Raw genomic sequence first — 57,483 nt, 5'->3', positions numbered from 1 at the left:
GACGCCGCCGCGAGCAGCGCGAGGACGAGACTGGGCGAGGGGGAGACGGTGTATGTCGTCCCCGTCTGCAGTCCTTCTTCAGGGAGCAGGGAGGAGAAGGCGGGTTCGAGGGGGAGCAGCGGATGCTCGCTGCGTCTGCGCTGCATGCGGCTGATCTCCCGGCGCAGCCGAAGAACCTCTCCGGCGCGGGAGTCGCCAGCCGGAGAGAGCGCGGTCACCGCATCGAGCCCGATCCCCATGAATCCATCCTCGAAGATATGTACTAATAAAGCAACTGGAGTAGATGACGATAGTTCGAACCTCCGACATCGGCAGGGGAGGTTATCCACACGCCGTCCTCGCCGGCATCCGCCTTCTCCTAGCCTTCCCGCATGGATCTCCGCACCGTGGCCGTCGTGACCGTCCATCTGATGCTGTTCGTGGTCGCCTGCATGCTCGTCACCATCGACATCCGCACACATCGACTGCCGAACCGGATCGTGCTCCCCACCCTCGCGGCGCTCATCCTCCTCGGGGTCGCCGACGCCATCACCTCCGGTGAGAGCACGGCGATGGTCAGAGCAGCATTCGGCATGCTGATCCTCGGCGGCTTCTATGCGGCGCTCCGTCTGCTCAGCCGCGAGGGAATGGGCGGAGGAGACGTCAAGCTCGCCGCCGTCATCGGCCTGATCCTCGGTTGGCACAGCTGGCAGGCGCTCGCCGCGGGAGCAGCATCCGCCTTCGTCCTCGGTGCTCTGTTCTCCCTGTCGCTGATGATGCTCCGCAGGGCGGACGGCTCGACGCGCATCGCCTTCGGACCGTGGATGATCCTCGGCGCGATCCTCGGCATCCTCGTGCAGTGAGGCGTCTTGCAGCGTGTCGGCGCTAGGGTGAGCACATGGCACTTGCGCGACTTCACGGCGGCCCGCTCGACGGGCAGATCATTCCTCTCGGCGATGCGGACGACAAGCTGATCGTCCCCTACAGCGAGACCCAGGTGGTGTACAACCGACGCGGTGACGCGCAGAACACCGGCGACACCGACGGTCCCACCGAGATCGACTACTGGTACGACGAATCCCTCGAGGACATCAGTCCGTCGGATGACTGAGCACCGCACCGCTCCGCAGTCCGGCCTCGAACCCTCCAGGGTCGTCGAGGTCGAGCGCAAGTACGACGTCGACGACGCCACCCCTCTTCCGGAGTGGGTGGGGGTTCCCGGAGTGGATGCCGTGTCGTCGGGCGAGGTGCGCGAACTCGACGCACGCTACTTCGACACCGCGGATGCCGGACTCTCCCGCTCAGGGGTGGCTCTTCGTCGTCGCACCGGCGGCCCCGATGCCGGTTGGCATATCAAGGGACCGCGTGAGGGCGACGGCCGTCTGGAGATCGGCTGGCCGCTGGGTGACGACGACAGGATCCCCGAGGCGGTGACCGAGACCATCTCGCGATGGGCGACGGGCCCCCTGACGCCCCTCGCCCGGATCGAGAACACCCGAACGGCCTATCTGCTCACCGGAACCGCCGGAGTGGTCGCCGAGTTCGTCGACGATCACGTTCGCGCGACCGACCTCCGACACCACGTGCAGCGTGAATGGCGCGAGTGGGAATTCGAGCTCGGCCCCGCTGCGCCCGCCGACCCGGCGGGGAGAGCGGCCCTGTTCGAGGCCGTCGAGAGGGTGATCTTCGCCGTCGGGGGTCGCGATGCGTCATCCGGCTCCAAGCTCGCCCGTGCTCTGGGTTTCTGACTCACGGCGCAAGCCCCTTCCGCGCGTGAGCGGGGCCATGCTTGAGTGGCAGACATGACCCGCTCCGCCGTACTCCGCTCGCTGCGGACGATCGTTCCAGACACCGTCATCGAGCAGCACGAGGTGCGCGACATCTTCGCCTCGCAGCCCGACGTCGGGCGCCTCGCGCAGAGGATCATCGGAGCATCCTTCAACGGATCGGGCATCGACACCCGTCACACGGTCATCGAAGAGCTCTCCTCCACGGCGAGCACCGACGCGACGCTCTTCTTCGATCGGGAGTCCGGCCTTCTGCAGTCTCCGGGAACGGCCGCACGCAACGACGTCTACATACGCGAGGCGTCTCGTCTCTTCGTCGAGGTGGCTCGCAGCGCGCTGGACGCAGACCCCGACATCGTCGCCGCCGACGTCACGCACGTCATCACCGCATCGTGCACGGGCTTCCATGCGCCGGGCCCGGAGTACGAGATCGTGCGGGGGCTGGGTCTCTCAGACAGCGTGCAGCGCTATCACCTCGGATTCATGGGCTGCTACGCCTCACTGCCTGCGCTCCGAGCGGCGAGCCAGTTCTGCGCGGCCGATCCCGCTGCCGTGGTGCTCGTGGTCAGCGTCGAGCTGTGCACCGTGCACCTTCGATCGTCGGAGGACCCGGATCTCATCGTGGCCAACTCCCTCTTCGCGGACGGGGCGGCCGCCGGCATCGTCACAGCGCGCGATCTCCCGACACCGGTGCCTGCCGTCCGCCTCGACGGCTTCCACACGGCCATCGCCGCCGAGGGCGAGAAGGACATGGCCTGGACGATCGGCGACCACGGCTTCGAGATGATCCTGTCGACCAAGGTGCCGCAGATCATCGGCGAGACCATCATCGGCGCCATCCGTCCGCTCTACGCCCGCGAGGGCGAGCTCGCGGCCGCGTTCGACGAGGGGAAGGTGGGGGAGCGCGTGGAGCACTGGGCGATCCACCCCGGCGGACGCAGCATCCTCGACCGCGTGCAGGAGCGACTGCAGCTGAGCGACGCGCAGCTGCACCCGGCTCGGGAGACGCTGCGCGAGAACGGCAACATGTCGAGCGCGACGGTGCTCTTCGTGATCAAGCGGATCCTCGACGACGGCGCCGCCGACGGGTCGCGGGTCGCGGCGATGGCCTTCGGACCGGGGTTGACGGCCGAGAGCGCATTGATGACGGTCACCACCGGCGTCCTGTGAGACACGACCTCTCGATGCGCGCCACCGAGGTGCGCGAGCTCATGGACGATCCGGATGCGGACATCGGGATGCTGGAACAGACCTACAGACGCTTCCGGCTCGTGAACGCGCTCGTCTCACGGCCGGGGCTGCTCTATCGTCGCGAGATCCGGCCGCGCGCCCGCCGCGGTCCCATCCGCATCCTGGACATCGGCGCGGGCGGCGGAGACGTGTGCCGGATGATCGCGGCGCGGTTGCGGCGCGCAGGTCTCGACGCCGAGATCACGGCACTCGACGCCGACGAGCGGGCGATTCGCTGGGCTGCCGATAACGACCACGGAGCCGGCATCCGATATCGCTGCGCCTTCGCCGCAGACCTCGTGGCGGAGGGGGAGCAGTACGACGTGGTCTTCTCGAATCACGTGCTGCACCACCTCACTTCGACAGAGCTCGACGGCCTGCTGCGCGACTCCGAGGCGCTCGTCGGCGGCGGTGGCGTCGTGGTGCACCGGGACATCGCCCGCACCCGATTCGCCTATGCCCTGTACGACGCCGCGACCTGGGTCCTCTCGGGAACGCTCTTCCGCGGCTCGTTCATCCGGGAGGACGGCCTCATCAGCATCCGCCGCTCATACGCGCGGAGAGAGCTCGCCTCTCTCGTGCCCTCAGGGTGGGCTGTGCGCTTCGGCCTCCCCTCACGGCTGGAGTTGAGCTGGAAGGCCGGGGCGGCGTCATAGACGCACGAAGGCCCGACACGCGTGAGCGTGTCGGGCCTTCGACGATCTGATCTTCGGATCAGAAGTTGATCATGTGACCCGCGAGGCCGTGGAAGCCCTCCTGCAGCGCCTCCGACAGCGTCGGGTGGGTGTGCACGTTGCGGGCCAGCTCGAGAGCCGTGAGGTCCCACTTCTGGGCCAGCGTCAGCTCGGGCAGGAGCTCGGAGACGTCGGGGCCGATCATGTGGGCGCCGATGAGCTCGAGGTGCTCGGCGTCGGCGATGAGCTTCACGAAGCCGACGGGCTCGCCGAGTCCGTGCGCCTTGCCGTTCGCCATGAACGGGAACGTCGCGACCTTGATCTCGCGCCCTTCGTCCTTGGCCTGCTGCTCGGTGAGGCCGAACGAGGCGACCTGCGGCGAGCAGAACGTCGCGCGGGGCATCATGCGGTAGTCGCCGAGCGTCTGGGTCTCCGCGCCGCCGATGGTCTCGGCCGCGACGACACCCTGCGCCTCGGCCACGTGGGCGAGCTGCAGCTTGGCGGTGACGTCGCCGATCGCGTAGATGCCCTCGACGTTCGTGCGCATGTGGTCGTCGATGTCGATCGCGCCGCGCTCGGTGAGCTTGACGCCGGTGGCCTCGAGACCGAAGCCCTCGATGTTGGGGGCGAAGCCGACCGACATGAGCACCTTGTCGGCTTCGATCGAGCTCTGCTGGCCGTCCTTGCCGGTGTACGACACGGTGACGGACGAGCCGTTGTCGACGACGGACTCGACCTTGGTGGAGGTGAGGATGTCGACGCCGTAGTTCTTGTACTGCTTCGCGATCTCCTTCGACACGTCGGCGTCCTCGTTGGGAAGCGCGCGGTCGAGGAACTCGATGATCGTGACCTTGACGCCGTAGTTGGTCATCACGTACGCGAATTCCATGCCGATGGCGCCGGCTCCGACGATGACGATCGACTTCGGGAGCTCGCGGCTGAGGATCTGCTCCTCGTAGGTCACGACGTTGTCGCTGAGCTGGACGCCCGGAAGCAGACGAACTTTCGAGCCGGTCGCGATGATCGCGTTGTCGAAGGTGACCTCTTCGGTCGAGCCGTCGGCCTTGGCGACCGAGATCGCCTTCGGGCCGGTGAAGGTGCCGCGACCGTCGTACTCGGTCACCTTGTTCTTCTTCATCAGGAAGTGGATGCCCTTGACGCGGCCGTCGGCGACGACACGGCTGCGGTCGAACGCCTTGCCGTAGTCGATCGTGAACTCACCCGAGATGCCGAAGAAGTCGGCCTTGTGGTTGAGCGTGTGCGCGAGCTCCGCGTTCTTCAGGAGAGCCTTGGAGGGGATGCAGCCCACGTTGAGGCAGACACCACCCCAGTACTTCTCTTCGATGATGGCGGTGGACAGACCGAGCTGCGCGCTGCGAACCGCAGCGACGTATCCGCCAGGACCTGCACCGAGGATGACGACATCGTAATGTGGCATGCCTTAAGCCTATCGCTCCGAGGGAAGGTCGGAATCGGTCGAAGCCGGGTCGCGGCGCCCGCGGACCACGAGCCAGACGACGATGCCGAGGATCACGAGCACTCCGACGATCGCGAGCACCCAGATCAGCGTCGTGGAGGCGGATGATTCGTCGCTCTCGGGGGCGGGAGTGACGTCGGTGCCGGGGCCCGCGGTCGCGACCGGAGCGGGAGCGGCCGTGGCCGTCTCCGTGGGCTCGGCGCTCGGCTGGGCGGTCGGGGCGGTCTCGGTGCTGTTCGCGACCGTGAAGTCGAACTCTCCCGAGGTCGGGTGGCCGTCGCTCGAGACGACCTTCCAGATCACGTGATAGGCACCCTCAGGGGCCTCCGTGGCGAGCTGCTGCGTCACGATCGCACCCTCGACGGTGGCATCGCCCTCGGTGACCGAGTTGCCGGAGGGGTCCGTCACGACCACCTCGGTCGCGCCGGTCTCGTCGATGAGCTTCGCGCTGAAGGTGAGCGTCAACTCGGCGGGGAGCGTGTCGACCGTGCTGTCGGCCTCGGGGGATGACGCGAGCAGACTGTCGTGGGCCGAGGCGGAGAGAGGCGCGAACAGCACGAGGAACGCGGTCAGAAGGGCGGCGGCGAGTGCGACCGGAGCTGCAGGGAGGCGGCGGGCTGTGGTTTTCACATCCTCAGCCTATGAAGTGTCCGTATGCGATGCCTGAGTGTGAAGCGAGCTCCCGCGAGCGGCATCGGATCAGTTAGTCTGGAGGACTAGGAGGGCATAGTGACAGACAGCCAGAATCGATCGGGCGGAGACGCCGCGATCCACCGTCCCGGCGAGCAGAGGCACGACGTGACGCAGACGTTCGGGCACGACTCGGACCTCTCCTTCGTGCCTTTCGGCGTGGAGCTCACCGACGTGGAGCAGGGCGCCATCGCAGCGCTTCCCTCCGGTTCCGCACTGCTTCTGGTGCGCTCCGGAGCTCTCGCGGGGGCCCGCTACCTGCTCGACACCGATGTGACGACCATCGGTCGCCACCCCGAAGCCGACATCTTCTTCGATGACGTGACCGTCTCGCGCCGCCATGCAGAGGTGACTCGCAACGGCTCGACGTTCGAGATCATCGACCAGCGCTCGCTCAACGGAACCTACGTCAACGGCGAGCGTGTCGATCGCAGCGCTCTGGTCGACGGCACCGAGCTTCGTGTCGGCAAGTTCCGGTTGAACTTCTTCGCCTCTCCCGTCGATCGCGTCGCGGCGATCGACTGATGGCGGCTTCTCCCGCCCGCGAACGCTCTGCGTCCGCGGGCCTTCTGAGCATCGGTCAGGTGCTTGCTCGGCTCACACCAGAGTTTCCGGAGCTCACCTCCAGCAAGCTCCGCTTCCTGGAGGTGCAGGGGATCGTCAGCCCGTCGCGCACGGAGTCGGGCTACCGCAAGTTCTCGCAGGCCGATATCGAGCGACTGCGCCTCGGCCTCACGCTGCAGCGTGACCACTACCTCCCTCTCAGCATCATCCGAGAGCAGCTCGACGACGCTGAGGCGAACGGCGACTCAGCCGCCCTCGCTCCGCCGCCGTCGATCACGCCGACGCCTCGTCGCTACCGCCGCAGCGAGCTCCTGTCGGCAGCCGGTGCCGGCCCGCAGCTCCTCAACGATGCGATCAGCACCGGTGTCATCGTGGCGCAGGAGAGCTACCCCGAGTCGACCGTCACGCTGCTGCGCGGTCTGGTCGCGCTCGACCGCCATGGCATCGAGCCGCGCCACCTGCGGTCGCTGCGTCAGGGCGCCGAGCGCGAGGTCGCGCTGATCGAGTCCGCCATGTCGTCTCTGCTCCGTCGCACGGACGCCGCATCGCGGGCGAAGGCGAGCGACATGGCGCCCAACCTCGCCGCGAAGATCGACGAAGTGCGCTCGCTCTTCGTCAAGGACGCACTCACCAGGTTGCTTTCGTAACGAACTGATTGCGACACACCTTCGGCGTCCCACGGATGTCATTGCCGGTGCCGGAGGGCTGCTCTAGCGTGGAGGTAACAGCTCCAGGGAGGATTTCAAATGAATGCGGATGAGCGTGCAGGCGACCCGCGGTTCGTGCCGGAACTCCTCTTCACCGATGGCCTGCCGGCCATGGACGACGAGGTCGGCTACCGGGGTGCGGTGGCGGCGCGTGCAGCGGGCATCACCTACCGTCAGCTGGACTACTGGGCACGCACCGAGCTCGTAGAGCCCACTGTGCGAGGCGCCAGCGGGTCGGGCTCTCAGCGCCTCTACGGCTTCCGCGACATCCTCGTGCTCAAGCTGGTGAAGAGCCTGCTCGACACCGGTATCTCCCTGCAGCAGATCCGTACCGCGGTCGACGAGCTCCGCCGCGCGGGCATCCGCGATCTCGCGGGCACGACCCTCATGAGCGACGGTGCGTCCGTCTACCTCTGCACGTCGAACGACGAGGTCATCGACCTGGTCAGCCGCGGTCAGGGCGTGTTTGGCATCGCCGTGGGCAAGGTGCTTCGCGAGGTCGAGTCGACCCTCGTCGAATTCGACGCGACATCACCCGACCCGGTCGACGAGCTGTCGGCGCGTCGCACCAAGCGCTCCGCCTGAGCATCCGCGGCTCCGAGCCGCGCCCCGCACGAAGAAACGGCCACCCTCGCGAGAGGATGGCCGTTCTGCTGTCTGCGGTGGATCAGGCCTGCGGGCCGGAATCCGCGACCTGGATGCGCCCGGTGCGGATGATCCGATCGAGCAGCTGGTCGAAGTCGGCAGCGAGTTCCTGAGCCGAGTCGCCGGGCCAGATGTGCAGCGGCTTGGCCGCACCCTGGGCCTGCTGCAGCGACGTTCGCTCCGGAAGCTGCGGGGAGAGCACGAGGGGGCCGAACATGTCGCGCAGTTCCTTGATGCGGAACTGGTGCTCGATCGACTGGGGCCGCACGCGGTTGACGACGATGCCCAGCGGCTGGAGACGAGGGGAGAGGCCCCGACGGATCTCCTCGATCGCGCGCAGCGCGCGATCGGCCGCGGCGACGGAGAAGAGGCCGGGCTCAGTGACGACCATCACGCGGTCGCTCGCCGCCCAGGCCGTGCGGGTGAGGGCGTTCAGCGACGGGGCGCAGTCGACGAGGACCAGGTCGTAGTCGGCTTCGACGGAGGCCAGCGCCTCTTCGAGCTTCCACACGTCACGCACGCTCGGGTGCGGTCCGTCGAAGTTGATCGCTGACGGGCTGCCGATCAGCACGTCGATGGTTCCGGGGTGCACCTTCGCCCAGCCGCTGGAGGTGATCGCCTGACGGACGACCTTCTCCTTCGGGTTGGCCAGGACATCGGCGATGTTGAGCCGACCGGCCACCTGGATGTCCATTCCGGTGGACACATCGGACTGAGGGTCGAGGTCGACGACGAGCGTTCGGACACCACGGGCGAAGGCCGCTGAGGCCAGGCCGAGGGTCACTGTCGTCTTGCCGACGCCTCCCTTGAGAGAGCTGACGCTGAGTACGTGCACGAACACCACGTTACCTTCCCCTAGGCTGGGTGCACACTCAGCCCCGCCCCATGCGCGCCGATTAGAAGTGCGCATCGAGCTTCCAGAGGTGTGCATGTTCCAGAAGATCCTTGTGGCGAACCGCGGCGAGATCGCGATCCGTGCCTTCCGTGCGGCATTCGAGGTCGGGGCGAGAACAGTCGCCGTCTTCCCGCATGAGGACCGCGGCTCCGTCCACCGGCTCAAGGCGGACGAGGCCTACGAGATCGGCGAGCGCGGTCATCCCGTCCGCGCATACCTGAACGTCGACGAGATCATCCGCGTCGCGAAGGATGCGGGTGCGGACGCGATCTACCCCGGATACGGCTTCCTGTCCGAGAATCCCGAACTGGCCGAGAAGGCTGCCGCGAACGGCATCGTCTTCATCGGCCCGCCCTCGAAGGTGCTCGAGATGGCAGGCAACAAGGTCGAGGCCAAGCGCCACGCGATCGAGGCCGGGGTTCCCGTGCTCCGCTCGACCGAGGCCTCCGATGACGTCGACGCGCTCGTGGCCCAGGCATCGGACATCGGCTTCCCGCTGTTCGCCAAGGCCGTCGCCGGCGGTGGCGGTCGTGGCATGCGCCGGGTCGAGTCTGCGGCGGAGCTCGCGCCGGCACTGGCAGAGGCGATGCGCGAAGCGGAGAGCGCCTTCGGCGACCCGCGGATGTTCCTGGAGCAGGCCGTCATCCGTCCCCGGCACATCGAGGTGCAGATCCTCGCGGACAAGACCGGCGAGACCGTCCACCTCTTCGAACGCGACTGCTCGGTGCAGCGACGTCATCAGAAGGTCGTCGAGATCGCCCCGGCCCCGAATCTCGACGATGACATCCGCACCGCGCTGCACGGGTACGCGGTCGCGTTCGCGCGATCCATCGGATACGAGAACGCGGGAACGGTCGAGTTCCTGCTCGAGACCGCGGGGGAGCGCACCGGCGAGGTCGTCTTCATCGAGATGAACCCGCGCATCCAGGTCGAGCACACCGTCACCGAGGAGGTGACCGACGTCGATCTCGTGCAGAGCCAGATGCGCATCGCCGCAGGCCAGACCCTCGCCGAACTCGGACTCGAACAGCACAGTCTGCAGGTGCGCGGAGCGGCGCTGCAGTGCCGCATCACCACGGAGGACCCGACTCAGGGGTTCCGGCCCGACACGGGCAAGATCACCACCTACCGCTCCCCGGGAGGTGCGGGCATCCGTCTCGACGGCGGCACCGTGCATCAGGGTGCGCAGATCAGCCCGCACTTCGATTCGATGCTCGCCAAGCTGACCTGCCGCGGGCGGGACTACCCGGCGGCGGTGGCACGCGCTCGGCGGGCGCTGGCGGAGTTCCGCATTCGCGGCGTCTCGACCAACATCCCGTTCCTGCAGGCCCTGCTCGAGGATGAGGCGTTCATCGCCGGCGACGTGAGCACGTCGTTCATCGACGAGCGCCCGGATCTCCTCCGCGGCCGCGAGTCGAAGGACCGCGGCACTCGGATTCTGAACTGGCTGGTCGACGTCACGGTCAACAAGCCCCACGGGGTCCACCCGGGTTCGCTGGACCCGGCTGCCAAGCTCCCGGCCGTCGACCTCGACTCGACCCCGGTCGCCGGTTCGCGACAGCGTCTGCTCGAGCTGGGCCCGGAAGGCTTCGCCCAGAGCCTGCGCGCGCAGAGCGCTCTCGCGATCACCGACACGACCTTCCGCGATGCGCACCAGTCGCTGCTCGCGACGCGCGTGCGCACGAAGGATCTCGTCGCAGCCGCACCGCACATCGCCCGGTTGACGCCTGAGCTGCTCTCGGTCGAGGCCTGGGGAGGGGCGACGTACGACGTCGCACTGCGCTTCCTCGGGGAAGACCCCTGGGAGCGTCTCGACAAGCTGCGGGCGGCGCTTCCCAACGTCGCGATCCAGATGCTTCTGCGTGGACGCAACACCGTGGGTTACACGCCCTACCCGACGGCCGTCACCGAGGCGTTCGTGCGGGAGGCGGCGGCAAGCGGCGTCGACATCTTCAGGATCTTCGATGCGCTCAACGACGTCGAGCAGATGCGACCGGCGATCGAGGCTGTTCGCAACACAGGCACGGCGGTCGCCGAGGTGGCGCTCTGCTACACCGGTGACCTTCTGAACCCGGCCGAGGATCTCTACACGCTCGATTACTACCTGAACCTCGCGGCCCAGATCGTCGATGCGGGGGCGCACATCATCGCGATCAAGGACATGGCGGGACTGCTGCGACCCGCGGCGGCCGCGAAGCTCGTCGCGGCGCTGCGCGAGCGCTTCGCCCTGCCCGTGCACCTGCACACGCACGACACCCCCGGCGGCCAGCTCGCCACACTGCTCGCTGCGAGCGACGCAGGGGTGGATGCGGTCGACGCGGCATCCGCTCCGCTCTCCGGCACGACCAGCCAGCCTTCTCTCTCATCGCTCGTCGCTGCGCTCGCGCATACGGATCGCGACAGCGGCATCTCCCTCGACAGCGTCTCGGATCTCGAGCCGTACTGGGAGGCGGTCCGCCGGATGTACGCGCCGTTCGAGTCCGGACTTCCCGGCCCCACCGGGCGGGTCTACCACCACGAGATCCCGGGCGGTCAGCTGTCGAACCTCCGTCAGCAGGCGAAGGCGCTCGGGCTCGCAGACGACTTCGAGCTGATCGAGGACATGTACGCTGCGGCCGATCGAATCCTCGGTCGTGTTCCGAAGGTGACGCCGTCGTCGAAGGTGGTCGGCGATCTTGCTCTGCACCTGGCCGCGGTCAAGGCCGATCCTGCTGACTTCGAGGCGAACCCCGAGAAGTACGACGTGCCCGACTCCGTCGTCGGTTTCATGGCGGGCGAACTCGGCGATCTGCCGGGCGGATGGCCGGAGCCCTTCCGCACGAAGGTGTTGGCGGGGCGTGCCGTGCGCATCGGCATGACGGAGATCTCCGCCGACGACGAGGCAGCGCTGGCGGGCGACAGTGCGACCCGTCGTGCGCGGCTGAACACGCTGCTGTTTCCTGCACCCATGCGCGAGTTCACCGAGAGACGGGAACTGTTCGGTGATCTCTCGGTGCTCGACACCGCTGACTACCTCTACGGTCTCGTGCAAGGCCAGGAGCACGTCGTCGAGATCGATCGCGGCGTCCAGCTGTACGTGGGTCTCGAAGCCATCGGAGATGCAGACGACAAGGGCATGCGCACCGTCATGACGACCCTCAACGGTCAGCTGCGGCCCGTGTTCGTGCGCGACAGATCGGTGGCGGTCGACGTCCACGAGATCGAGAAGGCTGACACATCGGTGCCCGGTCAGGTGGCCGCGCCGTTCTCGGGAGTCGTGACCCTGAAAGCGGACGTCGGTGACTCGGTGCGCGCCGGTGAACCGGTCGCATCCATCGAAGCCATGAAGATGGAAGCGGCCATCACCGCCCCCGTCGACGGCGTGGTGGAGAGACTCGCGATCGGCGCGACGCAGCAGGTCGAAGCCGGAGATCTTTTGGTCGTCATCCGCCCGGCGCACTAATCTTGTGCGGGCGAGGCCGCGTTCGACGCAACGCACCCGAGGCCCGCACAAGCTTGGAGTGACACAGTGACCCCGAAGAACGTGGCAGACAACCCGGACGACGAGTCCAGAGGGGTGCTGGACGACGCTACGTCTCTGGATACCTCGGCCATCGGCATACTCGGCAACACGGCGCAGGTGAGCGTCGTGCTCCCGAAGGACGACGATGACGACCTGGAGGACGATGGCGTCGTCGAGGGCGAGGTCGTCGCCGACCTGATCATCGACGAGCCGGTCGCCGCGGCGAAGGCCGCTGCAGAGATCTCACCGGCACCGCTCGGCGCTGCTCCGATGATCATCGAGCTGCCGCCGGAGCCCGTTGCGGACGAGGATCGGACCGGGGTGACCGAACCCGAGTCCGACGCGGTTCAGGAGCCCGAACCCGAGCCCGAGCCTGAGCCCGAATTCGAGCCGGAGTCGGAGCCGGACCCTGACTTCGAGGCGGAGCCTGAGGCCGACCTCGACTTCGAGCTCGAGCCGGCTCTGGAAGCCGAACCGGATCTGGAAGCCGAGCCCGAACCGGAAGCATCCTCCGAGCCTGACCTCGCGATGGAGCCGGAGCCGGCCCTCGAGGCGGACGCGTCTTCCGAGCCCGACCTCGTGATCGAGTCTGAGCCGGAAGCATCCTCCGAGCCTGACCTCGCGATGGAGCCGGAGCCGGCCCCCGAGGCGGAAGCGTTCTCCGAGCCCGACCTCGCGATTGAGCCTGAGCCTGAGCCTGAGCCTGAGCCTGAGCCTGAGCCTGAGCCTGAGCCTGAGCCTGAGCCTGAGCCTGAGCCTGAGCCTGAGCCGGAGCCTGAGCCTGAGCCTGAGCCGGAGCCGGAACCGGAACCTGAGCCGGCGCGCACCCGCGAACGTGCTCCGAGGACGGCACCCGTGACAGCCGTCGGCGCCACCGCTTCCGCTGCCACAGCTTCGGCAGCGCCCGGTGACGCGGTCGCAGCGGAGGCCGCCGCGGCCGCGGCGTTCATCGCCAGGGCGAAAGCCGATATCGACGCCGCGCCCAGCTCACGGAGATCGTCGGCAGCAGCATCACTCGCCAAGAAGGAGAGCTCGGTCATGAACGCTGAGAAGCCCCGACGGGCCGCGACCCCGGCGACCCGATCGGGCCGCACCGACGTGCAGCTGTCCGCGAAGCGTCTGGACGCTCTCGGCGACTCCTCTCGCGAGAGCGCCGACCTGCTCACCGCAGATCGTCTTCTCGACCCGCACCGCATCACCAAGCCAGAGCCCGAGGGCGCCTGGAGCCACTTCCTCTATACGATTTCCGGACGTCGGATCAACATCGGAGACGGACGCCGCGCCCGTGAGCGCAAAGCGCTGAGCGCCAGGATCGCCGCACCGATCGTCGGCGGCGCGCGATTCGTTCCGGTGCTGTCCCGCAAGGGCGGGGTCGGCAAGACGACCATCACCGCTCTGCTGGGTATGGCTCTCGCCGACGCCCGTGACGATCGCGTGATCGCGGTCGATGCCAACCCCGATCGCGGCACCCTCGCAGAGCGTGTGGTCCGCCCGCACCACAACAAGTCCGTGCGCGATCTCGTCCGGATCCATGACGAGGTCAGGGGATATCACGACATCTCCGCGATCGTCGCGCGAGACGCCACCCGCCTCGACGTGCTCGCGTCGGATTCCGACCCGCGGATCGCAGAGGCCTTCAGCGACAGCGACTACCGGGATGTGGCCGGTGTCGCCGCGCACTACTACTCGCTCGTGCTCACAGACACAGGCACGGGCATCGTGCACTCGGTGATGTCGGCCACGCTCGATCTCGCCGATCAGATCGTGATCGTCTCGGGGTTGAGTGTCGACGAGGCGCGCCTGGCGTCGGAGACGCTCACCTGGCTCGAGAGCAACGGATACGCAGAGCAGGCGCGTGAGGCCGTCGTGGTGCTGAACCAGTCGACCCCCGGTGCTCCGCTCGTGCGTCTCAACGAACTCGAGGCTCATTTCCGCACGCGCGCCAAGCATGTCGTGCGGATGCCGTACGACGCGCAGATCGCGGGAGGCGGGACCATCGTCTTCGCCAACCTGCAGCCGGAGACCCGAGTGGCAGCGCGCGAGCTCGCTGCGCTGCTCGTCGAGGGCCTGCGAGCGAAGGTCGACTGATGGCGGTGCGTGAGATCCGGGTCTTCGGAGACCCCGTGCTTCGTACGGTCTGCGCACCGATCGACGCCGTCGACGACGGCGTTCGAGCGCTCGTCGCCGACCTGATCGACACTGTCGAGCTGCCGGGGCGTGCCGGCGTCGCCGCTCCGCAGATCGGTGTCGCGCTCCGCGCCTTCAGCTACAACATCGACGGCGACATCGGCTATGTGCTCAATCCCGTCCTGACCGAGGTTCGTGGAGAGGCTGTGCCGACGGGGGAAGGCTGTCTGTCCGTGCCCGGACTCTGGCATGACGCGCTGCGTCACCCGTGGGCCAGGGTCGAGGGCATCGACCTCGATGGCGAGCCTGTGGTGCTGGAAGGAAGCGGCCTGATGGCGCAGGCGCTCCAGCACGAGACGGATCACCTCGACGGCAAGCTCTACCTCACGAGACTCGATGCCGAGACGCGCAAGCGTGCGATGCGCGAGATCCGAGAGAGCGCCTGGTTCTGAACTTCGGACGGATACGAGAAAGGCCCCGCCGCGGCGGGGCCTTTCTCGTATCTCGGTGGGTCAGCCGCCGAGGGCGACGTTCGTGGTGGTGACGGGCTCGTCGTAGATGGCGGCGATCTCGTCGGCGAAGTCGCTCATGATCACATTGCGCTTGATCGACATCTTGGGCGTGAGATGACCCGACGCCTCGGTCCACTCGCTGTCGAGCACCGTGAACTTGCGGATGGACTCGGCGCGGGACACCCGGGCGTTGGCGGCATCCACAGCCTTCTGGATCTCTGCTCGGACCGCGTCGTTCTTCGAGGCCTCCACGAGTGACATCTCCTTGGGGAGCCCGGCATTGGCGAGCCAGGTCGGCAGCATCTCGGGGTCGAGGGTGATGAGAGCCGAGATGAAGGGACGCTGGTCTCCGACGACGACGACCTGTCCGATGATCGGGTTCGCACGGATCGGGTCTTCGAGGGCGGCGGGTGCGACGTTCTTGCCGCCGGCCGTCACGATGATCTCCTTCTTGCGACCGGTGATGGTGAGGAACCCCTCGGAGTCGAAGCTGCCGATGTCGCCGGTGCGGAACCAGCCGCCCTCGCTGAACGCGTCGGCGGTGGCCGCAGGGTTGTTCCAGTACTCCTTGAAGACGTTGACGCCTCGCACCTCGATCTCGCCATCGTCAGCGAGCCGCACGCCCACTCCGGGGAGCGCCGGGCCGACGGTGCCGATCTTCGACTTGTCCGCGAGGTTCACGGTCGCGGGAGCGGTCGTCTCGGTGAGGCCGTAGCCCTCGAGGATCACCACGCCGAGGCTGTGGAAGAAGTGGCCGAGTCGCGCACCGAGGGGAGCCGAACCCGACACGGCGTAGACGACGTTGCCGCCCATCGCTTCGCGCAGCTTGCTGTACACGAGCTTGTTGAACAGTGCGAACTTGAGCCGCGTCCCGAACGGGACGCTCTTTCCCTCTTCGAGCAGCTTCGAGTGCTGGATCGCGACGTCGGCGGCAGCGCGGAAGATCTTGCCCTTGCCACCGGCTTCGGCCTTCTGCTCCGCCGAGTTGTAGACCTTCTCGAACACGCGGGGGACAGCCAGCAGGAAGGTCGGCTTGAACGATCCGAGGGCCGGCAGAAGCTGCCGGGTGTCGGGCTGGTGTCCGGTGCGGACTCCGGCGTGGATGTTGAGGATCGAGATGAACCGGGCGAAGACATGCGCGGTGGTGATGAACAGCAGTGTGGACGCACCGGGGGTCTGCACGACGGCATCCAGCGCCTTGGCGGAGTTGCGGCACAGCTCTACGAAGTTGCTGTGCGTGAGAACGCAGCCCTTCGGGCGACCGGTGGAGCCTGAGGTGTAGATGAGAGTGGCGATGTCGGAGCCGACAGCGATGCTGCGCAGGCGCTCGATCTCGGCGTCAGGCACGGACGCTCCTTGAGCGGTCAGCGAGTCGATCGCCCCGAGGTGCAGCTGCCAGACTTCGCGGAGCAGCGGGAGGTCGCCGCGCACCTCATCGAGGCGTGCGAAGTGCTCGGGCGACTCGAGCACGAGTGCGATGGCGCCGGAGTCCTCGAGGATCCACTGGATCTGCGAGGGCGAGCTGGTCTCGTAGATCGGCACCATGACGGCGCCCGCATAGAACAGGGCGAAGTCGACGAGGGTCCAGTCATAGGTCGTGCGGGCGAGGAAGCCCACCTTCTCACCCGGCTGGATGCCGGCGGCGACGAAGCCCTTGGCCAGTGCGATCACGGCGGTCTCGAAGTCGGCTGCGGTGATGTCGCGCCAGCCCTCGCCTTCGGGCACGGAGAACAGAGGGCGATCCGGCGTCGCCTTCACGCGCTTCGCCAGGAGGTCTGAGATGTTCCCCTCGGGATCGGCGGGGACGACGGCGGGGACTTCAAACTGGACCACGGCAGCTCCTTCGGTACCGGTCGGGCACTGGTTGCACACGAGTCTAGAGCATGGGACTCGGTCGCACCGCTAGTGGGACTCAGTCGCCAATCGCAGGTCATCGGGACATGGCGCTGGCGGATGCCGATCGCGGCGCTAGACTTCACCTCGATGTTCTACTGGCTGATGAAGTACGTGGCGATCGGCCCTGTGGTCAAAGCGATATTCCGACCATGGGTGGTCGGGCGCGCGAACATTCCGGCCAACGGTGCCGCGATCCTCGCCAGCAACCACCTGTCGTTCGCCGACTCGATCTTCCTTCCGCTGATGATCGATCGTCCCATGTCGTTCCTCGCGAAGAGCGACTACTTCACCGGACGCGGGCTCAAGGGCTGGGCCACCAAGTTCTTCATGAAGGCCACAGGGCAGATCCCGATCGACCGTTCGGGTGGCAAGGCCTCGGAGGCCTCTCTGAACACCGGTCTGCAGGTGCTCGGCCGCGGGGACCTGCTCGGCATCTATCCCGAAGGAACGCGAAGCCCTGACGGAAGGCTCTATCGAGGTCGCACCGGGATCGCGCGGATGGCCATGGAGGCGAAGGTCCCCGTGGTTCCCGTGATCATGGTCGACACCGACACCGCGATGCCGATCGGGCAGCGTCTGCCGCGAGTGGTGAGGGTCGGGATCGTCATCGGCGAACCCCTGGACTTCTCCCGGTACGCGGGTATGGAGAACGACCGCTACATCCTGCGGTCCGTCACAGACGAGATCATGGTGGCACTCCAGCGACTGGGTGAGCAGCAGTACGACGATGTGTACGCGTCGAGCGTGAAGGACAGGCTTCCCGCCCGCGTCACACAGCGCTCCTGAGGCATCCCGACTTCGCAGCGAGCACTAGGCTGGACACCATGCTCCAGCACCACATCGACGCGCTTGATGCGTGGCGTTCGCTCCCGATCAAGCAGCAGCCCCAGTGGCTCGACGCCGAGCGTGTCTCCGAGGTCTCCGCGCAGATCTCCACGCTTCCGCCCCTGGTGTTCGCAGGTGAGGTCGACAACCTCCGCGATCGTCTCGCGCGCGCAGCGTCCGGCAAGGCGTTCCTCCTGCAGGGCGGCGACTGCGCAGAGACGTTCGCGGGCGCCACCGCCGATCAGATCCGCAACCGCATCAAGACCGTCCTGCAGATGGCGGTCGTGCTGACGTATGGCGCGTCGATGCCCATCGTGAAGATGGGTCGCATGGCAGGCCAGTTCGCCAAGCCGCGGTCGAGCGACACCGAGACCCGCGGCGACGTGACGCTTCCCGCATACCGTGGCGACATCGTGAACGGCTACGACTTCACCGAGGCGTCTCGGCGAGCCGATCCGGGTCGTCTGCTTCAGGGCTACCACACCGCTGCGTCGACGCTGAACCTGATCCGCGCGTTCACCCAGGGTGGCTTCGCCGACCTGCGCGAGGTGCACTCGTGGAACAAGGGCTTCGCGCAGAACCCGGCCAACCAGCGCTACGAGCGCATGGCAGCCGAGATCGACCGGGCCATCAAGTTCATGGAGGCGGCCGGAGCCGACTTCGACGAGCTCACCCGCGTCGAGTTCTTCACGGGCCACGAAGGCCTGCTGATGGACTACGAGCGCCCGATGACCCGCATCGACTCGCGCACGGACACCCCGTTCAACACCTCGGCGCACTTCCTGTGGATCGGTGAGCGCACGCGCGAGCTCGACGGTGCGCACGTCGACTACTTCTCCAAGATCCGCAACCCCATCGGCGTCAAGCTCGGTCCGACCACGACGCCGGAGACCGCTCTCGCACTGATCGACAAGCTCGACCCGAACCGCGAACCGGGGCGTCTGACGTTCATCACGCGCATGGGTGCGGGCAAGATCCGCGACGCCCTTCCGCCGCTGCTCGAGGCCGTCCGCGATTCGGGCGCGCAGCCGCTATGGGTCACCGACCCGATGCACGGCAACGGGATCACGACCCCCACCGGCTACAAGACGCGTCGCTTCGACGACGTGGTCGATGAGGTGCGTGGCTTCTTCGAGGCGCACCGCGCGGTCGGGACGTTCCCCGGCGGAATCCATGTCGAGCTCACCGGCGACGACGTCACCGAGTGCCTCGGAGGCTCCGAGCACATCGACGAGGCTGCACTGGCGACCCGCTACGAGAGCCTCTGCGATCCTCGCCTCAACCACATGCAGTCGCTGGAACTGGCGTTCCTCGTGGCAGAAGAGCTCGAGAAGCGCTGACCGACGAGCCTCACAGAGAGACGGCCCCCTCCGCACACGGAGAGGGCCGTCTCTCTGTCAGCGGCGAGCACGCACCACGGGGAGCGGACGAGTGGGGGTCGGACGGGTTTCGCCCTAGAACGCGCTGCTGCGGATCTGCAGGGTGATCTCCGTGCCCTTGGCGCGCTGAGAACCTGCCCCTGGATCCGACCCGGTGACCTCTGTGAAATCGTTGGGGAACGCGTTCCAGATGCCGTTCCACGTCGGTTCGAAGCCGGCATCGCGGATCGTCCTGGCCGCCTCATCCCGGCTCATTCCCTCGACATCCGGCACCGGGAACAGCTCGGGTCCTTTGGAGACGATCAGCTGGACGGTCTCGCCCGGGCGCCGATTGCCCTCCTCGGCACGGTCGGTGACCCCGATGACGATGTCCTTCGCGACAGAATCGCTGAAGACGAACTGCGAATCGGGGTTGACCTCGACGCCCTTGTCGCGGAGCGTGTTGGTCGCCTGGTCCACGCTCATCCCCGCGACATCCGGGAAGGCGCCGGCCGAGACGTAGAGTTCGACGGTGTCGTCCTCGAGCAGCTCGCAGCCCTCGGCGCACGCGTACACCTCGCCACCTGCGCGAGGCGTCACGAAGGCGTTGATCACGCGACCCGCTTCGGCATCGGAGAAGAGCAGCAGGGGAGTCTCGGTGACGTTGACCTTGATGTCCGCGAGGTAATCGCGGGCCTCCTGCTCGGTCTTGCCGTTGAGGGTCTCCGCCGTGTGCGACGCGGGACCCGAGGAGACGAAGACGGTGACCTCGGTGCCCTTGTCGAGTCGCTCGCCCTCATCGGGGTCTGACCGGATGGTCTCGCCGGCTGGGACATCTATGGAGCTCTCCTCGCCGCGCACGGGCACGAAGCCCTCGGCGGTCAACGCCGAGGCGGCATCGTCGTACGACAGCCCGGCGACTCCGGGGACGGCGACGAGGGACCCTGGGCCGGATCCGAACCACCACCCGACACCGCCGGCCACCGTCGCGAGAAGCAGCACCAGCGTCAGCAGAAACGCGCCACGGGCGCGGCGTCGAGACGAACGACGCCGCAGGAGGGTCGCGTTGTCGACGGCGGCCTGCACCGGGGCGGTGGGGTCGGCGATGACCATCGTGCTCGGCATGACCTTGGTGAGGTCAGCGGAGTCCGCCTGCGAGCGCTGAGAGGCCGTTGCAGCGGCGACCGCGGGAGCGATGCCCAGACCACGCTCGATCTCACGCAGACGCTCCAGCATCTGACCGGCGTCGTCAGGACGCTCGTCCGGCGACTTCTCCGTCGCCCAGAGCACGAGCTCATCGAGCTGCTCGGGCACGCCGGGGTTTCGAACGCTCGGACGAGGCACCGACTCGGTGGCGTGCTGGAACGCGATCTGCATGGGCTGCTCGCCCTTGTAGGGCTGTTCGCCGACGAGCATCTCGTAGAGCATGATGCCGAGCGCGTAGATGTCGCTCCTGGCGTCTGCCGTGCCGCGGGTGACGAGCTCGGGTGCCAGGTAGGCGATGGTGCCGAGCAGCTGCTGGCCGGTGGCCGTGTTCGCGGTCGTCGCACGGGCGAGACCGAAGTCGCCGATCTTGATGCGGCCGTCTTCGGCCAGCAGCACATTCTCGGGCTTCACATCGCGGTGGACGATCCCGGCCCGATGCGCTGCCGAGAGTCCGGCGAGGACGGCATCCATGATCGTGATCGTCTGCGGGATCGTGAGCCGCTTCTGCTCGCGCAGCAGCTCGCGCAGCGTGATGCCCGGGAGGTACTCCATCACCAGGTAGGCGAGTTCGCCGTCCTGGCCCTGATCGAACACGTTGACGACATGCGGGTCGGCCAGCCGTGCCGCTGCGCGCGCCTCTTGGATGAACCTGCTCTGGAAGGCGGAATCGTCGCTGAGATGCGCATGCATGACCTTCAGAGCGATGCGTCGCTCGAGTCGGAGATCGGTGGCGACATAGACAGTGGCCATGCCTCCACGCGCGATCCGGGCCCGCACACGGTATCGACCGTCGACAAGCCGCCCGATGAGGGGGTCGGCCTGCTGATTGGTCGTCACGTCAAGATTCTATGGAGAACTGCCTGAAAGCCCGGGGAGCGGCTCGCCCCTTGCACCTGCGGGTTTGCTCAGAGGGCGGTCAGCCGTGGATGCCGAGCCACTGATATGCCTGGGTCTCCCACTGGCCGTATCGCTCGGGATATGCCGAGATCTGCACGGTCTGTGCGGCATCCGTGAAGCGCAGGGCTTCCCAGCCGGGGATGTCGAGAAGTCCGCGGGAGGCCTGTCCGTTCGGGTCTGCGGAGCCGCCGTAGAACACCCGCGTGCTGCGGTCGGGGTCGACCGCCTGCTCGGGGGTGCCCCAGCCCATGCTGGGGCGCTGCTGGAAGAGGCCGAGCGAGTCGCGGTCTCCCGACGGCAGATTTCGCATGCTCGACTCGACCATCGCAGTGGCGAGGGCGATCGCGATGGCACGGTCGGGCACGCCGAGCTCGCGCCCGATGCGGATGATGGTCGAGGCGTTGCCGGCCTGTTCGGCATCGAGGGTCGCGAACAGCTGCGCCGGTGGCGTGGTGGCGACCGCAGCCGGCGCGGGGGACGGAGCGGCGACCGGCGCGGCGGCGACGGTCAGGCTCTGACCGGGGTAGATGATCGCCCCAGAGCTCAAGCCGTTCAGCGCATAGAGCTGTGCAACGGTCGTGCCGTACTTCTTCGCGATCGCGAACAGCGTGTCGCCTGCCGCAACGGCGTGCGTCTGGCCGCCGGCCGCCACGGGAGCGGGTGCGGTCGTCGGGACCGCGGCCGGAGCGCCGGTGAGCGCAAGCTGCTGGCCGGGATAGATGACGGATGCCCTGGTGAGGCCGTTCGCGGCGAGCACGGCGTCGACGCTCGTGCCGTGCCGCTGCGCGATGCTGAACACGGTGTCGCCGGCAGCGACGGTGTGGGTGGCAGTCGAGCTCGTCTGGGCGGGCGCCGTGGGCGCGGTGGGCGCCGCGGGGCTGGCTCCCGCGGTCAACGACAGGGTCTGCCCCGGGTAGATGACCGAGCGCCAGCCGAGTCCGTTCCAGCCGAGCACGTCGACTGTCCGCAGCCCGAAGCGGTTCGCGATGGAGGAGATCGTGTCACCCGGCTGCACGGTGTACGAGGCGGGCGGCGCTTCGGCCGACGCGATGCGCGTCGGTGCTGACTGGAGCCGTTCGATCGGCGAGGAGACGGCATCCGCAGAGACGGGTGTGGCGGCGATCGCCGCCGAAAGGGTGCCCAGCACGGCTGCAGGTACCCCGAGCTGGATATAGCGCGTCCGTCGCGCGACAGCATGCGTTGTCAAGGTGCTCTCCCTTGTTCGACGTCCGCCCACGGTGGCACGTATGTATACGGAAGTCAACAGAAGTGACGGATGATGCTGGCGATGCGAATGTGACTCGAGGCCGCGATCCTGCCGGAAATGCGGTCGGCTCTCAGAGGTGAGATAGTTGCAAGGTGTCTGTGTCGTCTGAAAGCAACCCCTCCGAAACCCCGCAGTCCGGGGCCGCGTCCGAGAACGCTGTGAACACCTCCGGCGTCACCGCCACCGAGTGGCTGACCATGCCGGACCTCGTCGACGTGCTCGATGAGACGCTGGGCCGCGTGCGTCGGCTGATCGACGAGCATTACCTCATCGGATCGCGTCGCTCCGGCGTGTTCGCGGTTCCGTCGGTGTTCATCGTCGACGACCACCCGCTGTCTTCGCTGCGCGGCACCATCATCGTCCTGCAGGACGCAGGCTTCACCGATGACGAGGTCATCGACTGGCTTCTCGCTCCCGACGACGAACTGGGTCGCTCGCCGATCGACGCGCTTCTCGCCGGGCACAAGAGCGCCGTCCGCAGGGTCGCCCGAACCCTCGCCTGAACCGAGCGGACGCCACCGCTCGCAGCCGGCGCCCGACCTCAGGCCGATCGCACCGTCGCCGCGCGTGCGAGATCCCGCAGGTCGCCGACAGCCGCATTGTCGAGTCGCGCTCCGGAGAGCGCCCGATCGGCTTCCCGTGCGTAATCCTCGATCATCCGCTCCACGCGCTCGAGAGCGCCGGATGCCGTGATGGTCGCCTGTAGGAACGCGACCTGCTCTGCCGTGAGCTCGGGATCGCCGAGCATCTCATCGAACAGGTTGCGGGCCGACGTGTCGAGCGTCTGCCTCGTGAGGGCGACGAGCACCGTCCGCTTGCCCTCGCGCAGGTCGTCGCCCGCAGGCTTGCCTGTGACCGCGGCATCGCCGTAGACGCCGAGCAGGTCGTCGCGAAGCTGAAACGCCATCCCGACCGGATGACCGAACCGGCGGAGGGCCAGGAGCTGATCGTTGTCGGCATCTGCGATCGCCGCGCCGAGCACCAGCGGCTGCTCGATGCTGTACCGCGCGGACTTGAACGAGACCACCCGCAGGGCGCGCTCGACATGCGAGTCGGTGGCATGAACGCTCCAGGCGGACTCCTCGGCGATGTCGAGGAACTGGCCGACGGTGACATCTCGGCGCATGCGGCCGTACTCTCGTCGAACCGCCGCGGCATGGGGGAGCGGTTCGATCGCGTCCTCGAGAAGGTCGTCGCTCCAGGCCACCAGCAGGTCGCCGAGGAGGATCGCCGACGAGCGACCGAACGCCGCCGGGTCCCCGCGCCATCCTGCGCCGACATGGGCGCTCTCCAGGGCGCGGTGAGCGGCCGGCCGGCCGCGCCGAGTATCGGAGTTGTCGATCAGGTCGTCGTGCACAAGTGCCGCGGACTGGAAGATCTCCAGAGCTGCGCAGACATCCCAGAGGGCCGCGGACTCCTCGGCGTCGCGATCGCCGAAGCGTGCGACGGCCTGCCAGCCTGCATGACAGAAACGGGCGCGCAGTCGCTTGCCGCCCACGAGAGTGTCGGCGGCCGAATCGATCAGACCCTCGGCATCAGCGCCGTAGTCGGCGGACTCGCCCCGCATCCGGTCGAGGAACAGCCGCAGGCGTGCGGCGACGGCGTCGGAGACGAAGGAGGGGGTCGGCACGACTCCCAGCATACGTAAAGCCAACGGAGGCCCTTACTGCTAGCCCGCAGCGGCATACCGCGCGTAGAATGGACGGACGAATACCCGAGGGGGACGAAATGCCACTCTCCGAACAGGAGCAGCGTCTGCTCGATGAGATGGAACGCCATCTCCTCCACAACGACGCCGATGTCGTCAGTGCGCCGTCAGGCGATCGAGCTCTCAGCTACCGCAACCTCGTCTATGGAGCACTTCTGCTCCTCGCCGGGGTAGGCGGACTGATCGTCGGAGTCGTGCTCGGTGACGTCTGGGGCGTCGTGGTCGGCGTCATCGGATTCGCCGCCATGCTCGGGGGCGTCATGATCGCCGTGACCCCCGTTCGCAAGCCCCTCTCTGCAGTCCCGCGCGAGCGCGCACCCAAGCAGCGCAGTTCGGCATCCTTCATGGATCGCATGAACGATCGATGGGACCGCCGCCAAGACGGCAACTAACCCCACCACTTCCTCGAAGGCCCGGATGCTCTGAGCATCCGGGCCTTCGTCGTGTTCGGGCGCTGAATCCACGGTGAGCTGTGGGGGTGGACACCGGCGTACCGACCCCGCGCTGGTCCTCCACTGGCGCTCCACCTCCCTCCACTCTGAGAAGCCGCGTGATCTCGCGGTTTTTTTGCGCGCACTGACGCTCTCGCAGCCCCTGGTTGCGGATTGACCGTAGGTTTGTGGAGGAAAGTGGAGTAAAGTGGGGCGCACCTCGAGTTGGCCGGACGGAGAGGGGGTGATGGCTGATGTTGCTGGGAACGCATTCTCCGAAGTTGGACGACAAGGGACGGGTCATCCTTCCCGCGAAGTTCCGCGAAGACCTCGGTGGCGGCATCGTCGTCACCAGAGGGCAGGAACGCTGCCTCTACGTCTTCAGCACGGCCGAGTTCGAGGCGATGCACGAACGGATCCGTCAGGCGCCGCTCGCGAACAAGCAGGCGCGTGACTTCATGCGCCTGTTCCTCTCCGGTGCGAGTGCGGAGATGCCAGACAGCCAGAACCGCATCACCATCCCCGTGCACCTCCGTCAGTACGCGGGCTTGCAGAAGGAACTCATCGTCACCGGAGTCGGCGCCCACGCCGAGATTTGGGATGCCGAGAGCTGGAACAACTACCTCGCAGCCGGCGAGGAGACCTACTCCGATCTCGAGCAGGAGGTGATTCCGGGACTCTTCTGACCACGGCTGTGATGCCCCGCCGCTCCTGCCCCGACACACTTCCCCGGTGCCGGGTCGTGAAGCGGAGGGGGATCAGGGCCCTGGTCACCGACATACAGAGGTCACCCGAGAGAGATCATGAACCTCCGCGACATCCACACCCCCGTTCTGCTCGACCGCTGCGTCGAGCTCCTCGCTCCCGCCCTTCAGGCCGACGGAGCGGTGCTCGTCGATGCCACCCTCGGGATGGGTGGTCACTCCGAGGCGCTGCTCGAGCGGTTCCCCCACATCCGTCTCGTCGGACTCGACCGTGACACCGACGCCCTGCGCATCGCGGGGGAGCGGCTCGCCCGCTTCAAGGACCGGATCACACTCGTGCACACCGTCTACGACGAGATCGGGCTTCACGCCCAGGGCGCGGCCGGCATCCTCTTCGATCTCGGCGTCTCGTCTCTGCAGCTCGACGAGGCGGAGCGCGGCTTCGCGTACTCCAAGGACGCCCCGCTCGACATGCGCATGGATCAGACGAAGGGCGTCACGGCCGCCGAGGTCATCGCGACCTACAACGAGGGCAACCTGCGTCGCATCTTCGAGCGCTACGGCGAGGAGAAGCTCGCGGGCCGGTACGCGCGGTTCATCATCGCCGCACGCGAGAAGCAGCCGATCACCCGATCCGGTGAACTCGTCGAGATCCTCCAAGCGGCCACGCCTGCGGCGGCTCAGCGTGCCGGGCACCCTGCCAAGCGCGTCTTCCAGGCCCTGCGCATCGAGGTGAACGCCGAGCTCAACGTGCTGGCGGACGCGATCCCGTCTGCCATGGACGCTCTCGCCGTCGGCGGGCGCATCGTGGTCATGTCGTACCAGTCTCTCGAGGATCGACTCGTGAAGCAGGCCTTCGCCGCCGGCGCCGCCTCCACAGCACCCCGGGGTCTGCCCGTCGAACTGCCGGAGCATGCGCCCCGCTTCCGCATCATCACCAAGGGAGCGGAGCTCGCCGACGACGACGAGCGCGCGCGCAACCCCCGCGCGATTCCGGTCAGACTGCGTGCCGCAGAGAAAGTGCGGGAGAGCTCATGAGCCTGAACGTCGCAGTACGGAAGCCCAGCGCACTGCCCGGAGCCCCCGAGCGCGCTCCTCGCCGACGCCTCGAGCCGGTGACCGACACCCCGGTCCGCCGCAAGCCGAAGCTCGCCTACGCGCTCGCGGCACTGGCCGGGGCCATGATCATCGGAGCCGTGCAGATCGGACTCTCACTTGCGATCACGCAGGACTCGTTCGTGCTGGCAGGTCTGTCGGCGCAGCAGCACGAGCTGGACCTGCACGCCAGCGCCCTGCAGGAGGACCTCACCGGGATGAGCTCGCCTCAGTCGCTCGCCACCAGCGCCGCATCCCTCGGCATGGTCGTGGCAGGGGCTCCGTCCTACCTGCGACTGAGCGACGGCGCCGTGTTCGGTCAGGGAACCGGTGCGACGGGCTCATCGACGATCGATCCGAACGGCGCGGGCGCAGTGAGCAACTCCCTGCTGAACGACGTGCCGGTCAACGCCTCGACGGCAGACGACGCCGTCCCAGAAGGGACGACGGGTCACCCCGCGCAGGAGCTTCCGCCCGCGATCACCGATGGGCTTCCGAGCCCGAGCACCCGCTAGCCGAATCCGCCCACCACCGAGACCTGACGGAGAGAGTCCATGACGACACGAGCAACCCGCACGCCGCGGCGACGCACGGTCGTCGCGCTCGCGGTGATCCTGGCGATCCTGGCTGCGTTCGTCGTGCGTCTCGTCGACATCCAGGTGGTCAAGGCCGACGAGCACGTCGCCCAGTCGCTCGAGTTCATCGCCCACCGCACCTCGATCCCGGGCGAGCGGGGATCAGTGGTCGACAGCGACGGATCGGTGCTCGCCGAGAGCGTCCTGGTCTACGACGCGCAGCTCAGCCCTCAGGTCATCCGGCTGCTGGAGGAGGACGACAAGAACCCTCCGAAGCTGCCGTGGGCCGAGGCGTCGACCCGCATCGCCGAGATCATGGGCCTGGACGCAGACGAGCTGCGGGCAGAGGTCGCGGCGAAGCTCGCGCAGGACCCCGACTCGCAGTACCTGCCGCTGGTCAAGGGCCTCAGCACCGAGAAGTACATCGAACTGCGGGAACTCAAGGTGTCGTCGTACCTCGTCATGAAGCCGCGCGAGGTCAGGGTCTACCCGAACGGAGCGGTCGCAGGAAACCTCCTCGGGTACCTCGACGGCACCGGTACCGCGCAGGCCGGCGTCGAGAAGATGGACGAGAAGTGCCTCGCTCCCACAGACGGCGAGGAGTCGTACCGCACCGGCAAGAACAACGTCGTCATCCCCGGCAGCGAGAGCAGGGTGGATGCCGTCGACGGCGGCACCGTGCAGCTGACGATCAACAGCGATCTGCAGTGGTACATGCAGCAGATGATCGCCGAGGAGGCGCAGGCCCAGGGCGCCAAGGGCGGCACGGTCACCGTGGTCGAGGTCGGCACCGGAAAGATCCGCGCGGCCGCAGAATGGCCGACCATGGACCCCAACGATCTCGACGCCTCGTCGCCGGAGACCTGGACCAGCAAGCTCTTCACCTACCCGTTCGAGCCGGGGTCGACCTTCAAGGCGGTGACCGCTGCAGCCGTCATGGAGAACGCCGGCGTGACCATGACGAGTCCGACCGTCTCGGCGTCCTCGCACGAGAAGTTCGAGAACGGCGCCGTGATCAACGACGCGTTCGTCCACCCCACCTTCCAGTACACCCTCGCCGGCGCGCTCATCGACTCCTCGAACGTCGCGCTGTCGAAGTTCGGCACGATGGTGAGCCCGGACGTCCGGCACGACTATCTCGAGCGTTTCGGAGTGGGAGAGACCACGGTCGGTTTCCCCAGCGAGACGTCCGGTGAGATCCACCCCACGAGCGAGTGGGACAACCAGTCGCTGTACACGACCACCTTCGGTCAGTACTTCACGGTGACCGCTCCCCAGCTCGCCGGCGCCTACCAGGCGATCGCCAACGGCGGCCAGAAGATCGGCCTCTCACTGGTCGAGTCCTGCACGGCACCCGACGGCACGGTGGTCACCCCCCAGGCGCCCGAGCCGGAGCAGATCGTCAAGCCCGAGACCGCCGCCGACCTGACGCGGATGCTCGAGAACGTCGCCGTCCAGGGCGGCAACGCCGACCGGATCCAGGTCCCCGGCTACCGCGTGACGAGCAAGACCGGTACCGCACAGATCCCCGACGGCAAGGGCGGATACAAGTCCGGCGTGTACTACACGAGCATGGTGGGCTTCGCTCCGGTCGACGATCCGCAGTACGTCGTGGTGGTGACTCTCGATGAGCCGACTAGAGTTACATCGTCTGCTGCTACCGCCTCGGCCTTCCAGAAGGCGATGACCCAGACCATGAAGACCTACCGCGTGATGCCGTCCTCCAGCCCGATGGACGCACTGCTTCCGAAGTTCGAATAGACGGCGCCCTGCCGCGCCTGGAGACGTCATGATCGCCCTGTCGCTTGCCGAGATCGCCGCTGTCGTCGGGGGTGATCTCCGCCTCGCCGGTTCTTCGACCGCCGACACCGTCGTCGACGGTGTGGTCGACACCGACTCGCGAAACATGGTGCCCGGATCCGTCTTCGTCGCGAAGCCGGGAGCAGAGACCGACGGACATCGATTCGTCGGCTCGGCGCTGGCCGCCGGTGCTGCGCTCGCGATCGTCGAGCACGCAGTCGATGACGAGATCACGCAGATCATCGTTCCCGACGTCATCGTCGCCCTCGCCGACCTCGCACGGGAGGTCGTCGCGCGCGTGCGCGCAGCGGGCGACCTCAAGATCGTCGGGATCACCGGGTCGAACGGCAAGACGACGACCAAGAACTTCCTCGCCCGCATCCTCGCCGACGAGGGCGAGACCGTCGCGCCCATCAACTCGTACAACAACGAGGTCGGCGCGCCGGTCACCATGCTGCGCGTCACATACGACACACGCTTCCTCGTCAGCGAGTTCGGTGCGGATGCGCCGGGGAGCATCGCCCGCCTCGCCGGACTCGTCGAGCCCGACATCGCGGTGGTGCTGATGGTCGGTATGGCTCACGCCGGCGGTTTCGGCGGCATCGAGGCGACGGCCAAGGCCAAGTCCGAGCTCGTGGCCGCTGCGAGGCCCGAAGGCACCGCTGTGCTCAACATCGACGACTCCCGTGTGGCCGCCATGGGCGAGCTCGCGCGGTCGCGGGGAATGCAGGTCGTCAGCTTCGGGCAGAGCACCGCGGCGGACGTGCAGGCCCACGACCTCGAGGTCACCGCGTCCGGCACCTCGTGCATCATCGAAGCGGCGGGGCAGAGCCTGCCCCTTCGCCTGCGGGTGCTCGGCGCGCACCACATCGGCAACGCGCTTGCGGCCATCGCAGCAGCGGGGGTTCTGGGCGTGTCGGCGTCTGACGCCATCGCGCGTCTCGAGACGGTCGAGATCGCGGAGCGCTGGCGGATGCAGCCCATGGGCAGCGACCGGGTGCGAATCATCAACGATGCCTACAACGCCAGCCCCGACTCCATGTCGGCGGCGCTGCGCACTCTCGCCCAGATCACCGGCCCGGGGGAGCGGACGGTCGCGGTGCTCGGCGCCATGAGCGAGCTCGGTGAGACCGCCGGCGAGGAGCACGACCGGATCGGACTGCTGGCCGTCCGGCTGAACATCCAGCGGATCGTCGTCGTGGGCCCCGAGGCCCGCAGGCTCTACATCTCGGCCATCGGCGAAGGCTCCTGGGACAGCGAGGCCATCTTCTTCCCCGACCAGGACGCAGCGTTCGACTACCTGCGCACCGAACTCCGAGACGGCGACCGCGTGCTCGTGAAGTCCTCCAATTCCGTGGGCCTCCGGCACCTCGGCGATCGTCTGGGAGAATTGTTCTCGTGAGATCTCTCATCATGGCGGCTGCCATCTCGCTCGCCTTCACACTCTTTCTGACTCCCGTCTTCCTCCGGCTCTTCCGGAAGTGGGGCTGGGGCCAGGTCATCCGCACGCCCGAGGCGATCGAGAACCCGAACCACGAGGCGAAGCGCGGAACGCCCACCATGGGCGGCGTCATCTTCATCGTCGGCACCATGGTCGGCTACTTCACCGGCACGTACGTCGGCGGGGGCACCCCCGCGCTGTCCGCGCTTCTCGTCATCTGGCTGATGGTGGGCTTCGGAGCCGTCGGCTTCATCGACGACTACATGAAGGTGCGCAGCCAGCGCAGCCTCGGACTCTCGGGCTGGCGCAAGATCATCGGTCAGCTCGTCGTGATCATCCCGTTCGGCATCGTCGCCCTGAACTTCCCGAACGCGTTCGATCAGACCCCGGCATCCGGTTCGATCTCGCTCTTCCGCGACATCCCCTGGTTGAACCTCTTCGCCTTCACCGCGATCCTCGGGTGGGCGCTGTATCTGCTGTGGATCTCCGTCATCGGCGTCGCGACGTCGAACAGCGTCAACCTCACGGATGGACTCGACGGTCTCGCCGCGGGCGCCGGGGTCATCGTCGTCGGTGCCTACAGCCTGATCGCGTTCTGGCAGTTCAAGCAGTCGTGCGTCGGCGAGGGAGTCGAGACCGCGGCGCTGGGCGGATGCTACGAGGTCCGCGATCCGTTCAGCCTGGCGATCATCGCCGCGTCGTTCGCCGCGAGCCTGATCGGCTTCCTCTGGTGGAACGCTCCCAAGGCGAAGGTGTTCATGGGCGATGTCGGCTCCATGGCGATCGGAGGCGTCATCACCGCGATGGCGATCCTCACCCGCACCGAGCTTCTGCTTCTCGTGATCGCCGGCGTCTTCGTCCTCGCCTCCGGGTCTGTGATCCTCCAGCGCGCGTACTTCAAGATCACCCGCGGAAAGCGACTGTTCCTGATGAGTCCGTTCCACCATCATCTCGAGATGCGTGGATGGTCAGAGGTGACGATCGTGGTCCGCATGTGGATCATCGCCGGACTCCTCGCCATCTCGGCGGTCGGTCTGTTCTACGTGGAGTGGCTGACGCGTGTCGACTGAGACGAGGCTCGCGACGCTCACGAGCTGGAACGCCGACTGGTCTGACCTGCGCGTCGCCGTGCTCGGGCTCTCGATGACCGGGTTCTCGGTGGCCGACACGCTCACCGAACTCGGCGCGGACGTGCTCGTGCTGGCCGAATCGGCCGAGGAGGAGTACGCCAAGCTCCTGCCGGTGATCGGTGCCCGACTCGAGCTCGGTCCTCTCGATCAGGTTCCCGAGGCGCTGACGGAATTCGCACCGGAGGTCGTCATCGCGTCTCCCGGGTTCGCTCCGTCGCACCCCGTGATCCGCTGGGCACAGGAATCCGGCATCGCGCTCTGGGGCGACGTCGAGCTCGCCTGGCGCGTGCGTGACAAGGTGCCGCGCCCGGATGGCACTCCGGCCGACTGGGTGCTCATCACGGGCACCAACGGGAAGACCACCACGACGCAACTGACCGCCTCGCTGCTGGTCGAAGGGGGGCTGCGTGCAGCACCCTGCGGCAACATCGGAGTGCCGGTGCTCGATGCGGTGCGCGATCCGGCGGGCTTCGATGCTCTCGTCGTCGAACTCTCGAGTCATCAACTCTGGTACCTCGGGCTGTCCCAGGCGGAAGGCGAGCTGTATCCGCATGCCTCGGTGTGCCTGAACCTCGCGGACGACCACCTGGTGTGGCACGGGAGCGCGCAGGCGTACCGCGACGCGAAAGCACTCGTCTACCGCAACACCCGCGTCGCCTGCGTCTACAACAAGGCGGACGAAGCGACCAGGATCATGGTCGAGGAGGCCGAGGTCGTCGATGGGGCGCGCGCGATCGGCTTCGATCTCGGCATCCCCGGTCCGAGCGACATCGGTGTGGTGGAGGGGCTGATCGTCGATCGCGCATTCCTGGACGACCGGGCACGAAGCGCGCTCGAGATCACGACCGTCGCGGACCTCCAGGAAGCAGGTCTCGCCGCGCCGCACATCGTGCAGAACATCCTGGCGGCGAGTGCACTCGCCCGCTCGTTGGGAGTCGAGCCCGAGGCCATCCACTCCGCTCTGCAGTCCTTCCGACTCGACGAGCATCGGATTCAGATCATCGCCCGGCACCGCGGCGTCACCTGGGTGGACGACTCCAAGGCGACCAACCCTCATGCGGCCGCTTCGTCGCTCCGCGCCTACCCCGGTGCGGTCTGGGTCGTCGGTGGTGACCTCAAGGGCGTCGACATCGCCGACCTGGTCGCGACGGCCGGGGCGACCGCCCGTGCAGCCGTGGTCATCGGAGTGGAGCGTGCCGCCGTCGTCGCGGCATTCGAGCGACACGCGCCGCAGGTTCCGGTGTTCGAGGTGGATGCTGGCGAGACTGGTCAGGTCATGAGTCGCGTGGTGGAGATCGCCGCGGGGATCGTCGAAGACGAGGGCACAGTCCTGCTGGCCCCCGCAGCGGCCTCCTTCGATCAGTTCTCCAGCTATGCGGATCGAGGACACCGCTTCGCCGAAGCGGTGCAGGACTGGATAGACCGGGGGAGCGCCGATGACACAGGTCGAACGCCCCCACCGCTCTGACCCGAGCAGCACCGGCTCGGGCGGCCTCGCCGCCAGAGTGTCGCTCGGTCGTCGTTTCACTCCGGTCTCGACCGAATTCCTGATGATCGCATCGGCCGCGCTGATGCTGACCATCTTCGGTCTCGTGATGGTGCTCTCGGCGACGAGCGCAACCGCCGTGTCCAACGGGGAGAACCCGATGGACGGCGCTCTGCGTCAGGGGATCTTCGCCGTGCTCGGCGTGCCGCTGATGTTCCTGATCTCACGACTTCCGATCGCTTTCCTCAAGCGCATGGCGTGGCCGGCACTGTTCGGCGCCATCGCACTGCAGCTCCTCGTCTTCACGCCGCTCGGCATCGAGGACGGTGGAAACCGCAACTGGATCATGATCGCAGGGTTCACCCTGCAGCCCTCCGAGTTCCTCAAGCTCGCCCTCGCGCTGTGGATCGGCTACGTCCTGCTGCGCAAGCAGACCATGCTCGGCACCTGGCACCAGGTCTTCATCCCGGTGGTGCCCGTCGGTGCGCTGGCGATCGGAACGGTCATCGCGGGCAAGGACCTCGGCACCGCGATGGTGCTCGTCATCATCCTGCTCGGCTGCCTCTTCTTCTCCGGCGTGAAGCTCCGGCTGTTCATTCTGCCGGTGCTTCTCGGAGTCGTCGCCGTCGTCGCCCTCGCCGTCACCAGTCCCGACCGCATGCGGCGCATCACCGCGACATGCTCCGACATGACGGCCTACACGGGCGACTGCTATCAGTCGATCCACGGGATCTGGGGCATGGCCTCGGGCGGCATCTTCGGGGTGGGCCTCGGCAACTCGCAGGAGAAGTACGGCTGGCTCCCCGCCGCCGGCAACGACTTCATCTTCGCGATCGTCGGTGAGGAACTGGGCCTGATCGGCTGCATCGTCGTGCTGGCCCTGTTCACACTCTTCACCGTCGGCGCCTTCCACATCATCCGCAAGACGGCAGACCCGTTCATCCGCGTCGCGGCCGGCGGTATCACCGTGTGGATCACCGGTCAGGCCGTCTTCAACATCGGTGTCGTGATCGGGCTGTTCCCCGTCATGGGCGTTCCGCTGCCCTTCATGTCGCAGGGCGGCACGGCGCTGCTGGCTGTTCTCATCGCCTGCGGAGTGCTGCTTTCCTTCGCGCGCACCATCCCCGTCGCCGAGGCACGTTCGGCTGGACGAGCCGCTTCAGCAGGGCGGGGTAAGGTCACACGGTGACCACGTACCTTCTCGCCGGCGGTGGAACCGCCGGTCATGTGAACCCCCTGCTCGCCGTCGCTGACGCGCTGCGCGCCCGCGACGCGGAGGCCGCCGTCCTGGTGCTGGGAACGGCCGAGGGGCTCGAGTCCCGTCTCGTCCCGGCCAGGGGCTATGAGCTGCTCGTCGTGGACAAGGTCCCGTTCCCTCGGCGTCCCGACAGGCAGGCCGCCATGTTCCCGGCCCGGTTCCGCCGAGCGATCGCTCAGGTGCGCGATCACATCCGCGCTCATGGCGTCGACGTCGTCGTCGGATTCGGGGGCTACGCCTCCGCCCCCGCCTACGTCGCGGCGCGCCGTGAGGGCGTGCCCTTCGTCGTGCATGAGGCCAACGCGAAGCCGGGCCTCGCGAACGTGCTCGGTGCGCGTCGGGCCGCTGCCACGGGAGTGGCCTTCGCGGGCACACCCCTGCGAGGCGGCGAGGTGGTGGGCATGCCGCTGCGACGAGAGGTCATCGAGCTCGACCGCGCGGCTCTTCGCGACGAAGCCGCCGCGAGCTTCGGGCTCGACCCTGCTCGCCCAGTTCTTCTCGTCTTCGGCGGCTCGCTCGGCGCTCAACGGCTGAACGAGGCCATCGCCGACTCGTGGGGCGACATCCTGGCCGCCGGGTGGCAGCTGCTGCACGTCACGGGCGAGCGAAGCGATCTCGCAGACCCCGAGGTGCCCGGTTACGCGATGCGTCGCTATGTCGACCGGATGGATCTCGCGTTCGCCCTGGCCGACCTCATCGTCTCGAGATCCGGCGCCGCCACCGTGAGCGAGATCAGCGCGCTGGGGATTCCTGCGTTGTACGTGCCGTACTCGGTGGGCAACGGCGAGCAGCGACTGAACGCGGCATCGGCCGTGGCCGCCGGGGCTGCCCGTCTCCTCGACGACGCCACCTTCGACGGCGATGCGGTGCGCCGCCTCGTGCTGCCGGTCATGAAGGATCAGCAGCAACTCGCGGTCATGCAGGCTGCCGCGGGGCAGGTCGGCACCCGCAGCGGCACAGAGAATCTCATCGCCCTGGTTGATCGCGCGCTCAGGGCGTCCTGACATCGCCCTGGACACGGCTCCGCGACGCCGCAACGTCATCACCGAAAAGTAGACTGAACCCGACATGATCAGACCTGACCTCTCCCTCCCGATTCCCGAGTCGATCTCCTCTGCGCACTTCATCGGCATCGGCGGGTCCGGCATGAGCGGACTCGCCAAGATGTTCCTCGATGCCGGCATCCGCGTCTCAGGCAGCGACCGCGCCGACAGCGACAACCTCCGCGCACTCGAGGCAGCAGGAGCCGTCGTGCACGTCGGGCACGACGCCGCCCACCTCGGCGACGCGGACACCGTGGTCCACACCGGGGCGATCTGGCCCGAGAACCCCGAGTTCGTCACCGCCAAGGAGCGCGGGCTGCACGTCATCCACCGCTCGCAGGCGCTGCACTGGCTGATCGGCTCGCGGCGGCTCGTCTCCGTCGCCGGCGCCCATGGCAAGACGACGTCGACCGGCATGATCGTGACCGCGCTGCAGGGGCTCGGCGCCGACCCGAACTTCGTCAACGGCGGCGTGATCGAACAGCTCGGCGTGTCCAGCGCGACGGGGTCGGGTGAGCTCTTCGTGATCGAGGCCGACGAGTCCGACGGCACCTTCCTGCTCTACGACACCGCCGTCGCTCTCATCACGAACGTCGACCCCGATCACCTGGACCACTACGGGTCGGACGAGGCGTTCCACGATGCATTCGTGCGCTTCGCCGACGCAGCGACGGAGGCCGTCGTCATCTCGAGTGACGACCCCGGTGCGCTGCGCGTGGGAGCGGGCCTCTCGCACCCGAACGTCATGACCTTCGGGCAGGCGGAGGGTGCGGATGTCCGAGTGACCGACATCGTGACGGACGGGCCCGTCGCGGCTACGGTGAGTCGGGGATCGGAGAGCGTGCGCCTGCAGCTCGCCGTGCCGGGCGTGCACAACGCGATCAACGCGGCAGGCGCCATCGCCGTCCTCCTCTCGGTGGGCTTCGGTCTGGCTGAGTCCGCGCGCGCCGTCGAGGGGTTCGCCGGCACGGTCCGTCGCCTCGAGCAGCACGGCGTCGAGCGCGGTGTCACGGTCTACGACGACTACTCGCACCACCCGACGGAGGTGCGCGCGGCACTCGAGGCGATGCGATCGATCGCCGGCTCAGGCAGGATCATCGCCATCCAGCAGCCGCACACCTACTCGCGCACGCAGCACATGTTCCGCGAGTTCGCAGACGTGCTCGAGACGTACGCCGACCATACGGTCGTGCTCGACGTCTACGGCGCCCGGGAGGATCCTGTCCCCGGTGTCACCGGCGAGCTGGTGAGCGGCGCGTTCCGCGACCCCTCGCACGTGCACTTCGTGGCCGACTGGCAACAGGCGGCTGACTACACGGCGACGGTGGCCCGCGAGGGCGACTTCGTCGTCACGCTCGGCTGCGGCAATGTCTACCAGATCATCCCGCAGGTGCTCGAGTCGCTGCGGACCACCGAGGTCTGACAGGTGCGTCGTCCGCCTCCGCTTCCGACGCCTCCCGCGGGTCTCGCGGAGGGCGCGCCTCGGCGACGGGCGCAGGCAGGAACGAAGGGGCGCGCGAGAGACGTCGATCATGACGAACGGGCCGACGGACGAATCGCACCCCTGAGGCCGGCACCCGGGGCCGGGGCGGAGGCGCCTGAGGAGGTCGGGGAGCGGCCGACGTCCACGCGTGACGTATGGCGAGCTGCGAGAGCGCGCCGCAGGGCGCTGCGGGCGGAGATCCGGCGGTTCACGCAGCGGTCGCGTCGGCGACGCATCATCTGGCTGAGCGCCCTCGGCGCCGTCGTGCTCCTGATCGGCGGAACGACCGCGGCCGCGTACAGTCCGCTCTTCGCCGTCGAGAAGATCACGGTGCTGGGCGCGACGACGCTGGACGCCGCCGCAGTTGAGGCGGCGCTGGGGGAGCAGGTCGGCACTCCGCTGGCCCTGGTCGACTCGAGCGAGGTCAAGGCCGCTCTGCTGGCGTTCCCCCTGATCGAGACCTATGCGCTCGAGGCGAAGCCGCCTCACGACCTCACGGTGCGGATCGTCGAGCGCACGCCGGTCGGCGTCATCCGCTCGGACGCCGGCTACACCCTCGTAGACGCCGCGGGCGTCGCTCTCGCCACGACCTCCGATCAGCCGGCAGGGCAGCCTCTGCTCGAGATCGACGGGGGCACGGACTCGGCGGCCTTCGAGAGCGCGGGTCTCGTGGTGCGGTCCGTCCCCGCCGACCTGCGCGCCCTGCTCACCGGGGTGAGTGCGACGACGGCCGATGACGTGACTTTGACGTTGAGCAGCGGCCTGACGGTCGTCTGGGGCAGCTCCGAGGACTCTCCGATGAAGAGCGAAGTGCTCACGAAGACCCTGCTCAGCAACCCTGAGGCGTCGACGATCGACGTCACTTCGCCGCATGCGGTGGTCGTCGGCTGAGGTTTCGACGGCAAACGGGCGACACGCCCGTGTCGCTGCGAGTGCAGGGGTGCGTGACGCTTACCTTCGAACAAGAGAAACCAATACCGGGAAATACTTTACACCTCTAGTTGAGGTTTAAGGTTCAACCCGGCGGAATCTCCCCTAAGACAGGTTCGACTATTCGGAGGCCGGCCATGAGCCAGAACCAGAACTACCTCGCCGTGATCAAGGTCGTCGGCGTCGGCGGTGGCGGCGTCAACGCCGTCAACCGCATGATCGATCTCGGTCTCCGCGGAGTCGAGTTCATCGCCGTGAATACCGACGCCCAGGCGCTGCTGATGAGCGACGCCGACGTCAAGCTCGACGTGGGCCGCGAGCTCACCCGCGGACTCGGCGCCGGTGCAGACCCCGAGGTGGGTCGTCGCGCAGCCGAGGACCACGCCGAAGAGATCGAGCAGGCGCTCACGGGCGCCGACATGGTCTTCGTGACGGCAGGTGAGGGAGGCGGAACCGGAACCGGTGGAGCCCCCGTGGTCGCTCGCATCGCGAAGTCGATCGGCGCGCTGACCATCGGTGTCGTCACCAAGCCGTTCTCGTTCGAGGGTCGTCGTCGTCAGAGCCAGGCCGAAGCCGGTGTGGTGAAGCTCAAGGAAGAGGTCGACACCCTCATCGTGGTGCCGAACGACCGCCTCCTCGAGATCAGCGATCGCGGCATCTCGATGATCGAGGCATTCGCTACCGCAGACCAGGTGCTCCTCGCGGGTGTCCAGGGCATCACCGACCTCATCACCACCCCGGGTCTCATCAACCTCGACTTCGCCGACGTGAAGTCGGTGATGCAGGGCGCGGGTTCCGCTCTCATGGGAATCGGATCCGCCCGCGGCGCCGACCGCGCGATCAAGGCCGCCGAGCTGGCCGTCGAGTCGCCGCTCCTCGAAGCCAGCATCGAAGGCGCTCATGGAGTCCTGCTCTCGATCCAGGGTGGTTCGAACCTCGGGATCTTCGAGATCCACGATGCGGCTGATCTCGTCAAGGAGGCCGCGCACCCCGAGGCGAACATCATCTTCGGTACGGTCATCGACGACACGCTCGGCGACGAGGTGCGCGTCACCGTGATCGCCGCCGGCTTCGACAGCGGCGAGCCCTCGTTGCGTCTGGACCCGATGGTCGTCTCACGTCCGGCCGCGGCCAGCACGCTGCCTGAGGTGGCTCTCTCGAACGACGAGGAGAGCAAGCCCGCAGCCGAGACGCCCGCGCCCGAGAAGGCGCAGCAGCGCGTCGCGGCGACGAGCATCGAGCCGGCTTTCGCGGATGATGACATCGACATCCCCGAATTCCTGAAGTGACTCAGGCGCAGGGCCAGGCCGAGTCCGGTCTGGCGGCGCGGCTGTCGGCGATCGATCACCGGATCGCCGACGCCGCGCGCCTGGCCGGCAGGGATCCGGGGGAGATCACCCGGATCGTCGTGACGAAGTTCCACCCCTCGTCGCTCGTCCGCGAACTGCATTCGCTCGGCGTCCGCGACGTGGGGGAGAACCGTCAGCAGGAGCTCTCCTCGAAGACAGCCGAGCTGGACGACCTCGATCTTCGCTGGCACTTCATCGGCCAGGCGCAGACCAACAAGGCGTCCGCGATCCGCCGTAGCGCGGACGCCGTCCACTCGGTCGACCGCGACCGGCTGGCGGATGCCCTGCACAGGGCTGCAGAGGGCGACGACATCCTCGACGTCCTCGTCCAGGTGAACCTCACCGATGACGCGGGCAGGGGCGGAGTCGAGCCCGACGACGCCCGGTCGCTCGCCGAGCACATCCTCGCGCTTCCCTCGCTGCGCCTGCGTGGCGTCATGGCGGTCGCGCCACTCGACGAGGAGCCAGCCTCGGCATTCGCGCGCCTGCGCACGATCGCCGAGAGAGTGCGCGAGGTCGAGCCGACCGCCGACTGGATATCCGCAGGAATGACCGGGGACTTCGTCGCGGCCATCGATGCGGGCGCGACACACCTGCGGATCGGGTCCGCAATCACGGGACCCCGCCCCGACCGGGGTTAACCTCTAAAAAGACCACCCGACACGTTCGAACCGGAGGACACGATGGGTAACCCGCTGAAGAAGACCATGGTGTATCTCGGCCTCGCTGACGAGGAAGAGGTCTACGAGGAGGAGCCGGCCCCGGCCCGCTCCCACCGAGAGCGTGATCGCGACCGCGAACGCGAGGAGCCCGCTCCGGCGCCCGTGACCCCGCTACGGCGCCCCGTCGCCGTGCGCCAGCCCGCAGGAGGGGCAGTGAACGAGATCCTCACCGTGCACCCGAAGCAGTACCGCGATGCTCAGCTCATCGCGGAGAGCTTCCGTGAAGGTGTGCCGGTCATCATCAACCTGTCGCAGATGAGCGATGCAGACGCTCGCCGTCTGATCGACTTCGCCTCCGGGCTCTCGCTCGGCCTCTACGGCCGCATCGAGCGGGTCACCTCGAAGGTCTTCCTGCTGTCGCCGGAGAACATCGCGGTCTCTGGACACGGGGGAATCGCGCACGCGGACGCAGAGTCCGCGGGCTTCGACCAGTCGTAGACCGTGGGGTTCGTCGTCTCCATCGTCGCCAGCATCGTGCATCTGGCACTTCTGCTGTACCTGCTGGTGCTGTTCGCACGTCTCATTCTGAGCTACATCCCGCTGTTCAATCGGGAATGGCGACCCAAGGGCGCCGGACTCGTCGCTGCCGAGCTCGTCTACACGGTGACCGATCCGCCCGTCCGGTTCTTCCGGCGGATCATCCCGCCTCTGCGAATCGGCTCGCTGTCCCTGGATTTCGGGTTCTCGATCACCATCCTGATCGTCCTGATCCTGATGAGCATCGTCCGAAGCTTCATCTGAGTCCTGTGCGACTTCGACACCCTGGGGTGTCGCGGCGTCGCGACTGACAGGCTCGGGGACTATGCTTGGCTCCCAGGTGCGCGCCCCGGGTTCGCGCCGAATCTCGACCACGCCATTCTCCAAAACTGGCAACCGAACTCATCGAAGGAGCCACCATGGCACTTACCCCGGATGACGTCGTCACCAAGCAGTTCCAGCACGTCCGCTTCAAGGACGGCTTCGACCCGGACGAGGTCGACGACTTCCTCGACGAGATCGTCATCGAGTGGCGCAAGGCCCTCGAAGAGAACGTCGAACTCAAGGCCAAGCTGGCCGCGTACGAGTCCGGCGACGCGCCGGCCGCTCCCGCAGCCGCTGCAGAGGCGCCCGCTGCGGTCGTCGAAGAGGCTCCGGCTCCGGCCCAGACGCCGGCTGAGCCCGCTCCGTCGGGTTCCGCCACCGCGACCGCCGGCATCATCGAGCTCGCGCAGCGTCTGCACGACGAGCACGTCGCCGAGGGTGAGGCCAAGCGCGCTCAGCTCATCGCCGAAGCCGAGGGCGAAGTCAACCGCATCCGCACCGAGGCCGAGGCCAAGCAGCGCGAAGAGTCGGCCCGTCTCGAGCGCGAGCGCAATGCACTCGAGGCCCGGATCACCGAGCTCCGCAACTTCGAGCGCGACTACCGCTCGCAGCTGCGCGGCTACATCGAGGGTCAGCTCCGCGATCTCGACGAGAAGTCGGCATCGACGGACTCGACTCCGGTCTCCGCGATCGGACTGTAGGTCGTCCTTTTGCCAGGACGCCGTCCCCTTCGTCGGTCGGCGGCCGGCGCGATCGTCGCGATTCTCGCGGCGATCGTGCTGGCCGCCGATCAGTTTGTGAAGTACCTCACCACGGAGAACCTGCCACTGCAGGAGCCGGTCCCGGTGCTCGGTGAGTTCCTTCAGCTGTACTACGTGCGCAACCCCGGTGCGGCGTTCTCGCTCGGATCCGACGTCACGTGGATCTTCACCATCGCTCTGGCGGTCGTCGCCGGGGTTATCGTGTGGAAGGCCTTCGGACTCCACTCGCGGCTCTGGGCCGTGGTCCTCGGCTGCCTGCTCGGCGGAGTCCTCGGCAATCTCACCGATCGTCTCTTCCGCGATCCTGGATTCCCCATGGGGCATGTGGTCGACATGATCTCGATGCCGTGGATGATGCCCGCGATCTTCAACGTCGCCGACATCTTCATCGTCACCGGAATGATCTCGGTCGCACTGCTCGTCGTGCTCGGGCTTCGTTTCGACGGCACCCGCGAACGCGACCATGTGCTCGTCGAGACCGACGAGGAAGCCGAGGCTGCAGCGTTGGCCGAAGAGGCCGGCGCGGATCCGCACCCCGACGTGGCCCGCCCGGACGGGGCATCTCCCGATGCGCCGGCTCCGGCGTCGGACGGACGCTGAGCGTGGAGTCCCGCTCCCTGCCGGTTCCTGACGGATTGGAGGGCGCACGCGTCGACGCGGCGCTCGCGAAGCTCATGGGCTTCTCGCGCACCTTCGCCGCCGATGTCGCCTCCGCCGGCGGCGTGCGCCTCGACGGAGTCACTCTCGACAAGTCCGATCGTCTGCGTGGTGGAGGATGGCTCGAGGTGGAGTGGCAGCCGAAGGAGGAGCCGCGGATCGTCCCGATCGCGGTTCCCGAACTCGGAATCGTCTATGACGATGACGACATCGTCGTGGTCGACAAGCCCACGGGCGTCGCTGCCCACCCTTCGCTCGGGTGGGAGGGGCCGACGGTCGTCGGTGCTCTCGCCGCGGCAGGGTTCCGGGTGGCCACCAGTGGGGCTCCGGAGCGTCAGGGCGTCGTGCATCGTCTGGATGTCGGCACCAGCGGACTCATGGTGGTGGCCAAGAGCGAGACGGCCTACTCGACCTTGAAGCACGCGTTCAAGGAGCGCACGGTCGAGAAGATCTACCACGCGGTCGTTCAAGGGCATCCTGACCCGCTGACGGGAACGATCGATGCCCCGATCGGCCGTCATCCGAACCACTCCTGGAAGTTCGCAGTGGTGCCGGACGGCAAGCCGTCGGTGACTCACTACGAGACTCTCGAGGCCTTTCCGGGGGCGTCGCTGCTCGAGATCCACCTCGAGACCGGGCGCACGCACCAGATCCGCGTGCACATGGCGGCTCTCCGGCATCCGTGTGCAGGCGATCCGCTCTACGGCGCGGATCCGACGATGTCGGCGCGACTCGGCCTGACGCGTCAATGGCTGCACGCGCACAAGCTGGCGTTCGCGCACCCGGCGACAGAGGACTGGGTGCAGTTCGAATCGCCCTACCCCGCGGATTTCGAGCACGCCCTGGAGATCCTGCGCGGCGAGTGAATCGCCTGCGGCGGATGTCGGCGGACTGAGCCAGACTGAGCGCATGAGCATCGAGGTGCGACCAGCGACCGACTTCGACGATGTGGCGACTCTCGTCGGCCCGAAGAAGCCGACATCGAACGTATGCTTCTGCCTGAGCTACCGCATAGGCAGCAAGGAGAACAACGCGCTTCGGGGCGCACAGCGTGCCGACCGCGTGCGCGAGCTCTGCCATCAGGACCCGCCGCCCGGAGTCATCGCCTATCTCGACGACGAGCCGGTGGGCTGGGCAGCGGTGCACCCCCGCAGCGCGACGAGTTTCGCGCGCAATCGGTTGATCCCGCACGTCGATGACCTCGAGGTGTGGTCGTTGTGGTGCATCCGGGTCCGCCCCGGCTATCGGAAGCAGGGAATCTCGCACGCACTGATCGAGGGTGCCGTCGCGCATGCGAAGCAGCAAGGTGCACCGGCGATCGAGGGCTATCCGGTCGACAATCACGGCGAGAAGGTGAATCCGACCATGGCCTACGTCGGAACCAGACGACTGTTCGAGGACGCGGGGTTCGAGAGGGCCGCTGACACCGGATCCACTCTCGACGGGTTTCCGCGGGTGCTGATGCGCCTCGATCTGCGGGGATCGCGCAGACGGTCGAAGAAAGCGTGAACCCGAAGGCGCCGCAGGGGCAATACATAGTGTGAGCACAGACAGTGAGATCATCCGGCGGTCGCTGGGTCGGCCGGAGGCGTTCGCCGAGCTGTTCGACCGCCATGCACGCGCGGTCAACGCGTTCGCGGCTTACCGCGTCGGTTCCGATGATGCCGAGGACGTGCTCAGCGAGACGTTCCTCGTCGCCTTCCGGCGCAGGGCCGATTTCGACCTGAGCAAGGAGTCGGCCGCACCGTGGCTGCTCGGCATCGCCTCGCGATTGATCCGCCGGCACCGGGCGGTCGAGGCGCGGCACTGGCGTTCTTTCGCTGCGGCAGTCAGTGAGAACGTGACGTCGCTCGGAGGCCTTGACGACGCGATGCGACGCGTGGATGCCGAGCGCGAGGTGCGCGCGCTCAGAGAGAGGATCGCGGGCCTTCCCGCGAAGGATCGAGAGACGCTGCTGCTGTACGCCTGGCAGGGCTTGAGCTACGACGACATCGCAGAGGCACTCGGGGTTCCCGTGGGCACCGTGCGATCGCGGCTGAATCGCGTTCGCAGGCGATTGGATCCCGCGCGAAGGATCCAGGCATTCGAGAAGCAGCAGGAAGGAGAACTCCGTGGACGTGTTTGAGAGGGTTCAGGAGACCAAGCCGGACCTCGACGATGCAGAATCGCATGTCGACGCGGCTCGTGCTCGGCTGATGAGCGAGATCACGGCAGGCACGAGTCCGGCCGCCATGCGCTCCGCCAGGCCGAGATGGGTCCTTGCCGGCTCGTTGGCGGGAGCCGCGGCCGCGGTCGTCGTCGGCGTTCTGGTCGTCACCGGAATCACACAGCCGACGACACCTGCGATCGAAGCAGTCCCGACACGTGAGCCGGGGCAGACTCTGTCGTCGCCAGAGCCAGAGCCAGAGCCAGAGCCAGAGCCCCCGACACAGGCCCCGATGACGTCGGCACAGGCATTCGGCGCCGCCGCGACCGCGGCGCGAACATTCACGGGGCTGACGCTGGCACCAGGACAGTACCTGCGGCTGCACACGCAATCGGAGCAGGTCGTCTATCACCAGCCCGATCCGGAAGGCGGGCAGTATCAGACTGACAGATCGAACGCCCAGAACGCCTGGCGCGGGACGTCGTCCTGGAGCAGCTACGCCCCGACCGATCTGTCGCAGCAGTGGCTGTATGCGACAGACCAGGCCTGGACCGTGACCGATACGTTCGGACCCGACGCGGCGCAACTGGCACAGGCGCACCAGGAGTCGATGTCGTCGAGTGGCGCGCCCTATTTCTCAGACGGGCCGGCAGCTCCCTGGGGCACGCCTGAAGGCTACGGTCTCGGGGCGTTCTTCGCGGCGATGCCGACGGATCCGGCGGGACTCATCCAGTGGATCCGCGAGAACCAGGGAGCCAGCACCGGCGACCAGGACTACAAGGTCGGCTGGGTTCTCATCGACCTGTTGTCCTACAATCTGGGGTCGAGCACGCAGCGCGCGACGATGTACGAGGCTCTCAGCATGCTCCCCGGCTCCGAGATCGTCTCCACCGACGGAAACCTCGCGACGCTGCGCTTCTCGGCGGCGACCGAGGCGCTCTCCGGAGAGCCAGCCATCCAGAATCGCGCTGTCACGATCGACACGACCACGGGCATCGTGCATGAGAAGACGGCGACTCTCGACACTCCCTCGGCCCTGGTCCCCGCCACCATGGCGGACGAGCGGTACGTGTACACCGTGAGCGTGGTGGATTCGCTTCCCTGATGTGGACGACGGGCGGGCGCGGGAGGTCGCGCCGACCTTCGATGTCGCACGCCGAAAGTAGACTCGAACCATGGCATCCGACTCCTTCGTCCACCTGCACGTGCACAGCGAGTACTCGATGCTCGACGGGGCGGCGAAGATCGCGGCGATGACCCAGGCGGCGGCCGACTACGAGATGCCGGCCATCGCGGTGACCGACCACGGGAACACCTTCGCGGCCTTCGAGTTCTACAAGGCGGCCAACGCGGCAGGGGTCAAGCCGATCATCGGACTCGAGGCATACGTCACGCCCGGCACGCATCGCAGTGACAAGACCCGGGTGCAGTGGGGATCCCCGGATCAGAAGAGCGACGACGTCTCGGGGTCCGGTGCTTACACGCACATGACGATGTGGAGCGAGACCACGCAGGGCATGCACAACCTGTTCCGCCTCAGCTCGCTGTCGAGCATGGAGGGCTACTACTTCAAACCCCGCATGGACCGCGAACTTCTGCAGACCTACGGCAAGGGTCTGATCGCCACCACAGGCTGCCCCTCGGGCGAGATCCAGACACGGCTGCGCCTCGGTCAGTACGACGCCGCCCGCGCCGCGGCCGCAGAGTTCCAAGACCTGTTCGGCAAGGAGAACTACTTCGCCGAGATCATGGATCACGGTCTCTCCATCGAGCGCAGGGTCATGACCGATCTGATCCGGCTCGCGAAGGATCTCAGCATCCCGCTCGTCGGCACGAACGATTCGCACTACACGCACCAGCACGAGGCAGACGCGCACGAGGCCCTGCTGTGCGTGCAGTCGGGCTCGACACTCGACGACCCCAACCGCTTCAAGTTCGACGGCGACGGCTACTACATCAAGACCGCCGCCGAGATGCGCCAGCTCTTCCGCGATCACCCCGAGGCGTGCGACAACACGCTGCTCATCGCCGAACGCTGCGAAGTCGAGTTCAACACGGCGGCCAACTACATGCCGCGCTTCCCGGTGCCGGACGGAGAGACCGAAGACAGCTGGCTCGTCAAGGAGGTCGAGGCCGGCCTCCACTACCGGTATCCGAACGGGATCCCCGACAAGGTGCGCAAGCAGGCCGAGTACGAGACCGGCATCATCCTGCAGATGGGGTTCCCCGGCTACTTCCTCGTCGTCGCCGACTTCATCAACTGGGCCAAGGACAACGGCATCCGTGTGGGGCCGGGCCGTGGGTCCGGTGCCGGTTCCATGGTCGCCTACGCCATGAAGATCACCGATCTCGATCCGCTCGAGCACGGCCTCATCTTCGAGCGGTTCCTGAACCCCGACCGCGTCTCGATGCCCGACTTCGACGTCGACTTCGATGACCGGCGCCGCGGCGAGGTCATCGACTACGTGACCAGGAAGTACGGATCCGAGCGGGTCGCCCAGATCGTCACGTACGGCACGATCAAGTCCAAGCAGGCGCTGAAGGATGCCGGCCGCGTGCTCGGCTTCCCGTTCAGCATGGGGGAGCGGCTGACCAAGGCGATGCCGCCGCCCGTGATGGGCAAGGACATGCCCCTCGACGGAATGTTCGACTCGGCGCACCCCCGCTACAAAGAGGCGAGCGAGTTCCGCGCTCTCATCGAGACCGACCCGGAGGCGAAGACGGTCTTCGACCGCGCACTCGGCCTCGAGGGTCTGAAGCGCCAGTGGGGCGTGCACGCCGCGGGCGTGATCATGTCGTCCGAGCCGTTGATCGACATCATCCCGATCATGCGCCGCGAGCAGGACGGCCAGATCGTCACGCAGTTCGACTACCCCTCGTGCGAGTCGCTCGGCCTGATCAAGATGGACTTCCTCGGGCTCCGCAACCTGACGATCATCTCGGACGCGCTCGACAACATCCGCACCAACCGCGGTGAAGAGCTCGACCTCGAACACCTCGCGCTCGACGACCGCGGGGCCTACGATCTGCTCGGCCGCGGCGAATCGCTCGGAGTCTTCCAGCTCGACGGCGGTCCGATGCGATCGCTCATGCGACTGATGCGCCCGGACAACTTCGGTGACATCTCGGCACTCATCGCGCTCTACCGTCCAGGGCCCATGGGCGCGAACTCGCACACGAACTATGCGCTGCGAAAGAACGGTCAGCAGCCCATCACGCCGATCCATCCGGAGTTCACCGAGTCGCTCGCCGACATCCTCGACGAGTCCTACGGCCTGATCATCTACCAGGAGCAGGTGATGGCCATCGCACAGCGTGTGGCCGGGTTCTCGCTCGGACAGGCCGACATCCTCCGCCGAGCGATGGGCAAGAAGAAGAAGTCAGAGCTCGACAAGCAGTTCGCGGGCTTCCAGGCGGGTATGCACGCGAACGGGTACTCCGACGGAGCCGTCAACGCGATCTGGGAGATCCTGCTTCCGTTCTCGGACTACGCCTTCAACAAAGCGCACTCGGCGGCCTACGGCGTCGTCTCGTACTGGACCGCCTATCTCAAGGCCCACTATCCCGCCGAGTACATGGCCGCGCTGCTCACCAGTGTCGGCGACTCGAAGGACAAGATGGCGCTGTACCTCAACGAGTGCCGTCGAATGGGCATCAAGGTGCTCCCACCCGATGTCTCGGAGTCGATCAAGTACTTCGCCGCCGTCGGCGACGACATCCGCTTCGGGTTGGGTGCCGTCCGCAACGTCGGCAGCAACGTGGTCGAGGGCATCATCGCGGCGCGCAAGGACGAGCGATTCACCTCGTTCCATCACTTCCTCGAGAAGGTGCCGCTGCATGTCTCGAACAAGCGCACGGTCGAATCGCTGATCAAGGCCGGTGCATTCGACTCGATGGGGGACTCCCGCCGAGCCCTTCTCGAGATCCACGAGGATGCCGTCGAGGCGGCTGTGGATCGCAAGCGGAACGAGGCGCAGGGCGCGATCGGCTTCGACTTCGACAGCCTGTACGACGACATGGAAGAGGCGGCGCCTGCCAAGGTCCCGGCGCGACCGGAGTGGATCAAGAAGGACAAACTCGCGTTCGAGCGAGAGATGCTCGGGCTCTACGTCTCCGACCACCCCCTGGCGGGGCTCGAAGTGCCGCTCGCCAAGCACGCGTCGATCTCGATCCACAACCTCATCAACTCCGACGACATGCAGGACGGCGAGCAGGTCACGGTCGCCGGTCTCGTGACGAGCGTCCAGCACCGTGTCGCGAAGGCCAGCGGAAACCCGTACGGCATGATCACGGTCGAGGACTTCAACGGCGAGGTGACGGTCATGTTCATGGGCAAGACCTACACCGAGTTCCAGCACATCCTGCAGCAGGACTCCATCCTCGCGGTGCGCGGACGGGTGTCGAAGCGCGATGACGGACTCAACCTGCATGCGCAGTCGGCCTTCGCGCCGGATGTCGGCTCCTTCGACGCCGCGGGCCCCCTCTCGCTCGTCCTGGCGGAGCAGAGGGCGACCGAGCGGGTGATGACCGAGCTCGCAGAGGTGCTGCGACGCCACAACGGCGACACCGAAGTGGTGTTGCGCGTGCATCGCGGCGGCACGGCGAAGGTCTTCGACGTGCCGATGCCGGTCAAGGTCTCCGCCGATCTGTTCGGCGATCTCAAATCTCTGCTCGGCCCGACCTGCCTGGGCTGAGCATCAGCGAAGCGCTGCTGCCCGAGGGGTCCTCACGGATGCACCGGGTAGTATCGGGACGCGTTCGGGTGCATGACGCAGAGGCTCTGCACCGTGGCGAAAGGACCCTCCCATGAGCACGGAATCACCCTTCCTGAACAACGACGAGTCGGATGCAGACCGTTCCTCGGCCGCACCCGAAGTGGCCTTCGAGGAGGACTTCTCCGATGATGACGGCGTTCTCTACGATGACGAGGTGACGCCGGAGTACGGCATCCTCGGTTTCACTCTGAGGGAGCTGCTCATCGTCGGCGTGTGGCTCATCGCCTTCATCGCCTCGTTCTTCCCCTACGTCGGCGACGCCTCGATCTGGGGCGCCGGAATCCAGTGGATCCTGCCCATCGGCGTGCCGACGGTCGCCGTGTTCCTGGTGATCCTCCGCCGCTTCTCGCCGGACGGCATCCGCCGCGTCGGATCGCTGGGAATCGACCAGTTCGCATCGGTCGCGTTCTCCGTCTCGGCCGTCTTCTGGCTGGGAGCCCTCTGGAACGCGGTCGCCTTCGTGATCGAGTTCGGCGTCTTCGGGCTGCCCTGGAACGGCGTGGTCCAGCTTCTCGCGGCGCTCGCGCTCGTCGTCCTCACCGTGTTCGCTCCGCTGGTGCCCGGCCTCAAGGAGGACTTCCAGGGCCGCCTCGTCACGCTCGCGCACCGCAATGCCAATCCGGTCCGACCGGTCATCGCGCGCCCGCGCCCCGAGCCCGCCCCCGAGGCGAGCGACACGCCCGCCGGCCCAGAGGCAGCCGCTGCGCCGCACGCGGCGGCTGCTGCTCCCCACCTCGCGGCCGATCCGTCGTTCGACGCCGCTCCCGAGCCCCAGGTCGCCCCGGCGTACTCGACAGACCCTGCCCCGGCGTACTCGACAGACTCTGCTCCGACGCACACGACAGACGACACCCCTGCGCCGCACACGACCGAGACTGCCCCTCCGGCGTATACGACCGCGGCCGCTCCGGCTGCCGGTCTCGACGTTGAGCTGTCCGAAGCCCAGGCGACCGACGAGGTCGCCCGTCTCGATCTCGCCGAGCAGGTGCCGCTCTCCTCGCACGCCTCCGGCGGGGGGACAGGTACCGAGGAGACGACTTCCGATGAGGACTACGTCCCCGCCTACTCGCGTCGATCGCGCGGTCAGGAGCCCGAGATCGTATCCGACACCGGCAGCATCGAGTCTCTTCTGGGAACGACCGCTCGTGACGTCTCGTCGGCCGAGACGACCGCATTCCCCGCCGTCGACGACGAGACCGACTTCACCGCGACGAACCCGCAGCACGACTTCGCGGCGCCGCAGCCTTTCTGGATCCTCGCGCCGACCGAGCGTGACGTGCACGACGAGCGCGGCGAGAGCATCTTCCGAGTCGGTCCGAGCGCCTGGGCTCTCGTCATCGAGGACCGCGGTGGTGCATTCGTCATCAGACACGACGACGGTCGCATCGGCTACCTGCACGACATCTCAGACATCACGAGAGGCTGACCTTGCGCACGATCGATCTGCGGGGGCGCACGCTCTCGCCGGCTGACATGCTCGCGGCTGTGCCGCGCGCCACCCAGGCACGAGCCGAGGCTCTCGACACCGCGGCTCGAATCGTCGACGATGTGCGCGAGCGGGGCGAAGAGGCTCTGCGCGAGCAGGCCGAACGTTTCGATCGTGTCTCCGGACACGAGATCCGTGTGCCCGCGCAGCACATCGCCGAGGCCCTCGAGAGCCTCGCGCCCGACGTCCGCCTCGCTCTCGAGGAGGCGATCCGCCGAGTGCGCATCGCCTCGGCGGCGCAGGTCCCCGAGCGTCAGATCACGCGGATCGGAGCCGGCGCGACGATCACCCAGCGCTGGCAGCCCGTCCACCGTGCGGGGGTGTACATCCCCGGAGGCAAAGCGGTCTATCCCTCCAGTGTCATCATGAACGTCGTCCCGGCGCAGGTCGCGGGCGTGCAGCAGATCGCACTCGCCTCACCGCCGCAGGAGGACCAGGGTGGCCGCGTGCACCCCACGATCCTCGCCGCGGCGGGCCTGCTCGGCATCACGGAGGTGTACGCGATCGGCGGAGCAGGCGCGATCGGATCCTTCGCGCACGGCGTCGAGGGAATCGGGCTCGACCCGGTCGACGTCCTGTCGGGGCCGGGGAACAACTACGTCGCCTCCGCCAAGCGGGCTGTGGCGGGCGTCGTCGGCACCGACTCCGAGGCGGGGGCAACCGAGATCCTCGTCGTGGCAGATGCGGCAGCTGACCCACGACTTATCGCGGCCGACCTCGTCAGCCAGGCGGAGCACGATGAGCAGGCATCGGCCGTGCTCGTCACAGACTCCCCGGAGTTGGCCGATCGCGTCGCCGCGGAGGTCGAGCGGCACGCGGGCGCCACGCGTCACGCGACGCGAGTGGCGGCAGCGCTGGACGGGCCGCAGTCGGCCATCGTCCTGGTCGATGACCGTGCGATGGCGACGGCGTTCAGCAACGCGTATGCTCCCGAGCACCTCGAGCTGCACCTCCAAGACGCCGAGGCCGCGGCCGACAGCTTCACCAGCGCGGGTGCCGTGTTCGTCGGAGATCACACCCCCGTGAGTCTCGGCGACTACATGGCCGGCAGCAACCACGTCCTGCCGACCGGGGGACAGGCGCGCTACGCGCCCGGACTCGGTGCATACACGTTCCTGCGTCCGCAGCAGGTCATCTCCTACGATCGCGCCGCACTCGCAGACGTGCGCGCGGGAGTCGTCGCCCTCGCCGAGACCGAGGCGCTTCCCGCACACGGTGAGGCGATCGAGGCGCGTTTCACCGCGTAGGATCGGTCAGATGCACTGCCCCTTCTGCCGTCACTCGGACTCTCGGGTCATCGATTCGCGCACCAGTGATGACGGTCTCTCGATCCGTCGTCGACGTCAGTGCCCTGAGTGCGGCGGTCGTTTCACGACGACGGAGACGGCGAGCCTCAACGTGATCAAGAGATCCGGTGTCATGGAGCCGTTCAGCCGAGAGAAGGTGATCTCGGGCGTGCGCAAGGCCTGTCAGGGGCGGCCCGTCACCGAAGCCGATCTGGCGATCCTCGCTCAGCGGGTGGAGGAGGCCGTCCGACAGACGGGTGTCTCCCAGCTCGACACGAACGAGATCGGCTTGGCGATCCTCGGACCTCTCCGCGACCTGGACGAGGTCGCATACCTGCGCTTCGCGAGCGTGTATCAGGCCTTCGACTCGCTCGAGGACTTCGAGAGCGCGATCACCGATCTTCGCGCCGACCACGTCGAGCCGGAGTCGGTCGACCGGTAATCTGGCAGGGATGTATCCGCTGCTCTTTCGCGCTGTCCTGTCGCGCTTCGACCCTGAGTTCGCCCACCACGCCGGTATGGCGGTGATTCGCGTGCTCGGGGCGCCGCCCTTCTCCTGGGCGACGCGTGCTCTGACGAAGCCCGACCCGTCGCTGCAGGTGCAGGCCCTCGGATTGACGTTCTCCTCGCCCTTCGGGATCGCGGCCGGTTTCGACAAGAACGCGGTCGGCGTGCGCGGTCTCGCTGCGCTCGGCTTCGGGCATGTCGAGGTCGGCACCGTCACTGCGATCCCTCAGGACGGAAACCCGAAGCCCCGGCTGTTCCGCCTCATCGCCGATCGAGCGGTCATCAACCGCATGGGGTTCAACAACGAGGGTGCAGATGCCGCAGCCCGGCGTCTCGCGCGACTGCGGCGTGGAGCACCCGACACGGTCATCGGCGTGAACATCGGCAAGAGCCGGGTCGTCGATGTCGAGAACGCCACCGCCGACTATGTGGCGTCGGCGACGAGGCTCGCGCCACTCGCGGACTATCTGGCCGTCAACGTCTCCTCTCCGAACACCCCCGGTCTTCGGGGGCTTCAGGCCGTCGAGACACTGGCTCCGCTGCTCAGAGCGGTGCGCGCAGCATCCGGTGAGACTCCGCTGCTCGTCAAGATCGCCCCCGATCTCTCCGACGAGGAGATCGTCGCCATCGCGAACCTCGCAGTCGACGAAGGGCTGGCCGGCATCATCGCTCACAACACCACCGTGAGCCGGGACGGCCTCACGACGGATGCGGACACGGTCGCGCAGATCGGAGCGGGCGGACTCTCCGGCGCGCCGCTCAAGGAGCGTTCCCTGCAGGTGCTGCGGCTCGTGCGCTCAGCTGTGCCCGAGGAGTTCTGCGTGATCGCCGTCGGGGGAGTGGAGACGCCGTCCGACGTGCAGGAGCGGCTCGAAGCCGGAGCGACGCTCGTGCAGGGCTATACGGCCTTCCTGTACCGCGGTCCCTTCTGGGGGCGCGAGATCAACCGGGGCCTCGTCGCGCGCTGAGTCGCCGCATGCACGAAGGCGAGAGGCGCCTCGTGCTCTGGGAGCAGGAGACGCCTCTCGGGGAGATCTGAGGATCAGGCGGGGTAGTCGCCGCGCTTCACCTGGGGCTTGGGCAGACGCATGAACCGCATCTGCAGCGACCGCATCGCGGCGTACCAGCCGAGGCCACGCTCCATGCGCTCCTTGCCGAACTTCGCGGCGATCTTGCGCTTGACGCGCATCCCCAGCAGCACCATGCCGCCGATCGCGAGGATCAGGTACGCCATCATGACCAGGTATGCCCAGCCGGCGATGGCGAATCCGCCGATGGCGAGGTTCGCGGGCAGAAGCGAGATCAGGATGACGAGCACCATGACACCCATGACGAATTCGGCCGCGTGCCAGCCGGCGTCGACGTAGTCGCGGACCCACCGGCGCTGTGGCCCCTTGTCGCGAGCCGGGAGGTACTTCTCCTCGCCGGCAGCCAGACCGGCCTGTGCGCGGTTGCGTCGTTCGTTGAGCTCTGCGCGTGCGGCGGCCTTCGCCTCTTTGGTGTTCGCGACCAGAGGCCGACGGCGCGCCGCCTCCTGCTCGGCCCGGGTCGGCGTCGCGCGTCCCTTGCCCGACGCAGTCGTCTCGGGGGCGTCGTCATTCGTCGAAGGGGGGACAGGGGTAGTGGCCACGAGGTTCCTCGGTTCAGTGAAGGCGGATCACCTTAAGATTACTCGCATGACATCTCCTGCCCAGCCCGGCGACCAGAATCTGTCCAGCGAACGCGAGCCCGCCGTCCTCGAGGCGGTCTCGACGGGGTTTCCCGCGGCGCTGAGCGACCTGGGCGCGCTCGTCCGCATCCCCGGCATGGCATGGCCTGCGTTCGATCAGACGCAGCTCGAACGCAGCTCCGAAGCAGTCGCGGCACTGGCCACGGCAACCGGGGTCTTCGACGACGTGCGCGTTCTCCGTGCCGCGATCCCCGGCACCGACGAGCACGGGCAGCCGGCGGTGCTCGCGACGCGCGCAGCGCGCAACGGCAAGCCGACGATCCTGCTCTACGCGCACCACGACGTACAGCCTCCGGGTGACGCCGCGCTGTGGGAGACGCCGCCGTTCGAGCCCACCGTCCGCGGCGGACGTCTCTACGGTCGAGGCGCTGCGGACGACAAGGCGGGCATCATGGCGCACATCGCTTCGATCCGTGCGGTCGCCGAGGTCGTCGGCGACGATCTGGAACTGGGCATTGCGATGTTCATCGAGGGCGAAGAGGAGTACGGTTCCCGTTCCTTCGCGCAGTTCCTCTCCGACAACAAGGAGGCGCTGCGTGCGGATGCCATCGTGGTCGCGGACTCGGGAAACTGGGACTCGGTGACTCCCGGCCTCACGGTCTCGCTCCGCGGCAACGCACGATTCACCGTGCGCGTGCGCACGCTCGACCACGCATCGCACTCGGGGATGTTCGGGGGAGCCGTCGCCGACGCGATGATGGCCACGGTCAAGATGCTCTCCACGCTCTGGAACGAAGACGGCTCTGTCGCGGTCGAGGGGATGACCGAGCGCGATGCGCCCACTCCCGAATACACCGAGGAGACGCTTCGGGACGAAGCGGGCCTTCTGCCCGGCACCTCGCCGATCGGCGGCGGCAGCATCCTCAGCCGGATCTGGAACAAGCCCGCGGTGACCGTCATCGGAATCGATGCGACCAGTGTCGCGGCGGCGTCGAACACCCTTCTTCCCGAGGTGACGGTCGTCGTGAGCGCGCGCGTCGCGCCTGGTCAGACCGGTGAGGACGCGTATGCCGCTCTCGAGGCGCATCTGCGAGCGAACGCGCCGTACGGCGCGGAGCTGACGTTCTCGGACGTCGATCTCGGCAACGGCTTCCTCGTCGACACCAGTGGCTGGGCCGTCGCGCTCACCCGCGACGCCATGCGGGACGGCTACGGCGTCGCCCCTGTCGATCTCGGCGTCGGCGGATCGATCCCGTTCATCGCCGACCTCGTGCGGGAGTTCCCCGATGCGCAGATCCTCGTGACCGGCGTCGAGGACCCGCACTCGCGGGCCCACAGCCCCAACGAATCCCTGCATCTCGACACGTTCCGCCACGCCGTGGCGACCGAGGCCCTGCTGCTCTCGCGGATGAACGACATCATCATCTGAGCCCGATCGTCGAGGCTGAGGGTAAAATCGAGTTACCAGCCGTGCGAGCACGGCCCGTCCGAAGGAGAGACATGAGCGACACCACACTGACCTCAGCAGAGACCACCCAGGCGCACGGCGTGAAGCTGACCGACGCCGCGGCGATCAAGGTGAAGAACCTCCTCGAGCAGGAAGGCCGTGACGACCTGCGTCTGCGCGTCGCCGTCCAGCCCGGCGGATGCTCCGGCCTGATCTACCAGCTGTACTTCGACGAGCGGTTCCTCGAGGGGGACGAGACCGTCGACTTCGACGGCGTCGAGGTCATCATCGACAACATGAGCGTCCCGTACCTCGATGGCGCATCCATCGATTTCAAGGACACGATCTCCGAGCAGGGCTTCACGATCGACAACCCCAACGCCGCGGGCAGCTGCGCCTGCGGAGACAGCTTCCACTGACCCGGACCCCTCCGCCAACCTGCGTGGTTGGCATGAATCAGGTGTGAGGTTGCCCTAGACTTGGGTGTGCCCTGTCCGCAATCTGAAAGGTGCATCGTGCCCTCGAAACGCCGCCTTCGTTGGGCCGCTCTCCCCCTGGGAGTAGCGGCAGCCGTGGCCCTGGCGGGATGTACTGCCACTGAGCTGAACGGTTACCTCCCGGGCTTCGTGGAGGGTGAGCCTGCGGCCACCAACCAGACCGAGCGCGTGTCGTCGCTCTGGGTCAACTCGTGGATCGTCCTGCTCGCCGTCGGCGTGATCACCTGGGGCCTGATGGCCTGGGCCGCGATCGCCTACCGCCGCCGCAAGGGCCAGACGGGTCTGCCCGTGCAGATGCGCTACAACATGCCGATCGAGATCTTCTACACGGTCGTGCCGCTGATCCTCGTGCTGGGAATGTTCTTCTTCACGGCCCGTGACCAGTCGGCGATCGAGGCGAAGTGGGACGAGCCCGACGTCGAGATCACGGCGATCGCCAAGCAGTGGGCGTGGGACTTCCAGTACGACGGCGAAGAGGAAGACAACTCCGACGCCGTCTGGACCATGGGAATCCAGGCTCAGCCCGATGCGGACGGCAACATCGACCAGGCGCAGCTGCCCACCCTGGTGCTGCCGGTCGACCAGAAGGTCACGATCAACCTCCAGTCTCGCGACGTCATCCACTCCTTCTGGATCATCGACTTCCTCTACAAGAAGGACATGTACATCGGGAAGGACAACTCCTGGTCCTTCATCCCGACCCGTGTCGGCGAGTACGCAGGCAAGTGCGCCGAACTGTGCGGCGAGTACCACTCGATGATGCTCTTCAACGTCAAGGTCGTCGAGCAGGACGAGTACGACGCCTACCTCCAGACTCTCGAGGAGGAAGGCAACACCGGAGACATCACGGACGCCTACGACCGTCTGTCGAACTACCCCGGGACCACCGCCCCGACCTCCGAGGAAGGAGAGGAGTAAGCCATGTCGACCACTGAAGCCCCCCGCACCGACGAGGCCCCTCGCTCTCGACCCACCACTCTGCCCGCACGCCAGGCTGCTCTCATGAGCACGTCGCGCGTCGAGCAGAAGGGCAACATCGTCGTCAAGTGGATCACCTCCACCGACCACAAGACGATCGGGTACATGTACCTCATCGCCTCGGTGCTGTTCTTCCTCCTCGGCGGCGTGATGGCCCTCGTCATCCGCGCAGAGCTGTTCGCTCCCGGGATGCAGATCATCCCGACCAAGGAGCAGTACAACCAGCTCTTCACGATGCACGGCACGATCATGCTCCTCATGTTCGCGACGCCGCTCTTCGCCGGCTTCGCGAACGCGATCCTGCCGCTTCAGCTCGGTGCACCGGATGTGGCGTTCCCGCGTCTGAACGCCTTCGCCTTCTGGCTCTTCCTGTTCGGCTCGACCATCGCGGTCGCCGGCTTCCTCACCCCGCAGGGCGCAGCGTCGTTCGGCTGGTTCGCCTACCAGCCGCTCGCCAGCGCGTCGTTCTCGCCGGGTGCAGGTGGAAACCTCTGGATGGTCGGACTCGGAATCTCCGGTTTCGGAACGATCCTCGGCGCGGTGAACTTCATCACCACCGTGATCACGATGCGTGCTCCCGGAATGACGATGTGGCGTATGCCGATCTTCTCGTGGAACACGCTCATCACGAGCCTTCTGATCCTCATGGCGTTCCCCGTCCTCGCAGCGGCGATCTTCGCTGCAGCCGCGGACCGCATCCTCGGCGCTCACATCTACGACCCGGCGAACGGCGGTGTTCTGCTCTGGCAGCACCTCTTCTGGTTCTTCGGTCACCCTGAGGTGTACATCATCGCCCTGCCGTTCTTCGGAATCGTGTCGGAGATCTTCCCGGTCTTCAGCCGCAAGCCGATCTTCGGGTACAAGACGCTCGTCTACGCGACGATCGCCATCGCCGCGCTGTCCGTCGCCGTGTGGGCGCACCACATGTACGTGACCGGCTCGGTCCTGCTGCCGTTCTTCGCCCTGATGACCATGCTCATCGCGGTGCCGACGGGTGTGAAGATCTTCAACTGGATCGGCACCCTCTGGCGTGGGTCCGTGACGTTCGAGACGCCGATGGTGTTCGCGCTCGGCTTCCTG

At 67.2% G+C, this 57,483-nt stretch carries 54 protein-coding genes (2 of these 54 running past the window's edge); 45 read left to right on the top strand and 9 right to left on the bottom strand.

Features of this window, described 5'->3' with window-relative positions; genetic code table 11:
• Window positions 1-239, bottom strand: partial view of a hypothetical protein gene (locus MRBLMI13_RS06645; RefSeq protein WP_367819610.1) — the beginning only. 559 nt of this gene lie to the left of the window's left edge; the window shows 239 of its 798 coding nt (coding positions 1-239); it begins with the start codon at window positions 237-239; its stop codon lies off the left edge, out of view.
• Between the two features lie 132 nt (window positions 240-371).
• Between MRBLMI13_RS06645 and MRBLMI13_RS06640 the strand changes: the two genes are divergently transcribed.
• The 5 genes from MRBLMI13_RS06640 to MRBLMI13_RS06620 are packed head-to-tail and all read left to right on the top strand — an operon-like array spanning window position 372 to window position 3,652.
• The gene (locus MRBLMI13_RS06640; protein WP_367819612.1) at window positions 372-842 is read left to right on the top strand and encodes a prepilin peptidase; all 471 of its coding nucleotides are present in this window, start codon (window positions 372-374) and stop codon (window positions 840-842) included.
• Window positions 843-877: 35 nt separating this feature from the next.
• Window positions 878-1,090 (top strand): hypothetical protein, encoded by a 213-nt coding sequence (locus tag MRBLMI13_RS06635; protein ID WP_042538484.1) that lies wholly within the window; start codon window positions 878-880, stop codon window positions 1,088-1,090.
• Window positions 1,083-1,727, top strand: coding sequence for a CYTH domain-containing protein (locus MRBLMI13_RS06630; RefSeq protein ID WP_367819615.1), 645 nt, complete (start codon window positions 1,083-1,085; stop codon window positions 1,725-1,727). The genes MRBLMI13_RS06635 and MRBLMI13_RS06630 overlap by 8 nt, the downstream gene beginning before the upstream one ends.
• A 54-nt stretch (window positions 1,728-1,781) precedes the next feature.
• A complete protein-coding gene (locus tag MRBLMI13_RS06625; protein ID WP_367819617.1) occupies window positions 1,782-2,936 on the top strand; it encodes a type III polyketide synthase in 1,155 nt (384 codons plus the stop codon).
• A 14-nt stretch (window positions 2,937-2,950) separates the two neighbouring features.
• Window positions 2,951-3,652, top strand: coding sequence for a methyltransferase domain-containing protein (locus MRBLMI13_RS06620; RefSeq protein ID WP_367819619.1), 702 nt, complete (start codon window positions 2,951-2,953; stop codon window positions 3,650-3,652).
• A gap of 58 nt (window positions 3,653-3,710) precedes the next feature.
• On the opposite strand, the gene lpdA is transcribed toward MRBLMI13_RS06620, so the two are convergent.
• Both lpdA and MRBLMI13_RS06610 read right to left on the bottom strand, forming a co-directional pair.
• Window positions 3,711-5,108 (bottom strand): dihydrolipoyl dehydrogenase, encoded by a 1,398-nt coding sequence (gene lpdA, locus MRBLMI13_RS06615; RefSeq protein ID WP_042538477.1) that lies wholly within the window; start codon window positions 5,106-5,108, stop codon window positions 3,711-3,713.
• A 9-nt stretch (window positions 5,109-5,117) separates the two neighbouring features.
• Complete coding sequence (locus MRBLMI13_RS06610) at window positions 5,118-5,777, bottom strand: copper resistance CopC family protein (protein ID WP_367819621.1); 660 nt, start codon at window positions 5,775-5,777, stop codon at window positions 5,118-5,120.
• A 99-nt stretch (window positions 5,778-5,876) separates the two neighbouring features.
• On the opposite strand from MRBLMI13_RS06610, the gene MRBLMI13_RS06605 reads away from it, so the two are divergent.
• The 3 genes from MRBLMI13_RS06605 (at window position 5,877) to MRBLMI13_RS06595 (ending at window position 7,693) form a co-directional block, all read left to right on the top strand.
• Window positions 5,877-6,362, top strand: a complete 486-nt coding sequence (locus MRBLMI13_RS06605) for an FHA domain-containing protein (RefSeq protein ID WP_153302217.1) — start codon at window positions 5,877-5,879, stop codon at window positions 6,360-6,362.
• Complete coding sequence (locus tag MRBLMI13_RS06600) at window positions 6,362-7,048, top strand: MerR family transcriptional regulator (RefSeq protein WP_042538473.1); 687 nt, start codon at window positions 6,362-6,364, stop codon at window positions 7,046-7,048. Before MRBLMI13_RS06605 ends, MRBLMI13_RS06600 begins: the two co-directional genes overlap by 1 nt.
• A gap of 99 nt (window positions 7,049-7,147) precedes the next feature.
• Window positions 7,148-7,693: a MerR family transcriptional regulator gene (locus tag MRBLMI13_RS06595; RefSeq protein ID WP_042538471.1), complete on the top strand. Its 546-nt coding sequence runs from the start codon at window positions 7,148-7,150 to the stop codon at window positions 7,691-7,693.
• A gap of 82 nt (window positions 7,694-7,775) precedes the next feature.
• Here MRBLMI13_RS06595 and MRBLMI13_RS06590 read toward each other — a convergent pair whose 3' ends face one another.
• On the bottom strand, window positions 7,776-8,588 hold the full coding sequence (locus tag MRBLMI13_RS06590; protein WP_042538598.1) for a ParA family protein: 813 nt from the start codon (window positions 8,586-8,588) through the stop codon (window positions 7,776-7,778).
• 94 nt (window positions 8,589-8,682) lie between these two features.
• Here MRBLMI13_RS06590 and MRBLMI13_RS06585 point away from each other — a divergent pair, with 94 nt between their 5' ends.
• The 3 genes from MRBLMI13_RS06585 (at window position 8,683) to def (ending at window position 14,729) form a co-directional block, all read left to right on the top strand.
• On the top strand, window positions 8,683-12,090 hold the full coding sequence (locus MRBLMI13_RS06585; protein WP_367819624.1) for a pyruvate carboxylase: 3,408 nt from the start codon (window positions 8,683-8,685) through the stop codon (window positions 12,088-12,090).
• A gap of 66 nt (window positions 12,091-12,156) precedes the next feature.
• Window positions 12,157-14,238, top strand: coding sequence for an AAA family ATPase (locus MRBLMI13_RS06580; protein ID WP_367819626.1), 2,082 nt, complete (start codon window positions 12,157-12,159; stop codon window positions 14,236-14,238).
• Window positions 14,238-14,729: a peptide deformylase gene (gene def, locus MRBLMI13_RS06575; RefSeq protein WP_367819628.1), complete on the top strand. Its 492-nt coding sequence runs from the start codon at window positions 14,238-14,240 to the stop codon at window positions 14,727-14,729. Before MRBLMI13_RS06580 ends, def begins: the two co-directional genes overlap by 1 nt.
• 60 nt (window positions 14,730-14,789) lie before the next feature.
• Here the strand turns inward: def and MRBLMI13_RS06570 are convergent, their stop codons facing one another.
• On the bottom strand, window positions 14,790-16,622 hold the full coding sequence (locus MRBLMI13_RS06570; RefSeq protein WP_367819630.1) for an AMP-dependent synthetase/ligase: 1,833 nt from the start codon (window positions 16,620-16,622) through the stop codon (window positions 14,790-14,792).
• A 150-nt stretch (window positions 16,623-16,772) separates the two neighbouring features.
• On the opposite strand from MRBLMI13_RS06570, the gene MRBLMI13_RS06565 reads away from it, so the two are divergent.
• Window positions 16,773-17,471 carry a lysophospholipid acyltransferase family protein gene (locus tag MRBLMI13_RS06565; protein WP_042538590.1) on the top strand — a complete coding sequence of 233 codons (699 nt, stop codon included), beginning with the start codon at window positions 16,773-16,775 and terminating at the stop codon, window positions 17,469-17,471.
• A gap of 38 nt (window positions 17,472-17,509) precedes the next feature.
• Window positions 17,510-18,850 (top strand): class II 3-deoxy-7-phosphoheptulonate synthase, encoded by a 1,341-nt coding sequence (locus tag MRBLMI13_RS06560; protein WP_042538465.1) that lies wholly within the window; start codon window positions 17,510-17,512, stop codon window positions 18,848-18,850.
• Between the two features lie 114 nt (window positions 18,851-18,964).
• Here MRBLMI13_RS06560 and pknB read toward each other — a convergent pair whose 3' ends face one another.
• Entirely contained in the window at window positions 18,965-20,911 is a 1,947-nt protein-coding gene (pknB, locus tag MRBLMI13_RS06555) for a Stk1 family PASTA domain-containing Ser/Thr kinase (protein WP_367819632.1), read from the bottom strand.
• A gap of 79 nt (window positions 20,912-20,990) precedes the next feature.
• Window positions 20,991-22,178 carry a LysM peptidoglycan-binding domain-containing protein gene (locus tag MRBLMI13_RS06550; protein ID WP_367819634.1) on the bottom strand — a complete coding sequence of 396 codons (1,188 nt, stop codon included), beginning with the start codon at window positions 22,176-22,178 and terminating at the stop codon, window positions 20,991-20,993.
• Between the two features lie 218 nt (window positions 22,179-22,396).
• Here MRBLMI13_RS06550 and MRBLMI13_RS06545 point away from each other — a divergent pair, with 218 nt between their 5' ends.
• Entirely contained in the window at window positions 22,397-22,741 is a 345-nt protein-coding gene (locus MRBLMI13_RS06545; protein WP_331451978.1) for an Rv2175c family DNA-binding protein, read from the top strand.
• A gap of 38 nt (window positions 22,742-22,779) precedes the next feature.
• Here MRBLMI13_RS06545 and MRBLMI13_RS06540 read toward each other — a convergent pair whose 3' ends face one another.
• On the bottom strand, window positions 22,780-23,805 hold the full coding sequence (locus MRBLMI13_RS06540) for a polyprenyl synthetase family protein (protein ID WP_414685950.1): 1,026 nt from the start codon (window positions 23,803-23,805) through the stop codon (window positions 22,780-22,782).
• 161 nt (window positions 23,806-23,966) lie between these two features.
• On the opposite strand from MRBLMI13_RS06540, the gene MRBLMI13_RS06535 reads away from it, so the two are divergent.
• From MRBLMI13_RS06535 to MRBLMI13_RS06405, 27 genes are all read left to right on the top strand, one after another.
• Entirely contained in the window at window positions 23,967-24,338 is a 372-nt protein-coding gene (locus MRBLMI13_RS06535) for a DUF3040 domain-containing protein (protein WP_042538457.1), read from the top strand.
• Between the two features lie 293 nt (window positions 24,339-24,631).
• Window positions 24,632-25,063: a division/cell wall cluster transcriptional repressor MraZ gene (mraZ, locus tag MRBLMI13_RS06530; RefSeq protein WP_042538455.1), complete on the top strand. Its 432-nt coding sequence runs from the start codon at window positions 24,632-24,634 to the stop codon at window positions 25,061-25,063.
• A 117-nt stretch (window positions 25,064-25,180) separates the two neighbouring features.
• Window positions 25,181-26,119 carry a 16S rRNA (cytosine(1402)-N(4))-methyltransferase RsmH gene (gene rsmH, locus MRBLMI13_RS06525; protein ID WP_042538452.1) on the top strand — a complete coding sequence of 313 codons (939 nt, stop codon included), beginning with the start codon at window positions 25,181-25,183 and terminating at the stop codon, window positions 26,117-26,119.
• The gene (locus MRBLMI13_RS06520) at window positions 26,116-26,691 is read left to right on the top strand and encodes a hypothetical protein (RefSeq protein WP_056377154.1); all 576 of its coding nucleotides are present in this window, start codon (window positions 26,116-26,118) and stop codon (window positions 26,689-26,691) included. The genes rsmH and MRBLMI13_RS06520 overlap by 4 nt, the downstream gene beginning before the upstream one ends.
• Before the next feature lie 39 nt (window positions 26,692-26,730).
• Complete coding sequence (locus MRBLMI13_RS06515; RefSeq protein WP_367819640.1) at window positions 26,731-28,512, top strand: peptidoglycan D,D-transpeptidase FtsI family protein; 1,782 nt, start codon at window positions 26,731-26,733, stop codon at window positions 28,510-28,512.
• Window positions 28,513-28,540: 28 nt separating this feature from the next.
• A complete protein-coding gene (locus MRBLMI13_RS06510) occupies window positions 28,541-29,953 on the top strand; it encodes a UDP-N-acetylmuramoyl-tripeptide--D-alanyl-D-alanine ligase (RefSeq protein WP_042538446.1) in 1,413 nt (470 codons plus the stop codon).
• The gene (gene mraY, locus MRBLMI13_RS06505) at window positions 29,950-31,062 is read left to right on the top strand and encodes a phospho-N-acetylmuramoyl-pentapeptide-transferase (protein WP_056377159.1); all 1,113 of its coding nucleotides are present in this window, start codon (window positions 29,950-29,952) and stop codon (window positions 31,060-31,062) included. The genes MRBLMI13_RS06510 and mraY overlap by 4 nt, the downstream gene beginning before the upstream one ends.
• Entirely contained in the window at window positions 31,052-32,590 is a 1,539-nt protein-coding gene (gene murD / locus MRBLMI13_RS06500) for a UDP-N-acetylmuramoyl-L-alanine--D-glutamate ligase (protein ID WP_367819643.1), read from the top strand. Before mraY ends, murD begins: the two co-directional genes overlap by 11 nt.
• Window positions 32,559-33,797, top strand: a complete 1,239-nt coding sequence (gene ftsW, locus MRBLMI13_RS06495) for a putative lipid II flippase FtsW (protein WP_042538439.1) — start codon at window positions 32,559-32,561, stop codon at window positions 33,795-33,797. The genes murD and ftsW overlap by 32 nt, the downstream gene beginning before the upstream one ends.
• Window positions 33,794-34,870: a UDP-N-acetylglucosamine--N-acetylmuramyl-(pentapeptide) pyrophosphoryl-undecaprenol N-acetylglucosamine transferase gene (locus MRBLMI13_RS06490; RefSeq protein ID WP_367819646.1), complete on the top strand. Its 1,077-nt coding sequence runs from the start codon at window positions 33,794-33,796 to the stop codon at window positions 34,868-34,870. Before ftsW ends, MRBLMI13_RS06490 begins: the two co-directional genes overlap by 4 nt.
• Window positions 34,871-34,934: 64 nt before the next feature.
• Window positions 34,935-36,332: a UDP-N-acetylmuramate--L-alanine ligase gene (murC, locus tag MRBLMI13_RS06485; protein ID WP_042538435.1), complete on the top strand. Its 1,398-nt coding sequence runs from the start codon at window positions 34,935-34,937 to the stop codon at window positions 36,330-36,332.
• Between the two features lie 3 nt (window positions 36,333-36,335).
• Window positions 36,336-37,283 (top strand): FtsQ-type POTRA domain-containing protein, encoded by a 948-nt coding sequence (locus MRBLMI13_RS06480; RefSeq protein ID WP_079113085.1) that lies wholly within the window; start codon window positions 36,336-36,338, stop codon window positions 37,281-37,283.
• 176 nt (window positions 37,284-37,459) lie between these two features.
• The gene (gene ftsZ, locus MRBLMI13_RS06475) at window positions 37,460-38,611 is read left to right on the top strand and encodes a cell division protein FtsZ (protein ID WP_042538433.1); all 1,152 of its coding nucleotides are present in this window, start codon (window positions 37,460-37,462) and stop codon (window positions 38,609-38,611) included.
• On the top strand, window positions 38,608-39,312 hold the full coding sequence (locus MRBLMI13_RS06470; RefSeq protein WP_309689553.1) for a YggS family pyridoxal phosphate-dependent enzyme: 705 nt from the start codon (window positions 38,608-38,610) through the stop codon (window positions 39,310-39,312). The genes ftsZ and MRBLMI13_RS06470 overlap by 4 nt, the downstream gene beginning before the upstream one ends.
• 42 nt (window positions 39,313-39,354) lie before the next feature.
• Window positions 39,355-39,831: a cell division protein SepF gene (locus tag MRBLMI13_RS06465; protein ID WP_042538430.1), complete on the top strand. Its 477-nt coding sequence runs from the start codon at window positions 39,355-39,357 to the stop codon at window positions 39,829-39,831.
• A gap of 3 nt (window positions 39,832-39,834) precedes the next feature.
• Window positions 39,835-40,134: a YggT family protein gene (locus MRBLMI13_RS06460; RefSeq protein ID WP_042538428.1), complete on the top strand. Its 300-nt coding sequence runs from the start codon at window positions 39,835-39,837 to the stop codon at window positions 40,132-40,134.
• Window positions 40,135-40,289: 155 nt separating this feature from the next.
• A complete protein-coding gene (locus MRBLMI13_RS06455; protein WP_367819650.1) occupies window positions 40,290-40,895 on the top strand; it encodes a DivIVA domain-containing protein in 606 nt (201 codons plus the stop codon).
• A 9-nt stretch (window positions 40,896-40,904) separates the two neighbouring features.
• Window positions 40,905-41,555: a signal peptidase II gene (lspA, locus tag MRBLMI13_RS06450; protein WP_367819652.1), complete on the top strand. Its 651-nt coding sequence runs from the start codon at window positions 40,905-40,907 to the stop codon at window positions 41,553-41,555.
• 2 nt (window positions 41,556-41,557) lie between these two features.
• Window positions 41,558-42,478: an RluA family pseudouridine synthase gene (locus tag MRBLMI13_RS06445; RefSeq protein WP_367819654.1), complete on the top strand. Its 921-nt coding sequence runs from the start codon at window positions 41,558-41,560 to the stop codon at window positions 42,476-42,478.
• A gap of 43 nt (window positions 42,479-42,521) precedes the next feature.
• Window positions 42,522-43,121 carry a GNAT family N-acetyltransferase gene (locus tag MRBLMI13_RS06440; protein WP_367819656.1) on the top strand — a complete coding sequence of 200 codons (600 nt, stop codon included), beginning with the start codon at window positions 42,522-42,524 and terminating at the stop codon, window positions 43,119-43,121.
• 31 nt (window positions 43,122-43,152) lie between these two features.
• Window positions 43,153-43,737 (top strand): RNA polymerase sigma factor, encoded by a 585-nt coding sequence (locus tag MRBLMI13_RS06435; RefSeq protein WP_367819657.1) that lies wholly within the window; start codon window positions 43,153-43,155, stop codon window positions 43,735-43,737.
• A 313-nt stretch (window positions 43,738-44,050) separates the two neighbouring features.
• Window positions 44,051-44,863: a hypothetical protein gene (locus tag MRBLMI13_RS06430; RefSeq protein WP_367819659.1), complete on the top strand. Its 813-nt coding sequence runs from the start codon at window positions 44,051-44,053 to the stop codon at window positions 44,861-44,863.
• 70 nt (window positions 44,864-44,933) lie between these two features.
• Window positions 44,934-48,452 carry a DNA polymerase III subunit alpha gene (gene dnaE, locus MRBLMI13_RS06425; RefSeq protein WP_042538419.1) on the top strand — a complete coding sequence of 1,173 codons (3,519 nt, stop codon included), beginning with the start codon at window positions 44,934-44,936 and terminating at the stop codon, window positions 48,450-48,452.
• 112 nt (window positions 48,453-48,564) lie between these two features.
• Window positions 48,565-49,959, top strand: coding sequence for a hypothetical protein (locus MRBLMI13_RS06420; protein ID WP_367819661.1), 1,395 nt, complete (start codon window positions 48,565-48,567; stop codon window positions 49,957-49,959).
• 2 nt (window positions 49,960-49,961) lie between these two features.
• Entirely contained in the window at window positions 49,962-51,266 is a 1,305-nt protein-coding gene (gene hisD, locus MRBLMI13_RS06415) for a histidinol dehydrogenase (protein WP_042538417.1), read from the top strand.
• A 10-nt stretch (window positions 51,267-51,276) separates the two neighbouring features.
• Complete coding sequence (nrdR, locus tag MRBLMI13_RS06410; RefSeq protein ID WP_042538415.1) at window positions 51,277-51,747, top strand: transcriptional regulator NrdR; 471 nt, start codon at window positions 51,277-51,279, stop codon at window positions 51,745-51,747.
• Window positions 51,748-51,757: 10 nt separating this feature from the next.
• Window positions 51,758-52,780 carry a quinone-dependent dihydroorotate dehydrogenase gene (locus MRBLMI13_RS06405; RefSeq protein WP_367819664.1) on the top strand — a complete coding sequence of 341 codons (1,023 nt, stop codon included), beginning with the start codon at window positions 51,758-51,760 and terminating at the stop codon, window positions 52,778-52,780.
• 74 nt (window positions 52,781-52,854) lie between these two features.
• Here the strand turns inward: MRBLMI13_RS06405 and MRBLMI13_RS06400 are convergent, their stop codons facing one another.
• Window positions 52,855-53,442, bottom strand: coding sequence for a DUF3043 domain-containing protein (locus MRBLMI13_RS06400; protein WP_367819666.1), 588 nt, complete (start codon window positions 53,440-53,442; stop codon window positions 52,855-52,857).
• Between the two features lie 46 nt (window positions 53,443-53,488).
• Between MRBLMI13_RS06400 and MRBLMI13_RS06395 the strand changes: the two genes are divergently transcribed.
• The 4 genes from MRBLMI13_RS06395 to ctaD all read left to right on the top strand — a co-directional run.
• On the top strand, window positions 53,489-54,910 hold the full coding sequence (locus MRBLMI13_RS06395; protein WP_367819668.1) for a dipeptidase: 1,422 nt from the start codon (window positions 53,489-53,491) through the stop codon (window positions 54,908-54,910).
• A gap of 71 nt (window positions 54,911-54,981) precedes the next feature.
• The gene (gene erpA / locus MRBLMI13_RS06390) at window positions 54,982-55,347 is read left to right on the top strand and encodes an iron-sulfur cluster insertion protein ErpA (protein WP_042538408.1); all 366 of its coding nucleotides are present in this window, start codon (window positions 54,982-54,984) and stop codon (window positions 55,345-55,347) included.
• 96 nt (window positions 55,348-55,443) lie between these two features.
• Window positions 55,444-56,343, top strand: a complete 900-nt coding sequence (gene coxB, locus MRBLMI13_RS06385) for a cytochrome c oxidase subunit II (protein ID WP_056377194.1) — start codon at window positions 55,444-55,446, stop codon at window positions 56,341-56,343.
• A gap of 3 nt (window positions 56,344-56,346) precedes the next feature.
• On the top strand, window positions 56,347-57,483 hold the 5' portion of the coding sequence (gene ctaD / locus MRBLMI13_RS06380; protein WP_042538403.1) for a cytochrome c oxidase subunit I. Its footprint extends 597 nt past the window's final position; 1,137 of the gene's 1,734 nt are visible here — the first part of the coding sequence; its start codon is at window positions 56,347-56,349; its stop codon lies off the right edge, out of view.

Source organism: Microbacterium sp. LMI13-1-1.1 (assembly GCF_040815625.1).
GTDB classification, from domain to species: Bacteria; Actinomycetota; Actinomycetes; order Actinomycetales; family Microbacteriaceae; genus Microbacterium; species Microbacterium forte.
Note: the sequence above shows the minus strand (reverse complement) of the source record. Positions and strands in the feature narration are given on the sequence as shown.

What these genes read in the sequence shown, in the direction of transcription:
- MRBLMI13_RS06640 (WP_367819612.1), top strand. Translation starts at nt 372, where the DNA reads ATGGATCTCCGCACCGTGGCCGTCGTGACCGTCCATCTGATGCTGTTC.
- MRBLMI13_RS06635 (WP_042538484.1), top strand. Translation starts at nt 878, where the DNA reads ATGGCACTTGCGCGACTTCACGGCGGCCCGCTCGACGGGCAGATCATT.
- MRBLMI13_RS06630 (WP_367819615.1), top strand. Translation starts at nt 1,083, where the DNA reads ATGACTGAGCACCGCACCGCTCCGCAGTCCGGCCTCGAACCCTCCAGG.
- MRBLMI13_RS06625 (WP_367819617.1), top strand. Translation starts at nt 1,782, where the DNA reads ATGACCCGCTCCGCCGTACTCCGCTCGCTGCGGACGATCGTTCCAGAC.
- MRBLMI13_RS06620 (WP_367819619.1), top strand. Translation starts at nt 2,951, where the DNA reads ATGCGCGCCACCGAGGTGCGCGAGCTCATGGACGATCCGGATGCGGAC.
- lpdA (WP_042538477.1), bottom strand. Translation starts at nt 5,108, where the DNA reads ATGCCACATTACGATGTCGTCATCCTCGGTGCAGGTCCTGGCGGATAC.
- MRBLMI13_RS06600 (WP_042538473.1), top strand. Translation starts at nt 6,362, where the DNA reads ATGGCGGCTTCTCCCGCCCGCGAACGCTCTGCGTCCGCGGGCCTTCTG.
- MRBLMI13_RS06595 (WP_042538471.1), top strand. Translation starts at nt 7,148, where the DNA reads ATGAATGCGGATGAGCGTGCAGGCGACCCGCGGTTCGTGCCGGAACTC.
- MRBLMI13_RS06585 (WP_367819624.1), top strand. Translation starts at nt 8,683, where the DNA reads ATGTTCCAGAAGATCCTTGTGGCGAACCGCGGCGAGATCGCGATCCGT.
- def (WP_367819628.1), top strand. Translation starts at nt 14,238, where the DNA reads ATGGCGGTGCGTGAGATCCGGGTCTTCGGAGACCCCGTGCTTCGTACG.
- MRBLMI13_RS06565 (WP_042538590.1), top strand. Translation starts at nt 16,773, where the DNA reads ATGTTCTACTGGCTGATGAAGTACGTGGCGATCGGCCCTGTGGTCAAA.
- MRBLMI13_RS06560 (WP_042538465.1), top strand. Translation starts at nt 17,510, where the DNA reads ATGCTCCAGCACCACATCGACGCGCTTGATGCGTGGCGTTCGCTCCCG.
- MRBLMI13_RS06540 (WP_414685950.1), bottom strand. Translation starts at nt 23,805, where the DNA reads ATGCGGGGCGAGTCCGCCGACTACGGCGCTGATGCCGAGGGTCTGATC.
- MRBLMI13_RS06535 (WP_042538457.1), top strand. Translation starts at nt 23,967, where the DNA reads ATGCCACTCTCCGAACAGGAGCAGCGTCTGCTCGATGAGATGGAACGC.
- mraZ (WP_042538455.1), top strand. Translation starts at nt 24,632, where the DNA reads ATGTTGCTGGGAACGCATTCTCCGAAGTTGGACGACAAGGGACGGGTC.
- rsmH (WP_042538452.1), top strand. Translation starts at nt 25,181, where the DNA reads ATGAACCTCCGCGACATCCACACCCCCGTTCTGCTCGACCGCTGCGTC.
- MRBLMI13_RS06520 (WP_056377154.1), top strand. Translation starts at nt 26,116, where the DNA reads ATGAGCCTGAACGTCGCAGTACGGAAGCCCAGCGCACTGCCCGGAGCC.
- MRBLMI13_RS06515 (WP_367819640.1), top strand. Translation starts at nt 26,731, where the DNA reads ATGACGACACGAGCAACCCGCACGCCGCGGCGACGCACGGTCGTCGCG.
- MRBLMI13_RS06510 (WP_042538446.1), top strand. Translation starts at nt 28,541, where the DNA reads ATGATCGCCCTGTCGCTTGCCGAGATCGCCGCTGTCGTCGGGGGTGAT.
- ftsW (WP_042538439.1), top strand. Translation starts at nt 32,559, where the DNA reads ATGACACAGGTCGAACGCCCCCACCGCTCTGACCCGAGCAGCACCGGC.
- murC (WP_042538435.1), top strand. Translation starts at nt 34,935, where the DNA reads ATGATCAGACCTGACCTCTCCCTCCCGATTCCCGAGTCGATCTCCTCT.
- ftsZ (WP_042538433.1), top strand. Translation starts at nt 37,460, where the DNA reads ATGAGCCAGAACCAGAACTACCTCGCCGTGATCAAGGTCGTCGGCGTC.
- MRBLMI13_RS06465 (WP_042538430.1), top strand. Translation starts at nt 39,355, where the DNA reads ATGGGTAACCCGCTGAAGAAGACCATGGTGTATCTCGGCCTCGCTGAC.
- MRBLMI13_RS06455 (WP_367819650.1), top strand. Translation starts at nt 40,290, where the DNA reads ATGGCACTTACCCCGGATGACGTCGTCACCAAGCAGTTCCAGCACGTC.
- MRBLMI13_RS06440 (WP_367819656.1), top strand. Translation starts at nt 42,522, where the DNA reads ATGAGCATCGAGGTGCGACCAGCGACCGACTTCGACGATGTGGCGACT.
- MRBLMI13_RS06430 (WP_367819659.1), top strand. Translation starts at nt 44,051, where the DNA reads ATGACGTCGGCACAGGCATTCGGCGCCGCCGCGACCGCGGCGCGAACA.
- dnaE (WP_042538419.1), top strand. Translation starts at nt 44,934, where the DNA reads ATGGCATCCGACTCCTTCGTCCACCTGCACGTGCACAGCGAGTACTCG.
- MRBLMI13_RS06420 (WP_367819661.1), top strand. Translation starts at nt 48,565, where the DNA reads ATGAGCACGGAATCACCCTTCCTGAACAACGACGAGTCGGATGCAGAC.
- nrdR (WP_042538415.1), top strand. Translation starts at nt 51,277, where the DNA reads ATGCACTGCCCCTTCTGCCGTCACTCGGACTCTCGGGTCATCGATTCG.
- MRBLMI13_RS06405 (WP_367819664.1), top strand. Translation starts at nt 51,758, where the DNA reads ATGTATCCGCTGCTCTTTCGCGCTGTCCTGTCGCGCTTCGACCCTGAG.
- MRBLMI13_RS06395 (WP_367819668.1), top strand. Translation starts at nt 53,489, where the DNA reads ATGACATCTCCTGCCCAGCCCGGCGACCAGAATCTGTCCAGCGAACGC.
- erpA (WP_042538408.1), top strand. Translation starts at nt 54,982, where the DNA reads ATGAGCGACACCACACTGACCTCAGCAGAGACCACCCAGGCGCACGGC.